55 protein-coding genes (1 of these 55 cut by a window edge) are annotated in these 55,639 nt (G+C 70.8%); 24 read left to right on the top strand and 31 right to left on the bottom strand.

All coding sequences use genetic code 11. The features are described 5' to 3' along the window. Positions 1-148: 148 nt before the first annotated feature. Positions 149-1,246: a UDP-N-acetylmuramate dehydrogenase gene (locus ACI2K4_RS31905; protein ID WP_404516679.1), complete on the bottom strand. Its 1,098-nt coding sequence runs from the start codon at positions 1,244-1,246 to the stop codon at positions 149-151. Between the two features lie 59 nt (positions 1,247-1,305). On the opposite strand from ACI2K4_RS31905, the gene ACI2K4_RS31910 reads away from it, so the two are divergent. The 3 genes from ACI2K4_RS31910 (at position 1,306) to ACI2K4_RS31920 (ending at position 4,905) form a co-directional block, all read left to right on the top strand. After that, a complete protein-coding gene (locus ACI2K4_RS31910; RefSeq protein WP_404516681.1) occupies positions 1,306-2,067 on the top strand; it encodes a maleylpyruvate isomerase N-terminal domain-containing protein in 762 nt (253 codons plus the stop codon). 359 nt (positions 2,068-2,426) lie between these two features. Continuing rightward, positions 2,427-3,851 carry a GH1 family beta-glucosidase gene (locus ACI2K4_RS31915; RefSeq protein WP_404516683.1) on the top strand — a complete coding sequence of 475 codons (1,425 nt, stop codon included), beginning with the start codon at positions 2,427-2,429 and terminating at the stop codon, positions 3,849-3,851. A 37-nt stretch (positions 3,852-3,888) separates the two neighbouring features. Beyond that, the gene (locus ACI2K4_RS31920; protein WP_404516685.1) at positions 3,889-4,905 is read left to right on the top strand and encodes a LacI family DNA-binding transcriptional regulator; all 1,017 of its coding nucleotides are present in this window, start codon (positions 3,889-3,891) and stop codon (positions 4,903-4,905) included. A gap of 78 nt (positions 4,906-4,983) precedes the next feature. On the opposite strand, the gene ACI2K4_RS31925 is transcribed toward ACI2K4_RS31920, so the two are convergent. Together ACI2K4_RS31925 and ACI2K4_RS31930 are read right to left on the bottom strand one after the other, a co-directional pair. Next, the gene (locus ACI2K4_RS31925) at positions 4,984-5,499 is read right to left on the bottom strand and encodes an O-acetyl-ADP-ribose deacetylase (RefSeq protein ID WP_404516866.1); all 516 of its coding nucleotides are present in this window, start codon (positions 5,497-5,499) and stop codon (positions 4,984-4,986) included. Next, positions 5,499-6,362, bottom strand: a complete 864-nt coding sequence (locus ACI2K4_RS31930) for an EI24 domain-containing protein (RefSeq protein ID WP_404516686.1) — start codon at positions 6,360-6,362, stop codon at positions 5,499-5,501. Before ACI2K4_RS31930 ends, ACI2K4_RS31925 begins: the two co-directional genes overlap by 1 nt. Before the next feature lie 212 nt (positions 6,363-6,574). Between ACI2K4_RS31930 and ACI2K4_RS31935 the strand changes: the two genes are divergently transcribed. Next, positions 6,575-7,543 (top strand): helix-turn-helix transcriptional regulator, encoded by a 969-nt coding sequence (locus tag ACI2K4_RS31935; RefSeq protein WP_404516688.1) that lies wholly within the window; start codon positions 6,575-6,577, stop codon positions 7,541-7,543. A gap of 56 nt (positions 7,544-7,599) precedes the next feature. Here the strand turns inward: ACI2K4_RS31935 and ACI2K4_RS31940 are convergent, their stop codons facing one another. Continuing rightward, a complete protein-coding gene (locus ACI2K4_RS31940; RefSeq protein WP_404516690.1) occupies positions 7,600-8,523 on the bottom strand; it encodes an SDR family oxidoreductase in 924 nt (307 codons plus the stop codon). A 33-nt stretch (positions 8,524-8,556) separates the two neighbouring features. Between ACI2K4_RS31940 and ACI2K4_RS31945 the strand changes: the two genes are divergently transcribed. Continuing rightward, positions 8,557-9,360: a DNA polymerase beta superfamily protein gene (locus ACI2K4_RS31945; protein ID WP_404516692.1), complete on the top strand. Its 804-nt coding sequence runs from the start codon at positions 8,557-8,559 to the stop codon at positions 9,358-9,360. 135 nt (positions 9,361-9,495) lie between these two features. Then, a complete protein-coding gene (locus tag ACI2K4_RS31950) occupies positions 9,496-10,167 on the top strand; it encodes a GNAT family N-acetyltransferase (RefSeq protein WP_404516694.1) in 672 nt (223 codons plus the stop codon). 33 nt (positions 10,168-10,200) lie between these two features. On the opposite strand, the gene ACI2K4_RS31955 is transcribed toward ACI2K4_RS31950, so the two are convergent. From ACI2K4_RS31955 to ACI2K4_RS31975, 5 genes are all read right to left on the bottom strand, one after another. Then, positions 10,201-10,938 (bottom strand): alanyl-tRNA editing protein, encoded by a 738-nt coding sequence (locus tag ACI2K4_RS31955; RefSeq protein WP_404516696.1) that lies wholly within the window; start codon positions 10,936-10,938, stop codon positions 10,201-10,203. Positions 10,939-10,949: 11 nt separating this feature from the next. Next, a complete protein-coding gene (locus tag ACI2K4_RS31960) occupies positions 10,950-11,837 on the bottom strand; it encodes an alpha/beta fold hydrolase (RefSeq protein WP_404516698.1) in 888 nt (295 codons plus the stop codon). After that, positions 11,834-12,151, bottom strand: a complete 318-nt coding sequence (locus ACI2K4_RS31965; RefSeq protein ID WP_404516700.1) for a DUF2516 family protein — start codon at positions 12,149-12,151, stop codon at positions 11,834-11,836. The genes ACI2K4_RS31960 and ACI2K4_RS31965 overlap by 4 nt, the downstream gene beginning before the upstream one ends. A gap of 68 nt (positions 12,152-12,219) precedes the next feature. Further along, positions 12,220-13,161 carry a hypothetical protein gene (locus tag ACI2K4_RS31970; protein WP_404516702.1) on the bottom strand — a complete coding sequence of 314 codons (942 nt, stop codon included), beginning with the start codon at positions 13,159-13,161 and terminating at the stop codon, positions 12,220-12,222. A gap of 5 nt (positions 13,162-13,166) precedes the next feature. Continuing rightward, on the bottom strand, positions 13,167-13,766 hold the full coding sequence (locus ACI2K4_RS31975) for a helix-turn-helix domain-containing protein (RefSeq protein WP_404516704.1): 600 nt from the start codon (positions 13,764-13,766) through the stop codon (positions 13,167-13,169). Positions 13,767-13,881: 115 nt separating this feature from the next. Here ACI2K4_RS31975 and ACI2K4_RS31980 point away from each other — a divergent pair, with 115 nt between their 5' ends. Continuing rightward, positions 13,882-14,679, top strand: a complete 798-nt coding sequence (locus ACI2K4_RS31980) for an alpha/beta fold hydrolase (RefSeq protein ID WP_404516706.1) — start codon at positions 13,882-13,884, stop codon at positions 14,677-14,679. Positions 14,680-14,747: 68 nt separating this feature from the next. On the opposite strand, the gene ACI2K4_RS31985 is transcribed toward ACI2K4_RS31980, so the two are convergent. The 4 genes from ACI2K4_RS31985 to ACI2K4_RS32000 form a co-directional block, all read right to left on the bottom strand. Further along, complete coding sequence (locus tag ACI2K4_RS31985) at positions 14,748-15,704, bottom strand: asparaginase (protein ID WP_404516708.1); 957 nt, start codon at positions 15,702-15,704, stop codon at positions 14,748-14,750. Positions 15,705-15,748: 44 nt separating this feature from the next. After that, positions 15,749-16,588 (bottom strand): 3-keto-5-aminohexanoate cleavage protein, encoded by an 840-nt coding sequence (locus tag ACI2K4_RS31990; RefSeq protein WP_404516710.1) that lies wholly within the window; start codon positions 16,586-16,588, stop codon positions 15,749-15,751. Between the two features lie 110 nt (positions 16,589-16,698). Beyond that, positions 16,699-17,811 carry a YgfZ/GcvT domain-containing protein gene (locus ACI2K4_RS31995; RefSeq protein WP_404516712.1) on the bottom strand — a complete coding sequence of 371 codons (1,113 nt, stop codon included), beginning with the start codon at positions 17,809-17,811 and terminating at the stop codon, positions 16,699-16,701. A 20-nt stretch (positions 17,812-17,831) separates the two neighbouring features. Next, positions 17,832-18,257: a Fur family transcriptional regulator gene (locus tag ACI2K4_RS32000; protein WP_404516714.1), complete on the bottom strand. Its 426-nt coding sequence runs from the start codon at positions 18,255-18,257 to the stop codon at positions 17,832-17,834. A gap of 93 nt (positions 18,258-18,350) precedes the next feature. Between ACI2K4_RS32000 and ACI2K4_RS32005 the strand changes: the two genes are divergently transcribed. After that, positions 18,351-19,211 (top strand): aminotransferase class IV, encoded by an 861-nt coding sequence (locus ACI2K4_RS32005; protein WP_404516868.1) that lies wholly within the window; start codon positions 18,351-18,353, stop codon positions 19,209-19,211. Positions 19,212-19,253: 42 nt separating this feature from the next. Here the strand turns inward: ACI2K4_RS32005 and ACI2K4_RS32010 are convergent, their stop codons facing one another. Together ACI2K4_RS32010 and mtfM are read right to left on the bottom strand one after the other, a co-directional pair. Beyond that, positions 19,254-19,829 (bottom strand): FABP family protein, encoded by a 576-nt coding sequence (locus ACI2K4_RS32010; RefSeq protein WP_404516870.1) that lies wholly within the window; start codon positions 19,827-19,829, stop codon positions 19,254-19,256. A 29-nt stretch (positions 19,830-19,858) separates the two neighbouring features. Beyond that, positions 19,859-19,963, bottom strand: a complete 105-nt coding sequence (gene mtfM, locus ACI2K4_RS32015) for a small membrane protein MtfM (RefSeq protein ID WP_269476287.1) — start codon at positions 19,961-19,963, stop codon at positions 19,859-19,861. Positions 19,964-19,977: 14 nt separating this feature from the next. Here mtfM and ACI2K4_RS32020 point away from each other — a divergent pair, with 14 nt between their 5' ends. Further along, on the top strand, positions 19,978-20,352 hold the full coding sequence (locus ACI2K4_RS32020; protein ID WP_404516716.1) for a DsrE family protein: 375 nt from the start codon (positions 19,978-19,980) through the stop codon (positions 20,350-20,352). Between the two features lie 72 nt (positions 20,353-20,424). Here the strand turns inward: ACI2K4_RS32020 and ACI2K4_RS32025 are convergent, their stop codons facing one another. Then, complete coding sequence (locus tag ACI2K4_RS32025; protein ID WP_404516718.1) at positions 20,425-20,937, bottom strand: GNAT family N-acetyltransferase; 513 nt, start codon at positions 20,935-20,937, stop codon at positions 20,425-20,427. A 68-nt stretch (positions 20,938-21,005) separates the two neighbouring features. Then, complete coding sequence (locus tag ACI2K4_RS32030) at positions 21,006-21,803, bottom strand: inositol monophosphatase family protein (protein WP_404516720.1); 798 nt, start codon at positions 21,801-21,803, stop codon at positions 21,006-21,008. Positions 21,804-22,106: 303 nt separating this feature from the next. Here ACI2K4_RS32030 and ACI2K4_RS32035 point away from each other — a divergent pair, with 303 nt between their 5' ends. From ACI2K4_RS32035 to ACI2K4_RS32055, 5 genes are all read left to right on the top strand, one after another. Next, positions 22,107-23,528: a hypothetical protein gene (locus tag ACI2K4_RS32035; protein ID WP_404516722.1), complete on the top strand. Its 1,422-nt coding sequence runs from the start codon at positions 22,107-22,109 to the stop codon at positions 23,526-23,528. A gap of 53 nt (positions 23,529-23,581) precedes the next feature. Further along, complete coding sequence (locus ACI2K4_RS32040; RefSeq protein WP_404516724.1) at positions 23,582-24,037, top strand: GNAT family N-acetyltransferase; 456 nt, start codon at positions 23,582-23,584, stop codon at positions 24,035-24,037. Between the two features lie 260 nt (positions 24,038-24,297). Next, positions 24,298-24,549, top strand: coding sequence for a hypothetical protein (locus tag ACI2K4_RS32045; protein ID WP_404516726.1), 252 nt, complete (start codon positions 24,298-24,300; stop codon positions 24,547-24,549). A 184-nt stretch (positions 24,550-24,733) separates the two neighbouring features. Beyond that, positions 24,734-25,000, top strand: coding sequence for a hypothetical protein (locus ACI2K4_RS32050; RefSeq protein WP_404516728.1), 267 nt, complete (start codon positions 24,734-24,736; stop codon positions 24,998-25,000). A 126-nt stretch (positions 25,001-25,126) separates the two neighbouring features. Beyond that, on the top strand, positions 25,127-26,593 hold the full coding sequence (locus ACI2K4_RS32055; RefSeq protein WP_404516730.1) for a glycerophosphodiester phosphodiesterase family protein: 1,467 nt from the start codon (positions 25,127-25,129) through the stop codon (positions 26,591-26,593). A 7-nt stretch (positions 26,594-26,600) separates the two neighbouring features. Here ACI2K4_RS32055 and ACI2K4_RS32060 read toward each other — a convergent pair whose 3' ends face one another. Together ACI2K4_RS32060 and ACI2K4_RS32065 are read right to left on the bottom strand one after the other, a co-directional pair. Then, positions 26,601-27,383, bottom strand: a complete 783-nt coding sequence (locus tag ACI2K4_RS32060) for a hypothetical protein (RefSeq protein ID WP_404516732.1) — start codon at positions 27,381-27,383, stop codon at positions 26,601-26,603. 272 nt (positions 27,384-27,655) lie between these two features. After that, on the bottom strand, positions 27,656-28,138 hold the full coding sequence (locus ACI2K4_RS32065; protein ID WP_404516734.1) for a winged helix-turn-helix domain-containing protein: 483 nt from the start codon (positions 28,136-28,138) through the stop codon (positions 27,656-27,658). A 322-nt stretch (positions 28,139-28,460) separates the two neighbouring features. On the opposite strand from ACI2K4_RS32065, the gene ACI2K4_RS32070 reads away from it, so the two are divergent. Further along, the gene (locus ACI2K4_RS32070; RefSeq protein WP_404516736.1) at positions 28,461-32,585 is read left to right on the top strand and encodes a S8 family serine peptidase; all 4,125 of its coding nucleotides are present in this window, start codon (positions 28,461-28,463) and stop codon (positions 32,583-32,585) included. A 74-nt stretch (positions 32,586-32,659) separates the two neighbouring features. On the opposite strand, the gene ACI2K4_RS32075 is transcribed toward ACI2K4_RS32070, so the two are convergent. Beyond that, on the bottom strand, positions 32,660-33,139 hold the full coding sequence (locus ACI2K4_RS32075; protein ID WP_404516738.1) for a winged helix-turn-helix domain-containing protein: 480 nt from the start codon (positions 33,137-33,139) through the stop codon (positions 32,660-32,662). A 305-nt stretch (positions 33,140-33,444) separates the two neighbouring features. Between ACI2K4_RS32075 and ACI2K4_RS32080 the strand changes: the two genes are divergently transcribed. Then, on the top strand, positions 33,445-37,842 hold the full coding sequence (locus ACI2K4_RS32080; RefSeq protein ID WP_404516740.1) for a S8 family serine peptidase: 4,398 nt from the start codon (positions 33,445-33,447) through the stop codon (positions 37,840-37,842). Between the two features lie 129 nt (positions 37,843-37,971). Here the strand turns inward: ACI2K4_RS32080 and ACI2K4_RS32085 are convergent, their stop codons facing one another. From ACI2K4_RS32085 to ACI2K4_RS32115, 7 genes are all read right to left on the bottom strand, one after another. Continuing rightward, on the bottom strand, positions 37,972-38,823 hold the full coding sequence (locus tag ACI2K4_RS32085; protein ID WP_404516742.1) for an SRPBCC family protein: 852 nt from the start codon (positions 38,821-38,823) through the stop codon (positions 37,972-37,974). Continuing rightward, positions 38,816-39,373 (bottom strand): helix-turn-helix domain-containing protein, encoded by a 558-nt coding sequence (locus tag ACI2K4_RS32090; protein WP_404516744.1) that lies wholly within the window; start codon positions 39,371-39,373, stop codon positions 38,816-38,818. Before ACI2K4_RS32090 ends, ACI2K4_RS32085 begins: the two co-directional genes overlap by 8 nt. Before the next feature lie 228 nt (positions 39,374-39,601). Continuing rightward, complete coding sequence (locus ACI2K4_RS32095) at positions 39,602-39,922, bottom strand: DUF1416 domain-containing protein (protein WP_404516746.1); 321 nt, start codon at positions 39,920-39,922, stop codon at positions 39,602-39,604. A gap of 3 nt (positions 39,923-39,925) precedes the next feature. Further along, a complete protein-coding gene (locus ACI2K4_RS32100; RefSeq protein WP_404516748.1) occupies positions 39,926-40,774 on the bottom strand; it encodes a sulfurtransferase in 849 nt (282 codons plus the stop codon). Positions 40,775-40,944: 170 nt separating this feature from the next. Further along, positions 40,945-41,022 carry an Ms5788A family Cys-rich leader peptide gene (locus ACI2K4_RS32105; protein WP_311202345.1) on the bottom strand — a complete coding sequence of 26 codons (78 nt, stop codon included), beginning with the start codon at positions 41,020-41,022 and terminating at the stop codon, positions 40,945-40,947. A 71-nt stretch (positions 41,023-41,093) separates the two neighbouring features. Next, positions 41,094-41,870 (bottom strand): DUF2993 domain-containing protein, encoded by a 777-nt coding sequence (locus ACI2K4_RS32110; protein WP_404516872.1) that lies wholly within the window; start codon positions 41,868-41,870, stop codon positions 41,094-41,096. 196 nt (positions 41,871-42,066) lie between these two features. After that, positions 42,067-43,182 carry a hypothetical protein gene (locus ACI2K4_RS32115; RefSeq protein WP_404516749.1) on the bottom strand — a complete coding sequence of 372 codons (1,116 nt, stop codon included), beginning with the start codon at positions 43,180-43,182 and terminating at the stop codon, positions 42,067-42,069. A gap of 261 nt (positions 43,183-43,443) precedes the next feature. Between ACI2K4_RS32115 and ACI2K4_RS32120 the strand changes: the two genes are divergently transcribed. The 7 genes from ACI2K4_RS32120 to pstB all read left to right on the top strand — a co-directional run bounded on the left by ACI2K4_RS32120 (position 43,444) and on the right by pstB (position 50,820). Next, complete coding sequence (locus tag ACI2K4_RS32120) at positions 43,444-44,175, top strand: winged-helix domain-containing protein (RefSeq protein WP_404516751.1); 732 nt, start codon at positions 43,444-43,446, stop codon at positions 44,173-44,175. Between the two features lie 226 nt (positions 44,176-44,401). Beyond that, positions 44,402-45,379 carry a polysaccharide deacetylase family protein gene (locus ACI2K4_RS32125; RefSeq protein ID WP_404516874.1) on the top strand — a complete coding sequence of 326 codons (978 nt, stop codon included), beginning with the start codon at positions 44,402-44,404 and terminating at the stop codon, positions 45,377-45,379. 131 nt (positions 45,380-45,510) lie between these two features. After that, on the top strand, positions 45,511-46,485 hold the full coding sequence (gene mshD / locus ACI2K4_RS32130; RefSeq protein WP_404516753.1) for a mycothiol synthase: 975 nt from the start codon (positions 45,511-45,513) through the stop codon (positions 46,483-46,485). 212 nt (positions 46,486-46,697) lie between these two features. Next, the gene (pstS, locus tag ACI2K4_RS32135; protein ID WP_404516755.1) at positions 46,698-47,801 is read left to right on the top strand and encodes a phosphate ABC transporter substrate-binding protein PstS; all 1,104 of its coding nucleotides are present in this window, start codon (positions 46,698-46,700) and stop codon (positions 47,799-47,801) included. Between the two features lie 45 nt (positions 47,802-47,846). Further along, the gene (gene pstC, locus ACI2K4_RS32140) at positions 47,847-48,944 is read left to right on the top strand and encodes a phosphate ABC transporter permease subunit PstC (protein ID WP_404516757.1); all 1,098 of its coding nucleotides are present in this window, start codon (positions 47,847-47,849) and stop codon (positions 48,942-48,944) included. Beyond that, positions 48,941-50,023 carry a phosphate ABC transporter permease PstA gene (gene pstA / locus ACI2K4_RS32145; RefSeq protein WP_404516759.1) on the top strand — a complete coding sequence of 361 codons (1,083 nt, stop codon included), beginning with the start codon at positions 48,941-48,943 and terminating at the stop codon, positions 50,021-50,023. The genes pstC and pstA overlap by 4 nt, the downstream gene beginning before the upstream one ends. Positions 50,024-50,043: 20 nt before the next feature. Further along, entirely contained in the window at positions 50,044-50,820 is a 777-nt protein-coding gene (pstB, locus tag ACI2K4_RS32150) for a phosphate ABC transporter ATP-binding protein PstB (protein ID WP_404516761.1), read from the top strand. A gap of 188 nt (positions 50,821-51,008) precedes the next feature. On the opposite strand, the gene ACI2K4_RS32155 is transcribed toward pstB, so the two are convergent. Then, positions 51,009-51,881 carry an NUDIX hydrolase gene (locus tag ACI2K4_RS32155; RefSeq protein ID WP_404516763.1) on the bottom strand — a complete coding sequence of 291 codons (873 nt, stop codon included), beginning with the start codon at positions 51,879-51,881 and terminating at the stop codon, positions 51,009-51,011. Positions 51,882-51,958: 77 nt separating this feature from the next. Here ACI2K4_RS32155 and ACI2K4_RS32160 point away from each other — a divergent pair, with 77 nt between their 5' ends. Next, on the top strand, positions 51,959-52,927 hold the full coding sequence (locus ACI2K4_RS32160; RefSeq protein WP_404516765.1) for a Gfo/Idh/MocA family protein: 969 nt from the start codon (positions 51,959-51,961) through the stop codon (positions 52,925-52,927). A 62-nt stretch (positions 52,928-52,989) separates the two neighbouring features. Here the strand turns inward: ACI2K4_RS32160 and ACI2K4_RS32165 are convergent, their stop codons facing one another. The 3 genes from ACI2K4_RS32165 to ACI2K4_RS32175 form a co-directional block, all read right to left on the bottom strand. Further along, the gene (locus ACI2K4_RS32165) at positions 52,990-54,003 is read right to left on the bottom strand and encodes an anion permease (protein ID WP_404516767.1); all 1,014 of its coding nucleotides are present in this window, start codon (positions 54,001-54,003) and stop codon (positions 52,990-52,992) included. A gap of 70 nt (positions 54,004-54,073) precedes the next feature. Beyond that, a complete protein-coding gene (locus tag ACI2K4_RS32170) occupies positions 54,074-54,700 on the bottom strand; it encodes a DUF47 domain-containing protein (protein ID WP_121157402.1) in 627 nt (208 codons plus the stop codon). A gap of 168 nt (positions 54,701-54,868) precedes the next feature. Next, on the bottom strand, positions 54,869-55,639 hold the 3' portion of the coding sequence (locus ACI2K4_RS32175; RefSeq protein ID WP_404516770.1) for a PPK2 family polyphosphate kinase. It continues 153 nt past the right edge of the window; the window shows 771 of its 924 coding nt (coding positions 154-924); its start codon lies beyond the right edge, outside the window; the stop codon is at positions 54,869-54,871.

The following is a 55,639-nucleotide window of genomic DNA, read 5'->3' on the forward strand; positions in this document are numbered from 1 at the left end:
CGCTCGGCTGGGACACCCCAGCCGAGCGCCTCGCTAAACTCCTAACCGTCACCGACTAACCACCGTGTTGCAACGACCCCTGGAATCCGCCCGCTTTTTGTATAGGAAGGGGCCCTTCCTAACGCCGGGGGCGTGGGAGGGCGGGCGGTCAGAGGGAGCAGTTGATCAGGACGGGCTCGGGGTGCAGGGTCACGCCGAACCGGTTGTGCACACCGTCGCGGATCTCCCGGGCCAGGTCGATCAGCCCGGCGGTCGACCCGCCGTCCGGGTTGGTCAACGCCAGGGTGTGCTTCGACGAGATGGCCGCACCGGCGTCGTTGCGGTAGCCCTTGCGGAACCCGGCCTTGTCGATCAGCCACGCGGCGCTGACCTTCACCACCCCGCTCGGCGCCGGCCAGGACGGCGGCTCACCGAGGCCGTCGGCACGGTCGACCAGCGACTCGTACGCGGTGGCGTCGAGCACCGGGTTGGTGAAGAACGAGCCGACCGAGCGGGTGTCCGGGTCCTCCGGGTCGAGCACCATGCCCTTGCCGGCGCGCAGCGCCCGTACGGTCGCGCGGGCCTGCGCCAGCGGCACGTGGTCGCCGATCCCGACACCGAGCGCACGGGCCAGTTCGGCGTACCGGACCGGGGTCGACAGCGGTGAGCGCTGGAGGGTGAAGTCCACGCTCAGCACGGTCCACCGGTCGCTGTGCCGGAAAATGCTGGACCGGTACGCGAAGGAGCACTCCTGTGGGGTCAGCGAGACCACCTCGCCGGCCACCCGGTCGTACGCCCGCACCCCGGTCACCGTCTCGGCCACCTCCTGGCCGTACGCCCCGACGTTCTGGATCGGGGTGGCGCCGGCCGATCCGGGGATGCCGGAGAGGCACTCGAGGCCCGAATAGCCCGCCTCGACGGTGGCCGCCACCAGGTCGTCCCAGGGCTCGCCGGCCTCGACCCGCAGCGTCACGGTCCGGTCGTCCTCGGCGAGCACCCGGTGGCCCCTCGACCGGACCAGGATCACCGTGCCCGGGAACCCGTCGTCGCCGATCACCACGTTGCTGCCGCCGGCCAGGACGAGCACGGGTTGCCCCAGCGACTCTGCTTCTCGTACGCCTTGTACGATTTCATCCGAATCTTCGGCCACCACCAGGCGGTACGGCGCCCCACCCAGGCGCAGCGTCGTGTATTTCGCGAGCGACCCCGGCTCGTCGGGATCGGTGGCGGCGGTCGAATGGGCGCTAACGTCTGGCACGTTGTTCACCCTAGGCTGAGGGGGAGCCAGGCGACCCACTGGTGGCCCGGTAGCGCGGGAGGATCGTGATGAGCAGACTGCACGGCACCAAGGATTTCTGGCTCGCCGCACTGCGTGCGGACGGACCGGCGTTTCGCACGGCGGTCGCCGAGGCGCCACCCGACGGTCCGGTACCGTCCTGTCCGGAGTGGACCACCACCGACCTGGTGCACCACCTCGGCTCGCGGTACCGCTGGGTGCGGGGCGTGGTCGGCACCGGCGTGGCCGAGGCCCCGACCGAACGGCCGGTCTCCGACGGTCTGCCGTCCGGTCCGGCCGCTCTCGAGTGGTGGCAGCACGAGTACGACCAACTGCTCGACGCGCTCGACGCGCTCGACCCGGAGACTCCCGCCTGGAACTGGGCGCCGCAGCCGAAGAAGGTCGCCTTCTGGCCACGCCGGATGGCGCTGGAGACCGCCGTACACCGCTGGGACGCCCAGTTGGCGATCGCCTCGGCCGAGCCGATCGAGGCCAAGCTCGCCTCTGACGGGGTGAGCGAGGTGCTCGACACCTGGCTCCCGGCTGGCCGGCGCCGCTCCCCCGAGCCCCGCTACGGCGTCATCCAGTTGGTCGCGGCCGACGCGGGCCAGGACTGGTACCTGCGGCTGCGCGGCACCGGCGTGGCGCTGCTCGACACGGACACGATCCTGGACAGCGACGACCACCACGCCCGAGCCCACGTCACCGGCAACGCCAGCGACCTGGTGCTGGCGCTCTGGGGCCGGATCAACTTCGACGTGCTCGAGGTCTCCGGCGACGTCACCCTGCTCGAGGGCCTGCGCGTCGGCTGACCGCGCGTCGGCCCAACCGGCCAGAGGCCACCAGCCCTTTCTCAGCGACGCCCCGGCGGCCAGATTCGCCGGGGCGTCGAGTCGCGCGCCAGTGGTGGGTCGATGATGTCCGCTGGTCCACGCGGTGCTCAGGCAGCGCCACCGCGAGCCGTCGTGTAACTTTGTGAGAGCGCTCTCTTGACACTCGGGTAACCCACGTTCAGGCTCGGAAGTGAGAAATCCTCCCGCGCCCGCCGCACGGTCACCACCGGCGACGACGCGCGGGCCGGCACGGGGGCCGCGTCCGCCAGGGTGCCACTGCATATCGTTTTTGTCGGCCGCGTGACCATCAGCGGCATCAGGAGAGGTGCGGTAACGGTATGACCAGTCTCGAGACGCCACCGGCGGTGTTGGCGACGCCGGCACAGACCAAGGTCCGCTTCCCGGAGGGCTTCGTGTGGGGCGCGGCGACCGCGTCGTACCAGATCGAGGGGGCGGCGCACGACGACGGTCGCGGCCCGTCGATCTGGGACACCTTCAGCCGTACGCCGGGCAAGGTGTACGCCGGACACACCGGTGACGTCGCCTGCGACCACTACCACCGGTACCCGCAGGACGTGGCGCTCATGGCCGACCTGGGGCTCCAGGCGTACCGCTTCTCGATCGCCTGGCCCCGGATCCAGCCGGACGGTTCCGGCCCGGTCAACCCGCGCGGGCTCGACTTCTACGACCGCCTGGTGGACGAGCTCGCCGGCCGTGGCATCGACCCGATCGTCACGCTCTACCACTGGGACCTGCCGCAGACCCTGGAGGACCGGGGCGGCTGGACCAACCGGGCGACCGCCGAACACTTCGCCGAGTACGCCACCGCCGTCCACGCCCGGCTCGGCGACCGGGTCCGGACCTGGACCACGCTGAACGAACCGTGGTGCTCCGCCTACCTCGGTTACGGCAACGGGGTGCACGCACCCGGGCGCCAGGACCCGGCAGCGGCCTTCCAGGCCGTACACCATCTGCTGCTGGCCCACGGCCTGGCCGGTCGGGCGCTGCGGGCGGCCGGCGCGCAGACCCTCGGCATCACGCTGAACCCGACCGAGGCGTACCCGGTCGACCCGTCCCGGGCCGAGGACCTGGCGGCGGTACGGCTGGTCGACGGCCTGGCCAACCGGATCTTCCTGGACCCGATGCTGCGCGGGCAGTACCCGGCCGACGTGCTCGAACACGTCGCCCGGTTCACCAACCTGGAGCACATCCGCGACGGCGACGAGAAAATCATCAACGTCCCGATCGACCTGCTCGGGATCAACTACTACCAACCGACCTACGTGACCGCCCGGGAGGGCGCGGCCGGTGGCGGCGGCGCCTACCCGGGCACCGAGGGCATCGAGTTCGTTGCCCCGGTCGGCCCGCTCACCGACATGGGCTGGATGATCGAGCCGCGCGGCCTGACCACCCTGCTGGTACGCATCTCCGAGGACTACCCGGGCGTACCGATGATCATCACCGAGAACGGGGCGGCCTTCCCGGACAAGTTCAACCGTGACGACCCGGACGCCGACGGCCGGGTGCCGGACGCGGACCGGGTGGACTACCTCGACGGGCACCTTCGGGCCGCACACGCCGCCATTTCGCGGGGCGTCGACCTGCGCGGCTATCTCGTATGGTCGTTGCTGGACAATTTCGAGTGGGCCGAGGGCTACCGTAAGCGGTTCGGGATCATCCACGTCGACTACCTGACCCAGCGGCGGGTGCTCAAGGACAGCGCGCGGTGGTACCAGGAGGTGATCCGCCGCAACGGCCTGTGACCGGGGCACCGCCACGGCACGGAGACGAGGGAGTCGCATGACGATGGCACGGGAACGGCCGACGCTGGAGGCGGTGGCGCGGCGTGCCGGCGTCTCCCGGGCGACCGTGTCACGCGTCGTCAACGGCTCGACCACGGTCGCCGAGCCGATCCGGGAAGCGGTCCGGCGGGCGGTCCAGGAGCTGGGGTACGTCCCCAACCTGGCCGCCCGCAGCCTGGTCACCCAACGGACCGACTCGATCGCACTGATCCTGCCCGAGGCGGCCACCCGGGTCTTCTCCGACGACCACTTCTTCCCCGGCATCATCCGGGGCGTGAGCCAGGAGCTGGAGGCGGCGGACAAGCAGCTCGTGCTGATGCTCGCCGGCTCGACGGCCAGCCACGACCGGGTGGAGAGCTACGCCATGGGGCGGCACGTCGACGGCGTGCTCTTCGCCTCGCTGCACGGTGCCGACCCGCTGCCCAGCGCACTCGCCCGGATGGGCATCCCGGTGGTCTGCGGCGGCCGTCCGCTCGGCCGGGCGTCCGTCCCGGTGCCGTACGTCGACGTCGACCACATCGGCGGCGTGGCGCGAGCCGTACGTCACCTGCTCGACTCGGGCCGGCGGCGGATCGCCACCATCGCCGGGCCGCAGGACATGGTCGCCGGCATCGAACGGCTGGCCGGCTACCGGACCGAGCTACAGGACTCCCGCCGCCGGTCGATCGTCGCGGTCGGTGACTTCACCCGGGAGTCCGGCGCCCTCGCCATGCGGCAACTTCTCGATGACGACCCGACCCTGGACGCGGTCTTCGTCGCCTCGGACCTGATGGCCCACGGTGCCCTGCGTACGCTGCGCGAGGCCGGGCGCCGGGTGCCCGACGACGTGGCGGTGATCGGGTTCGACGACATCGAGTCGGCCCGCTACACCGACCCGCCGCTGACCACCGTGCGCCAGCCGATCCTCCAGATCGGCCGGGAGATGACCCGGCAACTGCTCCGGCTCGCGGCCGGGGAGCAGGTCGAGCCGGCCGTGGTCCTGCCGACCGAACTCGTACTCCGCGACTCCGCCTGACGAGCGCCGACGCGGGAGTGGTCGGGCCGGACGGAGCCCGACAGGAGACGGACGAGGCGGACGAGACGGACGAGGCGGTCAGGCCGCGTCGCGTACCCGCTCGGCGGTGGCCAGGACGTCCGCGCCGAAAAGGACCAGCCGGATGTCGGTGACGGTCGTCGGCGTGGCCGTACCGAGCACGGCCAGGGCCTGCCGGACCGCGTCCTCGATCGGCCAGCGGTAGACACCGGACGAGATCAGCGGGAAGGCGACCGAGGTGGCGCCGAGGTCGTCGGCGACCCGGAGGCTGTTCGAGTAGCAGTCCCGCAGCAGTCCGGACCGGTCCTCGCGGGACGACCAGACCGGCCCGACGGTGTGCACCACCCAGCGGGCGGGCAGGTTGCCCGCGGTGGTGGCGACCGCCTGACCGGTGGGCAGGCCGCGCCCGTACCGGGACGCGCGCAGGGCGCGACACTCTTCCAGGATCGCGGGTCCGCCGCGCCGGTGGATCGCACCATCGACCCCACCACCGCCGAGCAGGGACGAGTTGGCCGCGTTGACGACGGCGTCCACCCGTACGGTGGTGATGTCCGCCTGGACCAGGGTGACCCGCATCATGCCTCCGGGTCGGGGGAACCGGAACCAGCGTTTGGCGTTGGCTGGATCGGGGTTCGCTCGGTCCACCGGCCCGGCTCCTCGATGGACTGGCCGAGTGACCGCCGGGCGAGCAGCGCGGCGCCGGCCACCGCCGCCGGCATCACCAGGATCGCGCCGAGCGGGATCAGGAAGCAGCAGAAGACCGCCACCCCGAAGCCGAGTGCCACCGGCCGGTTCTCGCCCAGCACCCGCCGTCGGTCGGCGAGCCGCAGGCCGCGCCGGTAGAACGGGGCGCCGACCAGCTCCAGCGCCAGGAACCAGCCACCGACCGCCGCCGCGACCACCGGTACGACAAACTGCCCCAGCACAGGAATGAACCCGGCGAAGAAGAGCGGTACGCCGAGCAGCACCGACCGGGTGACCAGCCGGAGCGAGTCGACCATGCTCCGCCGCAGCGACCTGAGCCACGGCACCTCGATCTCGCCCGGCACGCCGCCGTACCGGGCCTCCACCCGGGCCGAGATCTCCTCGTAGAACGGGTCGCCGACAACCAGGGTGATCGCGGTGAAGGTCAGTACGCCGAGCACCGCGCCCAGGGCCAGGAAGGCGAACGCGGCGAGCACCCGGACCAGGTCCCGCGCCCAGCCCGCCCAGCCGTCGGCGAACGGGGTGACCAGTCCGGCGAGGTCGCCGACAAAGTAGACCAGGGTGGCGTAGCCGGCCAGGAAGAACACACCGGTGATCAGCGCCGGCAGGATGCCGAGCAGCACCAACCGGGGCGTACGCGCGTACGTGCCGATGCCGCGCAGGAGCAGCCCGACACCGGTGAGGAACTGCCGGACCGTGCTGACGGCCGGCGCGGTGACCTTGGCTGCGCCCACGACCCGGAAGCCTACTGGCTCGTACCACCCACCGCCCCACTCCGCCAACCCCGGCCACCCCGCCCGCCTCGCTCCCCGGCGCGTTAAGCATGAAGTTGTCGCAGGCTACCGACGCTGAAACCTGCGATGACCCCATGATCAACGGGCTTGACCGGACGGGGCGGACGGGGTGGGCGGGGTGAGGTGGGAGTGGGGTGGGAGAGGATGGGGGGATGCGGGCGGCTCGGCTGATCTCCCTGGTGCTGCTGTTGCAGAGCCGGGAGACGATGACCGCCGCCGAGTTGGCCCGTGAGCTGGAGGTCTCCGAGCGTACGGTCTACCGGGACGTGCTGGCGTTGGGCGCCGCCGGGGTTCCGGTCTACGCCGACCGTGGTCGGGCCGGTGGATATCGGCTGCTCGGCGGCTACCGGACCCGGCTGACCGGGTTGACCCGCCCCGAGGCCGAGGCGATCTTTCTCTCCGGCCTGCCCGGACCGGTCGACGAGATGGGCCTGGCCGAGCCGGTCGCCGCCGCCCGGCTGAAGGTGCTGGCCGCGCTGCCGGCACCGCTGCGCGACGCGGCCCACCGCTCCGGCCAGCGCTTCCATCTCGACGTGCCCGGTTGGTTCGGCGCCGCCGATCCGCCACCCCTGCTCGGCGCGCTCGCCACGGCGGTCTGGCAGGACCGCGTGGTCGAGCTGCGCTACCGCCGCGACCGCGAGGTGACCCGCACGGTGCAGCCGTACGGGCTGGTGCTCAAGGGCGGGGTCTGGTATCTGGTCGGGCGGGTCGGCGACGACCACCGGACCTACCGGGTCGACCGGGTCACCGCCGTCGAGGTCACCGCCGACGGCTTCGACCGGCACGACGACTTCGACCTGCCCAGTTTCTGGTCCGCGCGGGTGACCGGGTTCGTCGAGGCCATGCTGCCCGAACGGATCACGGTACGACTGAGCCCGGCCGGCCTGCGCGCACTGCGGTACGTCACCGAACCACCGGCCGCACGGGACGCTCTCGCCGAGGCGGGCGAGCCGGACGAGCGGGGCTGGGTGGTGACCCGGTTGCCGGTCGAGTCGCTCGACGTCGCGTACACCATGATGCTCAGGTTCGGCCCCGAGGCGGAGGTGCTCGAACCGGCGCCGCTGCGTGCCCAACTCGCCGACGCGACGGCCCGCCTGCACGCGCTCTACTCGCGGCGTTAGCCGGCCAAGCCGGCCCGGACCGGGGACGCCGACGGATGCCGACGGATCCCGAAGCGTCAGCGGTAACCGGTGGCGTCGGCGGGGCGGCCGGCGTCCTGCACCTCCACCATGTACCTCCAGGCGTCGGGCTGACTGCCGTCGAGATCGGTGAAGCCGTACACCTGGGCGAGTTGTCCGGCGGAGAGGGACTGGCCGGACCAGCGGGCGTGGTCGGGGTCGGCGGCGAGCGCGGCGACGGCCCGACCGACGTACGCGGGCGACTCCGAGATGACGAAGTGCGGCTCCTTGGCGGCCGCGTCCCGCCAGTTCGCCTCGGTCACGCCGTAGTGGTCGAGCATCATCTCCGAGCGCAGCCAGCCCGGCGTCAGCGCTACCGCCGTCGCCCCGTACGGGCGCAGGTCGTGCGCCTGGCCGAAGGCCAACCGGTTCACCGCCGTCTTGGCCACGTCGTAGAAGATCACGTCCCGGTAGTTCTCCTGGTTGTACGCCGTGGTTCCGTCACCCATCTCGACCACCAGGCCACCGGGCGACCGGATCAGCAGTGGCAACGCGTAGTGGCTGGTGATCAGGTGGGTGTCGACCGCCAGCCGGAGCGTACGCAGTCCGTCGGTCAACGAGTGCTCCCAGAGCGGCTTTCCCCAGTCGATCAGGGGGTCGGCCCCCCAGACGTCGTTGACCAGCACGTCCAGCCGGCCCTGCTCCCGGTCGATCCGGCGGACCAGCTCCTCGACCCGCTCCGGCACCAGATGGTCGACCTGGACGGCGATACCGGTCCCGCCGGCCTCGGTGACAAGTTCGGCGGTCTCCTCGACGGTTTCCGGCCGGTCCAGCTCGGAGCGCTGGTCGCGGGTGCTGCGGCCGGTGGCGTACACGGTGGCACCGGCGGCGCCGAGTTGGACCGCGATCTGCCGGCCCGCTCCCCGGGTGGCTCCGGCGACAAGTGCGATCTTTCCGGCCAGTGGTGCTCTCGTCTCGGTCATGTCACAGACCCAACCAGCAAAACCTGACACCCGATGGCCGGCTTCACCGGTGATCATCCGGAGCCGGACGATCCCGGTAGGACGCACTCGAACCGCGTACGGGCGGCACGGAAACTCCGGTGCAGCGACCGGAACCCGTACGCGATCATGTGCGGCATGCGACTGCTGCTCGCCGGGATCGTCGGCTCGACCGCGTACGGCCTGGCCAGGCCGGGCTCGGACGTGGACCGGCTCGGCCTCTTCGCCGCGCCGACGGTGGCCTTCCACGGGCTGCACCCACCCCGGGAGTCGATCGTGACCACGGCACCGGACCGGACGCTGCACGAGGCGGGCAAGTGGTGCCGGCTGGCCCTGGGCGGCAATCCGACCGCCACCGAGCTGGCCTGGCTGCCGGACGAGTTGTACGAGACCCGTACCGACCTGGGCGACCGGCTGATCGCCATCCGCTCGGCGTTCCTCGCCGCCCCACGGGTGCGCAACGCCTACCTCGGCTACGCCCGGCAGCAGTTCCAGAAAATCGAGTCACGCGGCGACGGCAGCTTCTCGTCCGACACCCGTCGGCGTACCGCCAAGCACGCCCGGCACCTGGCCCGGCTCGTGCACCAGGGACGGGTCCTGTACGCGACCGGCCGGCTGCCGATCCGGCTCGACAACCCGGGGTCGTTCGTGGAGTTCGGTGAGCGGGTCGCGGCGGGGCGGCTGGACGAGGCCCGCGCCCTGCTCGCCGATGCCGAGCGGGACTTCGACACCGTACGCGGCCCGCTGCCAGAGCACCCGGACGAGCGGACGGTCGAGGAGTGGCTGCTCGACGTACGCGCGGCGAACCTGCCGGGCTGAACCGGCGGAGCCGACCGGCTGCCGCGTCCGCACGGAGACCCGGCGGAGCGGTTGGCGAGAGCCAGATCACCTTCGCCCCTTGTTGCCACTAATTTGCAATAAGCTCGGCGCCACGGCGACTTGACCGGAGGAGACATGCTCGGCGCGTACCCGACCGGCTCGACGCGGACCGACTCGTTCACCGTGCCCGAACTGGTAACGGCCTGGGGACAGGGTTGGGCGGTCTCCCGGAACACCGAAGCCCCGACCGGCATCCCGGGCGGCTTCCGGGTCGACGTCGGCCTGCCGAATCATCGCGTACGGCACGTGCTGCACAGCTGCGACGCGGATTCGCTGAGCCGGCTCGGCCGGACCCTGACCGCCCCCGGCACCTGGATCAAGGCGTGCGTCGACCCGGCCGTGTTCCGGGCCGCCCTGCCGAACTGGACCGTCGACGTCGCCGGCTACCTGATGACGGCGAGGTTCACCGCCGGCACGGTCGAGCCGGCGGTGCCGTACACCACCCGGATCGTCACCGAGGGCCGGACGGTCGTCGCGACCGTGCTGGACGCCACCGGGCAGGTCGCGGCGTCCGCGCGGCTGGCGCCCGCCGGAGAGTTCGGCACCGTCGACAAGGTCCAGACCGAGCCGGCGCACCGGCGACGTGGACTGGGCACCGTCGTCATGCGCGCGCTCGCCGACCATGCGGTGCGACAGGGCATGCGTACGGGCATTCTGGTCGCCACCGACGACGGACGCGCCCTCTACCGGGCGCTCGGCTGGACCGTACGGTCGGACATGCCGGGGGCGTACCTGCCGGAGGAGTGACGCGGGGCGACGCCACCGGGTCGGGGCGGGCGGTCAGTCGACCAGGCGGACCCGTACCCGTCGGTTCGCCTTGCCCTTGCTCTCCACCTTGACCACCTGGACCTTGCCGATCTGCGCGGTCGAGGCGACGTGCGTGCCACCGTCGGCCTGGACGTCCAACCCGACGATGTCGACGATCCGGATCTCCTGCTCGTCGGCGGGAATCAGGTTCGACTGGGTACGGATGATGTCCGGCAGGGCCAGCGCCTCGTCGCGCGGCAACACCTTCACCGCCACCGAGCGATCGGCCGCCACCTCGACGTTGACCAGCTCCTCCAGCCGGGTCTTGAAGTCGGCCGGCACCTCGGGCAGATTGAAGTCCATCCGGGCCTCGCCCGGTTCCATGCTGTTGCCGGTCACCAGGGCGCCGAAGTCACGGAACACCACGCCGCAGAGCACGTGCAGACCGGAGTGGGTGCGCATCAGCATGCTGCGGCGGGTGTCCTCGACCGCACCGGTCACCGAGGCGCCGACCGGTGGCACCGGGTCGCCCTCGGCCGGGATCAGGTAGAGGTCGTCCCCCTTGCGGGTGCCGACAATCCGGGTCTGCGCCCCCTGCCAGAGCAGTACGCCGTGGTCCGGCGGCTGCCCGCCACCGCCCGGGTAGAACGCCGACCGGTCGAGCACGATCCCCTGCTCCGGGTCGACGTGCACGACGGTGCAGGTCCACTCGCGCAGCGTCGGGTCGGCCAGGTCGAGCCGAGTCGTGTGCCCGTGTCGCGTGACGCCCATGACCGGGCAGACTACCCGTTGAGGAACCCGGAGACCCGCTCCCGCAGATCGGCGCGGTGTGTCCAGAGCACACCCGGACGGTCGTAGACGTGCAGGGTGGCGTCCGGCAGCGCGGCGGCGAGCTGCTCGGCGACCGCGAGCGGGTGCAGTTCGTCGCCGACACACCCGATCACCAGGCAACGGGCGGTTACCGTGCCGAGCGCCGAGCGGTCGCGTACCGGGACCTGGTCCGGCAGGCTGGCCAGCCCGGCCGCCAACCCGTCGCGCATGAGCTGGTCGATCCGCTGGCGCAGGTACGCCCAACCGGCCGGGGTGTTGCGCACCGCCGACGGCAGTTCGGCGGCGACCGCCTCCGCGACCGTACCGGCGTCGCCGCTTTCCACCGCGTCCAGCAGTGCGGTGAGCCGGTCGCGGGCCGCCGCCGGTCGCGGCTCGTCCAGCACCGCCGGCAGGAAGAAGACCGCCCGGTCGAACCGCTCCGGGCTCTCCAACAGCAGCCGGGTCAGGGCCCCGGCGCCGAGACTCACCCCGACCGCCCGGCTGGCCCGGCTCAGATCGGCGATCGCCCGCAGATCCCGGGCCAGATCCGGGTACGTCCACGCACCGTCCGGCGCGTCCGACCGGCCGTGCCCCCGGAACTGGAAGAAGACCCGTCGACCGCTGACCGCGCTGCCCAGCGGCCGGGTGGCCGAGATGCCGCCGCCGAGCCCGTGCGCGAAGACGGTGACCGGGTCGCCGGCCCCGGTGACCAACCGCTCCAGTCGTACGCCGTGCGGGGTGGTGACAAGTTCGGTCTCCGGTTCGGGCAGCGCCGGACGCCCGGTCCGGGGCGCGCTCGGGCCGGGGCCGTACGTCCGTGGCCCGCCGTCGGGCGGCGGGGGCCAGCGGAAATCTCTCACCAGAAGCCCTTGCCGTCGGTCAGGTCCCGCAGCCCCGGCCGGACGTCCAGCAGGTAGATCAGGCCGGCGGCGATGCCGATCAGACCGAAGATGCTGAGGACGCCGGAGCCGAGCAACAGGGTCAGCGCCATGCAGACGGCGAGAATGGCGATCCAACCGCCCTTGGGCAGGGTGCCGATGGCGGGGAAAGCGTCCGAGCGTTGGGTGATGGCGTGGACCAGCGCGACCCCCTCGATGATGAGGGCGAAGATGAGCAGTGCCAGCTCAATGACGTACCGGACATCGTTGTAGAAGATCGGCGCGGCAGTAACCATGCCGGCAAGCTTATGTCGGCAACCCCGGGTACGGGCTACATGCCGTACCCGGGGTTGCCCGGTCGGTGTTACTTCTCGTCGCCGGCCTCGGTCCGCTTCGCCGACTTCGCCGCCGTGCTCCCGGTGCCGGAAACCCTGGCCGCCGGGGTCTTCGCGGTCGTGACCTTGGTGGCCGGGGTCTTCGCGGTCGTGACCTTGGTCGGGGTCTTCGCGGTGGTCGCCTTGGTGGCCTTGGTGGCCGGAGCCTTCGCGGTGGTGGCCGTGGTGCCCGGGGCCTCCGGCGTCCGGGCCGCCGGGGTACGGGTGGTCCCGGTCGCCACCGCCTTGGCCGCCGTCTCCTTCGTCGCCAGGACCTCCGGGGTGGGGGTCACGGCCGGCGCGTCGATCGGGTCGACCCTCGTCGGCGAAGAGTCCGTCGCCGTGGTGGTGGTCGGGGTGCCGGCCGCGCCGACCACCCGCTCGCCCCGGGCGACCATCGCCTCGTAGGCGGCGGCGGCCCGCTCGGTGGCGGTGTGCGCACCGGAGACCACGACCGCCGCGTTGCGGATCGCCGCCGTACGCAGCTTGCTGACGTCCAGGTCGGCGCCGACCGCGCGGCCGCGCAGGCTGGTCGCGGTCGCGTTGGCGGTACGCAGCGCCTCGGTCGCCCGCTCACGCAGCTCGGTGGCGCCGACGGTGGCCCGCTCGCGCAGTTCGCTGGTGCCCGCCACCGCCTTCTCACGCAACTCGTTGGTGCCCGCGACCGCCTTCTCACGCAACTCGGCCGCGCTCGCGGTGTTGATCGTGACGGCCCGCTCGCGTAGTTCGGCCGTGCCGGCGACGGCCTTCTCGCGCAGTTCGGTGGTGCCGGCGACGGCTCGCTCGCGTAGCTCGGCGGTGCTGCTCGCGGCCTTCTCGGTCAGCTCGGTGACCACGGCGGGCAGCCTGCGGAGCTGCTCCAGGGCGAGGTCGCCGACACCGGCCACGGCGTAGAGGGGGGTCGGGATACGGGTGGTCCGGGGCTGGGTCATGACTGCTACTCCTCCTCGACCGCCGGGGCGGTCTTCCGGGCCGCCTTGCGGGCGGTCCGCTTGGCAGGTTGAGGTGCGTTCGGGGCCGGTGCGGTGCCCGACTCGGTCCGCGCCACCGACTCGAGTACGTCGTCCATTCCCGCACCGCCGCCGACGATGGTCACCGGGGCGGGAACGGCCGATCCGGTCGGCACGTCGGCGGCCGATCGGGCCGGAACGTCGGTGGCGGCGGGCTCCGCTGGCTCGGCGGCCTCGGCCTGGCGGGCGTTCTCCCGCCGGAAGGTCTCGTAGATCTGGCTGAGTGACTGCTTCTGCGGCATGGTCAGGTCCGGGTCGGCGGCGATCGAGGCGAGCACGCCGTGCCCTTCCTTGTCATCGAGCAGGCCGGCACGCAGGTACATCACCGGCGTCGACACCCGCAGTGCGCTGGCGAGTTGCTGGAGAACCTCCGCACTCGGCTTGCGCAGGCCACGCTCGATCTGGCTCAGGTACGGGTTGCTGACCCCGGCCTGTTCGGCCAGTTGCCGCAGCGAGATCTTCGCGTTGCGACGCAGGTCACGGATGAACCCACCGACGTCGCGAGGCAGATCCTTGGGGTTCGCCATGTCCTCGACGGTAGTTCGGGCTGCTAACTGTTGCAAGCAAAACGCTTGCCAGAGTTAGCGACGTCTCACCGGACCCGCTTTGCACTACGGCCACCGGAATGCGTAGCTTCCCCTGATGTCGATGATCGAGTTGAACGGCACCACGCTGGCCTATGACGACCTGGGCGAGGGCAGTGTGGTCGTACTGCTGCATGCCGGCATCGCCGACCGCCGGATGTGGCGCGGCCAGGTCACCGCGCTCGCGCAACACCATCGCGTGCTCGCCCTGGACCTGCGCGGCTACGGCGATTCCAATCTGCCGGAAAACCCGTTTGCCCATTTTGACGACGTGGTCGGCCTGCTCGACGCGCTCGCCATCGAGCGGGCGGCCCTGGTCGGCTGCTCGTTCGGCGGCGCGGTGGCGATCGACGCCACGCTCGCCCACCCCGATCGGGTCACCGCGCTCGCCCTCTTCGGCTCGGCCGTCTCCGGCCACGAGTGGTCGGACGAGGCGAACGACCTCTGGGAGAGCCTGATCGGCGACGTCGACGACGAGGACTTCGACGCGGCGGCCGAAGCCGACGTACGTTTCTGGGTGGTCGGCCCGGGTCGTGAGCCGGCCGACGTGGAGCCGGCGTTGCTGGAGTTCGCCCGGGAGATGGACCGTCGGGCACTGGCCGCCGAGGCGGCACTCGGCAACGTCGAGGTATACGAACTCGACCGACCGGCGATCGGACGGTTGGAGGAGATCAAGGTTCCGGTGCTGGTCGGTGCGGGTGCGGCGGACGTACCGGACATCTGCCGGCTGGCCGACGAGATCGCCGCGCGGGTCCCCGGCGCGGTCCGGCTGCCCGACGTACCCGACGCGGGCCACCTGCTTCCGCTGGAACGCCCCGCCGTGGTCAACGAAGCCCTCCTGGCCTTCCTCCCCTAACCGCGTAGCTGTGTAAGGAAGGGCCCCTTGTTAACGCATAGCGTTAACAAGGGGCCCTTCCTTACACCTCAGAGGGCGCGGACGGCGCCTACCGGAATGCCGCCGCCGAGCAGCGGCGGTTCGGCCAGTTCGTCGAGGACCGGCGCGCTCACGCCGAGCCTGCGCAGCGCCGCGACCAACACCGGCATCCGTGCCCGGGCCGCCCCGTCGTCGATCTTGATCGCGACCGCGCCGACCCCGGGCAGTGCGACCACGATGATGCCCTCCGCGCCCACCTTGGAGAGCAGTCCGTCGACACCGGTCATCAGCAGGTTGTCCTCGGCCCCGGTGCCGGAGACCAGCTCCGGGTGGGTACGCATCGCGTCCGCCACGGTCCGCTCCACCGAGCCCGGCGCCCCCGAGACGAGCCGCAGGAACGCACCGGCCAGCCCGGTCAGCGACACGGCGAGCACCGGGGCGCCACAACCGTCGACCCCGGTCGCCGCCACCCGCTCACCGGTGAAGTCCTCGATCGCCGTACGGAGGCGCTGCTGGAGCGGGTGCTCGGGCCGCCAGTACCCGTCGATGTCCCAGCCCGCCGCCAGGCAGGTCAACAGCATGCCGGAGTGCTTGCCGGAGCAGTTCATCCGGATCCGGGTCGGACCGCCGCCGGCCCGCAGCACGTCCGCCCGCGCCGCCTCGTTCACCGGCAGGTCGGGTGGGCAGCGCAACGCCGACTCGGTCAGCCCACCGCTGCGCAACATGGCCTCGGCGCGGGCCACGTGGAAGTCCTCCCCGTGATGACTGCCACAGACCAGCGCCAGGTCGGCCGAGTCGGCCAGACGCAGACCGGAACGGAGCATTCCGATCGCCTGCATCGGCTTGCTGGACGAACGCGGGAAGATCGGCGAGCGTACGTCACCCGCCGACGAAACCACCGTTGCGTCCGGACCGAGCAGCACCACCGAACCGTGGTGCAACCCCTCGACAAACCCGGACCGGACCACCTCGGCGAGCGGCTCGCCGCCCGTGTAGCTCTGTGCCATGGGCAGACCGTAGCGAGTGCTCCGACCGCCACCTTAGGGAGCCCTCAGGTTCGAGGCGGGAGTCCCAGCAGCTCACGGGCGTCCGCGCTGATCATGGGCGGGCGCTGGGCAAGCTGGGCGAAGCCGACGGCGCGCGCCACCAACTGCATGTTCGACTCGACCGGGCGGCCCTTGGCGTACGTGATCGTGTCCTCCATGCCGACCCGGAGGTGACCACCGGCGGAGAGCGAGGCCAGCATCACCGGGATCGTGCTGCGCCCGATGCCGGTGGCGGAGAACGTGCTCCCCGCCGGAAGATCGCGCAGCGCCTGGCAGGAGGCGACCAGGGCCTCGGTGCTGCCCGGCATGCCGCCCGGCACCCCCATCACGAAGTCGACGTGCACGTGGCCACCGGCCGGCAGGCCGTGCTTGTCGAGCAGCCGACGCAGGGTGGTGAGCTGTCCCAGGTCGAAGATCTCGTACTCGGGCACGATGCCGCGATCCCGCATCCGGTTGTGCAGTTCGACGATGAACTCCCACCGGTTGAGGAACACGTCGTCGCCGAAGTTGACCGTGCCCATGGTGCAGGAGGCCATCTCGGGTCCGGCGTCGAGCACGGCCAGCCGATCGGCCTCCGGGTCGGTCACCGCGCCGCCGGTGGAGAGCTGCACGATCAGGTCGGTGCTCTCCTGCAGCGCGGCGACCGTGTCGCGCAGCCGTCCCGGATCGAGCGTCGGCCTGGCCTGACCGTCCCGGATGTGTACGTGGATCACGGCCGCGCCGAGCGCCTCGCACTCCTTCGCGGTGAGCACCAGCTCGTCCAGGGTCACCGGCAGCGCCGGGACCTCGGACTTGTTCGACTCCGCCCCGGTCGGGGCCACCGTGATCAACGTCCCTGTTGTCATGCCGGCGATCCTAACCAGGCCACCCGTTACCCGCGCCACACCTGAAGGCGAGCCCCCGTCGACGCACGGGTGACGCGACGCGGTTCAGGACGGGTCGACCGCTACACGGCTCAGGACGGGTCGATCGCGGCGGCCACCCCGTCGACCACCAGCCGGGCGTCGCCGGCCACGTTGCGCTTGACCACCGCCAGGGCGACCGGACCCAGTTCGAAGTGGCGGACCGCGGTGCCCACGAAGCCGATCGCGCGCTCGCCGTCGTTCACCGGTGTGCCGACCGCCGGGAGCTGGTCGGAGGCGAGACCGTCAAGATGCAGCAGGACCAGCTTGCGCGGCGGACGGCCCAGGTTGTGCACCCGGGCCACCGTCTCCTGCCCCCGGTAGCAGCCCTTGTCCAGGTGCACCGCCGGTGCGATCAGGTCGACCTCCGCCGGGATGGTGCGGTGGTCGGTCTCGAAGCCCGCCCGGGGCCGCCGGGCCGCGACCCGGATCGCCTCGTACGCCCAGAGCCCGGCCAACGGCACGCCGGCCCCGGTCAGCTCGGCCACCACCCGGGCCAGCTCCGCACGGGGAACCAGCAGGTCCACTCCCAACTCGACCCGGCGGGCCCAGCCGCCACCCGGCAACGGACGTACGTCGTACCTGGTGGTCGGGCGGGGTGGCAGGTCGCCGCCGGCGAACTTCGGACCCGGCACCGGCAGCGCGTCCGGAGCTTCCAGCCCGGTCACGCCGAGCGTGCCGACCGCGTCCGCCGCGCCCGGCCCGACCAGGGAGAGCACGGCCCAGTCGGCGGTCGCGTCACGCGGGTCCACCTGGGTGAAGAACCGCATCTTCTCCAGGTACGTCAACAGGCCGGCGGTGTCCCGGGGCTCGGTGTCGAGCCAGGTCGTCTCGCCGTCCTCGGCGACCATGGCGTGCTGCTCGATGTGTCCGTGCGGGGAGAGGACCAGCAGTTCGCTGCCCTGCCCGGCGCGCAGGTCGGCCAGGTGCTGGGTGGTGAGGGTGTGCAGCCAACCGGCCCGCTCGACCCCGGGGACCGCGATCACTCCCCGGTGGGAGCGGTCGACCAGGCCGACCTCGGTGGCGAGGACGCGCTGCTCGCGCATCGGGTCGCCGTAATGGGCGGCGACCCCGCGTACGCCCGCCGCGGCGTGCTCCGGGACCGGCTGGTCCGGCGTCTGTTCGTCCAGCACCTCGACGGCCACCGCGCCCGCGATGTCGATCATTTGCCACACCCCGCAGTCGACTAGTCCTGCTGCTCCCCGCACTTCCGGCAGAGGCCGAAGAGTGCCACGTGCCCGACGTCGACCGTGAATCCCCGTTCCCCGGCCAACTGGTCGGCGAGCGGCCGGAGCATCTCCGGCTCAACCTCGTCGACCTCACCGCAGGACCGGCACACCAGGTGGACGTGCTGGTCCGCGCCGGCCGCGTGGTAGGTCGGGGACCCGTGCGACAGGTGCGTATGGGTAACCAACCCGAGCCGCTCGAGCAATTCCAGCGTGCGATAAATAGTGGTGATGTTCACTCCGGCCGCGATCCCCCGGACGGCCGTGTGCACCTGCTCCGGGGTGGCGTGGCCCAGTTCGAGCACGGCTTCCAGAATCAACTGCCGCTGCGCCGTCAACCTCAGTCCACGGGAACGCAACATCTCGGCCAGCGATGATTCCGACACAGGTCGAGCATAGTTCCCCCGGCCGGAACCGCCGAACCCCGGCAATCGACGCCGAGCGGGTCCGGCACGTCCCGGACACCGTTACGCTCTGAAATCGTGTCCGAACGCCAGATCGTCGCCGTGCTGGGCCGGGGCGTGGTGCCGGCCGACGAGCCGGTCGTACGCGCCGACGACCGTGGGGTGCTGCACGGCGACGGCCTCTTCGAGACCATGCACGTACGCGACGGTCGCCCCTGGCTGCGCGACGAACACCTGACCCGGCTGGCCAACGCCGCCGCAACGGTCGACCTGGTGCTGCCCGGAGCGACCGAACTCGCCGAGTTGCTGGCCTCGGTCTGCGCCGAGTGGCCGGCGGAGACCGAGGGAGCGCTCCGGCTGGTCTGCACCCGTGGCCCGGAGGGCGGCGGCCCGGCCACCGTCTTCGCCACCCTGTCACCCGTGCCGCCGGCCCTGCGGCTGGCCAGGACCGCCGGGATCAGCGTCGCCACGCTCCCGCTCGGCGTACCCGCCGGGGCCAGGGCCGGGCAGCCCTGGCTGCTCGCCGGGATCAAATCCACGTCGTACGGGGTGAGCCTGGCCGCCCGCCGCTGGGCCGCCGCGAACGGGGTGGACGACGTGCTCTGGACCTCGACCGACGGTTACGCCCTGGAGGGGCCGTCGGCGAACCTGGTCTGGCTGGCCGGGGAGACGCTCTGCACGGTCCCCGCCGCCAGCACCGGCATCCTGCCCGGGGTGACGGCCGGCTGGCTGCTCGCCCACGCCGGTTCGCTCGGCTGGTCGGCGGCCGAACGCCTGGTCAGTCCGGCCGAACTGCGGGAGGCGGCCTGCCTCGGCGTCTGGTTCACCTCGTCGGTGCGGGGTCTGGCCGAGGTCCGCACCCTGGACGGCATGCCGCTGCCACCGTCGCCGCACACCCGAGACCTGCGCGACCTGCTGGGTTTCCCGATCGCCTGACCGGCCGCGTCGCTCTCCCCCGGCCGCGTCGCTCTCCCCGGGTCAGCCGCCGACGCGGATGAGGCGGGCGGAGAGGTGTGGCACCAGGGGCTGGCCGACGGCGGCCATCTCCTGGGCGTAGAGCAGCGCGCCCTCGACGATCCCGAAGAGCCGGTGGCCGGCCGTGACCTCCTTCGCGGTGGAGGTACGGACCACCGCGTCGGTGACCAGTTCGAGCCGGGTGCCGGTGACCTTGCCGACGTGCAGCTCCATGATCCCGGTGGGGGTGGTCAGCAGCGCCTCGATCTCGTCGGTCGCCCGGTCCCCGTCCATCACCGGACGCCACCAGCCGACCTCACGACCGGCCGGCCGGATCGGGCGGCTCTCCTCGTCCAGCAGCCAGGCCCGCGACTCGTAGCTGAGGAACGGCCGACCGTCGTGGCTGATCTTGATTTCCTGGGCGTAGTCGAAGTCCTCGACCGTCGGGTAGCCGCCCCGCCCGCGTCCACGCCACAGCCCCACGTACGGCAGCAGTCCGAGCAGTGCCGGGTGCAGGTCCGGACCGACCCGCAGGTCGTACGTCTCCTCGAACGGGTACGGCTCGACCGGTGGCGCGTTCAACCACGGCGGCGGGGCCATCGGGTTGTCCGGGGACGTACTCTCCGCGTTCACCAGCGTCCTCTCGAAATGCGTACCGCGAGGTAGACCAGGCCACCCGCGAGCAGGCCGAAGCCCGCCACCAGCAGGCTGACGAACCCAATCTCGGTAACCATGACAAGGTCATCCTATGCTGGCCGGTATGACACGCACTCTCGTCGTCAAGGCCACCGCGGGTTCCGACTCGCCGGAACGGTGTGCCCAGGCGTTCACGGTCGCCTCGACCGCTGTCGCGGCGGGAGTGGACGTGTCGCTCTGGCTGACCGGCGAGTCGAGCTGGTTCGCGCTGCCCGGACGGGCCGCCGAGTTCGAGTTGCCGCACTCTGCCCCGCTGGCCGAGTTGCTGCACGTGATCCTGACCAGTGGCCGGGTCACCGTGTGCAGCCAGTGTGCGGCCCGCCGGGAGATCGGCGAGTCGGACGTGCTGCCGGGCGTACGGATCGCCGGCGCGGCCACCTTCGTCGAGGAGGCGATGGCCGACGGCGTCCAGGCGTTGGTCTACTGACCCTGCCGCCGTCCCGTCCCCCCGGACCCGCCGTCGCGCCGCCCCATCCCGGCGCCCGTTGATCAGTGCTGGTCAGACCGGCAGGTCCCAGCGCATCGCCGCGCGCGGCCAGCGGTCCAGTCCGAGGGCGATCTCCCGGTCCCGGATCGCCCGCAGGTTCGGCGTCAGCTCGCCGTCGGCCAGGATCCGGAAGCCGAGGCGCTGGTAGTACGGCGCGTTCCACGGCACCTCGACAAAGGTGGTCAGGGTCAGCGCCGGGTGACCCCGTCGGGCCGCCTCGCCGGCCAGGTGCTCGATCAGCCGCCGTCCCACGCCCTGCCGGCCACTCTTCGGGTGCACCGAGATCTGCTCGACGTGCAGGTTGCCGTCGACCTCCTCGGTGATCACGTACGCGATCGGCCGGTCGGTCGCGTCCGCGGCGACCCAGGCCCGCCCCTCCCGCTGGTACGGCGCCAACTCGGCCGGTGTGGGCAGGTCGTTCTCGGCGACCTCCACCATGCCGATCTCCCGGAAGTACCGTCCGGCGGCGTCCTCTATCCCCGGCAGCAGGGCCAGTTCGTGGATACGGGCTGTACGGATGCGCATCGGATCATTGTGCCGTCCCGCCCGCCCGCGCACCGCCGTCGGATCGAATCATGGCAAAGCGTGCCCGGCTACCGAGGGCTGGCGGCCTTCCGCACCAGGTCGAGCAACTCCGGCAGCAGTTCCGGGCTGGAACCGATGGTCGCTTCGGAGTCGGCGGTGTGCGTGCTGCCGTCGAGGTCGGTGAGCTGGGCACCCGCCTCCCGCGCGATGATCACGCCCGCGCTGGTGTCCCACGGCTTGTTGCTCAACATGACAAACGCGTCGAGCCGCCCATGGGCCAGCCAGGCCAGGTCGATCGCGGCGGAGCCGAACATCCGTACCCGTTGGGCCCGCTCGGCGAGGGCGGCGGTGATCGCCAGCCGGTGCGCGTTCTGCTCGCCTGCGTCCGGCCCGACCGCGAAGTCCCCGAGCGCGACCAGCGCCTCGCCCAGGTCAACGGCGCGGGTGGCGCGGATCGGCTCGCCGTCGACGTGGGCGCCGTGCCCGAGCGCGGCAGCATACCGGTTGCCGAGGAAGGGCAGGTCGATGATGCCGAGCACCGACCGCCGCCGTTCGATCAGACCGAGCGAGACCGCGCAGAGCGGCGACCCGTGCACGAAGTTGACCGTCCCGTCGACCGGGTCGAGCGACCAGGTGAGTTCGTCCCCGGCACCACTGGTCCCCTCCTCCTCGCCGAGAAACCCGATCCCCGGCGTACGTTCGGCCAGGAAGGCACGGAGCCTGCGCTCGATGGCGAAGTCCACCTCGGAGGCCATGTCCCGGTCACCCTTGCCGGTCAGAACACCCGGCCGGAGCGTACGCATCATGTCCCGCGCCAGGTCGACGGCCTCGTGCGCCACCGACAGCAGCTCGCCGTACCCCGTCATGCCGGCACCTCTCCACAGGCATCGCTTCCCGAGCTTGATCCAACCACGCCCACCCCGACAACGACGCCGGACCGATCCACGGCTGCCTTGGCGCGAGACCTGTGACGCGTCTTCGCGATACACGAAATTCCATGTACTCACACGAAAGAACGTGTACGAGAAAACAACAAAACACCGCCGGGCACCGGACAGCACGATCGACCAGCGCGTGAATCTCGTGAACTTGTCCCGAGAGGGCGGCACGACCTTGGAGTGTCGTAACAGACTGACTACCGTGCGATAGAGCTATCTGCTGGAGGTGTCGTGGCTCAGGAGTCAATCTCGCTCACCGACGCGCTGCGGCTCGCGGAGTGGAGTCCACGACAACTCGTCAACGCGATCAACACCCGGCTGACCCGTCAGGGCCGCGACAGGTACCGTCTCGACCCGACGGCGGGCTACCCATGGGTCAGGCGGGGATTCCGCCCTCGGCCTCCAATCCCGGAGGTGGCGGCGGCCGTCCTCTCGGAACAACTCGGCTTTCTGGTGCAATCGCAACAGTTGTGGCCAGAGCACGAAGGGGGCGCCGCTCCGGTACGTGATGCCGCCGCCGACCTAGACGACATCACCTGTGTGGACGATCTCACCCACAGGTTGAGCAGCCTCAGTGCCGCAACCACGACCTCGCACCACCGATTTGTCGGCTCCTCTGGTGCTGACCTGACCGCCGCCGTCCTGAATCAGATGGGCGGAGCGGCGTTCGCTCCCCGAAACCACGCCGGCCGGGAGCGTGTCCTTCCCGAACAGATCGAGTTGATCTCGACTCACGTCGCCGCGCTCCGACGCCTCGATGACCGGCACGGCGGTGGCGCACTCAGCCTTCGTTACGTGACAGCCGAACTGCGAAGCGTCCTTGATCTGTTCCAGTATGCGAACTATGAGCGGAGCGCCGGTCGGCAACTGCTCACCACGATCGCCGACCTTGCCCAGTTGCTCGGCTGGCTACAGTTCGACTCGGGACGGTACGGACCCGCAGAGCGCTACCTGTTGCTGAGCGTAGGCGTGTGTCGCTCGCTCGGCGCGAACGATCGAGCGGCCAACGCCATCGGCATGCTCAGCTACGTCTCCGCATTCGCCGGACACGGCGAACAGGCACTACAGCTAGTCGAAGCGGCTAGGCGGGAGACCCCGAAGATCCACCCGATCCTCCATGCACGCCTGCTCGGCCGCGAGGCAACCGCTGCCGCCGCGACCGGCGACCTTGCACGGTTTCGCCGTAGCTCCGACGAAGCGATGCGACTGCTGCTCGATCGCGAGCGCTGGGAAACGCCGCCATTCCTGTATTACCTGACCGCGGAGCAACTTGCCGCCGAAACCGGACAGGGACTGGCTGTACTCGCCGAACGCTGCGTGTCGAGCCGCAATCGACTCCTCACGGAGGCGATCACCACTCTCCGGCCCGCCGTTCACGCCGTGACGCCCTCCCCCGGCAGCGGATCACCGGCGGTCTACGCGCGGTCAGCACTGCTGCACACGACGTTTCTGGCACGAGCGTATCTACTGCATGGCGACCTTGCCCACGCCGTGGCGTCGATGCGGGCGGCGGTCGGCCTGCTGAACCAGGTCCAGTCCCCTCGGGGCCGCGCCTACCTCCAGTCGCTGCGCCCTGCCCTGGCCCGTCGGCTCCGCTCGCCGCTCGTAGCCGAGTTCCTTCCGGAGTTGGATGAGGCATTATCGCTCGTGTGACGGCAAGGTCTCCCGACGCGACTCCATGGGCTCACTCAGCGGACAACCTTACGGTGACAGCGCGTCCCTACGACCATCCCGACGCTGCTCGGTTACTGAGAGCCTTCTACGAGGACCAGGTCAGCCGGTACGGCTTCGCCGAGCCGGTTGACGCCGATCCTGCCGGCTACGCCCCGCCGAGGGGCGTCTTCCTGGTGGTCTACCGCGAACACGCGCCCATCGGCTGCGGCGGCTACCGGTGGTTCGATCGCACGAATGGGACCATCGAGATCAAGAAGACGTACACGATCCCCGAGGTACGCGGGACTGGCGTCGGACGGGTGTTGCTTTCCGCACTTGAACAGCATGGCGTGATGAACGGCGCCAGCCACAGCATCTTGGAAACCGGCGTGCGTAATCATGCCGCGCTCGCTCTGTTCCGAAGTCTCGGATACCAGCCCACTCACACGTACGTGGCGTCGCGCGATCCGAAAATCAACCGCGCGTTCGTCAAGACGCTGATCAGCTAAAGGCACGCCCGAGCATTCTCGCGAGCAGAGGCTACGTTGCAGCGAGTTCACGGAAATCACGGCCGATAGCCCAGGTTCCCGAAATTCACGCCCCGCGACGATTCTGGAAATGACCACCTCCTGGTGAACTGGAATCAGCCATCCCCCTGATCGGCGCCGGGGTGGCCGTGAGGTCGGTGAGTCCCCCGCGCCCACCGGCCGTAGAAACTCCGTCCACCTCGGCGCTTTTCACCGGTCAACTTTCCGAATTGGAGCGCCGGATGCCCGCGCTGTCGTACGACCCGGCCGAGCCGCCGGCCAGCCCACCGCCCGAATGCGTGATCCCGCTGATGTGGCTGATGGCGTACCAGTTGTTTCGTGACCACCGGCCCGATCGGGACGGATTCTGCGTGACCTGCGTACCCGACGAATTTGTGCCCTGCGTCGGCCGGCACCTTGCCGAGCGGGGATTCCGGGTCGCCTGCGGCGGTTCCGACGCCGCACCCCTGCCCGACAGTGGAGCAGAACGGTGACGGTCTACCGCAGTGGGCATGCCAGCGGCGGTCCCATCGCGGCCGTCGCGGTGGTGACACTGATCCGGCCGTACGTCCTCGGCTGTCCCGGCGCGGACCAGGCACCACCCCGCCGACTGGCCGGGAAACACATTCGGAAGCCCGGCCTGCGGAACGTGCCGAGCCCCCGGCGGTGGGACCCGGCGTGAACTACCCTGGCCGCACCCCTGAGTCCGGCGAGATTGTGCTCCTCGACGCGGGTGCGAGCGTGCAGTTCGCCGGTGATCGCGCGATCCTGCTGCGGGTAAGCAAAGTTGACGAGCGTTACACCTACGACGGCTGGACCTGGCTGTCGGGATACCAGCTCGACCGGCAGGGCAACGCCACCGCGAAACGGGACGTGTTTGTCAGCCTCGCCGGGATCAAGTATCGGACCGGAGTCCGTCCGCCTCGGCCGACCACTGTTCCGTGATCGTTTCGCGGGTTGTCACGGCGTGGCCAGGCCGGGCATCGACGGGTCGGGGAGATTCGCGTACGGCGACGCTGGCGGCGGTGTCGCCCGGTAGCCCGTCACCCGATCCCGGATTGGTGCGAAGTGATGCGTACAAGGTGGATGACCTGGGCGGTCGCCATGGTGGCGACCGGCGTCACGGTCGGTGTTGTGCCCCAACTCGTCACGAAGGTGGTGGGCACCGCACAGACGGCGGAGGCCGCCCCCGTCTCGCCGGCCGGGCACGGCAAGCCCGGTCAGACCATCGAGCAGGTACGTCGCCAGTTCCTCGACCACTCCAAGGACGCACCGGTGATGGTGGTCGCGCACCGGGGCTACTGGCGCGGTGCGCCGGAGAACTCGATCGACGCCGTCCGGATGGCGGTCGACAAGGGCGCCCAGGTGGTCGAGATCGACGTGCAGCGGACCGCCGACGGGCAGCTCGTCCTGATGCACGACACGAGCGTGAACCGTACGACAAACGGCACCGGCCAGGTCGCGGACCTGACGTTGGCCCAGGTCAAGGCGTTGCGGCTGCGGGTCGGGCTCGGCGGCGCGCAGGCGCCGCTGACCGATGCGCAGGTGCCGACGCTGGCCGAGGCGCTGAACGTGGTCAAGGGCCGGGCGATGGTCAACCTCGACAAGGGCTGGGCGTTCCGGGACCAGGAGTACGACCTGCTGGTCGCCTCGGGCACGCTCGACCACGCCATCTTCAAGAGTTCCGCCCCGGTGGCCGAAGTGGAGCAGTTCCTGGCCAGGGACCCGCGCATCCTCTACAGCCACGTGGTGGACGACGGCAACGCCGCCAGCATCGGCACCTTCACCGGGCGGCCTCCGGCGTCGTACGAGTTGGTCTTCGACCGCCTCACCGACCCGCAGATCCAGCCGGCCACCGTCGCCACCGCGCGTAAGACGGGCCGGATCTGGGTCAACACCATGTGGTACGGCCTGGCCGCCGGCTACACCGACGAGGGTTCGCTGGTCGACGCCGAGCGTGGGTGGGCCTCGGTGGTCGACCGGCACGGCGCCGACATGATCCAGACGGACAACCAGGAGCAGCTCCTCGCCTGGTTGTCCACCCGCGACCGGCACGGCAAGCGGGACCAGTGGCCGACACTGCCGGAGGGCGCGATCCGGGTGCAGGCGGAGGACTACTCGACCGGGGGCAAGGAGGTCGGCTACCACGACCTGGAGGACGACAACCGGGGTGGCGTGGCCCGCAAGTACGAGGGCGTCGACATCTGCGACCAGGCCGGTGCCACGGTGATGTGCTGGATCCGGGGCGGCGAGTGGGTCAGGTACACCGTCGAGGTGCCCCGTTCCGGCTCCTACCAGGTCGCCGCGCGGGTCTCCACCCCGTACAGCCCGGCCGGTCGCTTCACCCTGACCTTCGACGGCAAGCAGACCACGGCACCGGTTGACGTGATCACCACCACGTCACACGACGCCTTCACCCTCCAGCCGGTCCCCGGCACCCGCTACCTCTCCAGGGGCACCCACGAGTTCATGATCAGGATGGACCCCACCACCTACCAGAACTTCAACATCGACTACTTCCAGCTCACTCCCCGCTGACTGGTGATCAGGCGCAGTTGGTGGTGGCGACGTGGGTGGTGGTGTCGGTCAGGGTCACCACCACGCTGAGGGCGGGCGTGCGGTACGCGTACAGGGTGGGCTGATCGGCGACGACCGTTGCCTCGGGGCCGGCGAAGGTACGCAGGGTGGCGCCGAGCGGCATGGTCGGAAGACCCGGAACGGTGAGCCGGACGGTCTGCGCTGACCTGCCTGGCCCACAGGTCAGCGGGCCGTCACGGTCCATTTTCCCGTCCGGCGGCAGACCGAGCGCGGCGAGCACCCGTCCGGGTTCGACGTCGATCGGCAGCCCGAGCAGGGTCCCCACCACCGTGGTGCCCGAGGGATTCGGTCGGCAGCCGGTTTCGGCGGTGAGTCTGATGGTGCCGGGATCGGTGACACCCCCGGCGATGGCGACAAACTCGCCCCCGTCGGCGCGCAACGTGTGGGTGCCGCTCTCCGGCCGGTGCCGTACGCGAGCCTCGTACTCGGTCGGCAACTGCTCCGCTATCCGGTCGAGCAGCGCCGGGGCCTCGGCTTCGGCGGTGCGCAGGGTCACCGAGCCGACCAGGTTGGCGCCGTCCCGCAGCGGGGTGATCCGGCAGCCCGGCTCCAGGCGCGGGCCGTCGATCTCGACCACCGCGCTGTTCTCCGCGCCGGTCAGAAGCCGGCCGAGGGCCTGACGGAGCACCGGCATGGCGGCGGCCACGTCACGCTGCTCGCGAACGGTAGGTGCGTCCCGCCGGACCGAGACGTATGCGACAAGCAGCAGCAAAACAACCCAACCCGCCACGCCAGCCACCAACCATCGACGCCCCGAACTCGCCGGCTCCGCACCAGCGGGCGCAGGCGGGTCAGCCGGCGCAGGCGGGTCAGCCGGCGCAGGCGGGTCAGCCGGCGCAGGCGGGTCAGCCGGCGCAGGCGGGTCAGCCGGCGCAGGCGGGTCAGCGGGCGCAGGCGGGTCGCTTGGCGTGGGCGGGTCGGCCGGCGGGTACGACGCCGCGTCTGTCGTCACGCCAGCCATCGTGACACGGCAGCCCAGGTCAAAGTATGGCCGGCAGCCGGTCAGCGTACGGGCAGCAGGCGGTAGCCGACGCCGCGTACGGTCTGCACCTGCGGACCGCCCTCGATGGCCCGCAGCTTGCGCCGCAGCCGTTTGATCGCGGAGTGCAGGATGGCCGTGTCGCCGAGGTAGGCGCCGCCCCAGACCGAGTCGAAGAGCCGCTCGTAGGTCCAGACCATCAACGGCGGGCCGACCAGCCGGGCCAACAGTTCCCGCTCCAGCCGGGTCAGGGCCAGCGGCTCGCCGCGCCAGGTGACCAGGTGACCGCCGGGGTCGACCAGGAGTTCGCCGACGCTCACCGGCAGGGCCGACGGCCTTGGCGTTCCCGGCTCGACATCCTCCGGTGGGAAGAGTGTCGCCCGCAGTTCCGCCAGATCGGCCACGATCAGTACGCGACCGAAGTCGTCGAGGCGGCGCAGTACCCTTGCCCGTACGGCTGCGTCCGTGGACACACATACGACGAGTGGCACTTCGGTCTCAGTCAACCCGATCCTCCCCCGTGCACCGGCTCGCACCAGCCAACGCGCTCGGCCGGGCGGAGTCAACGGCTGTGGGTGCCCCGCTCATTCAATGGGCACCCTCCCAAGAACGTCAAGATGACAACGTCCTGACCGGATACTGCCCGAATACTGCCTATCTACGGTCTTGATCATGGTCAAACCGACCTTGAGCATGTCTCCAGGGCTGGTGCGGAACCGCTCTTCAACGTCGCAGTCAGGATCCCGCACCCGCTCGCGGCGCCGGACATCCCGGAGCAGCGTGACCGACGCTCCCGGTTGATCCGGGGCGTCGTGAGGTGGAGGAAAGATGACACACCGACTGGGACGCGCGGGTGCGGGCCGGTCCAGACTCTGGCGCTCGATGGCGTTGGTCTCGGCCGTCGTACTCGGCGTGACGGCACAACCGGCGCTCGCCACGGCGGCCGGTCCCGCCGCCCCGGTGAGTCCGCAGGTGCTGACCGAACTGTCCACGAAGGGCGGTGCCAGCTTTGTCGTCTACCTGCGGGAGCGCGCGCAGTTGGGCGCCGCGGCGAAGGTACGCGACGCGGATGCCCGCGCCGGCCAGGTCTACCAACAGCTCACCGGCACCGCGACGCGTACGCAGCGCGGCTTGCTCGGCGAGCTGACCAAGCGGAAGGCCCCGCACCAGGCGTTCTGGATTGCCAACGCGGTGCAGGTCCAGGGCGACAAGGCGCTGCTCGACACGATCGCCGCCCGGCCAGAGGTGGAGCGGATCGAGCCGGTCCGGACGTACAAGCTGGTCGAGCCGAAGTCGAGCAAGGCCGCACCGCAGGACGTCACCGGGGTGGGCTGGGGCGTGGCGAACATCGGCGCGCCGCAGGTCTGGTCCGAGTACGCCGACCGGGGCGAGGGCGTCGTCATCGCCAACATCGACTCCGGCGTGCAGTTCGACCACCCGGCGCTGGTCAACTCGTACCGGGGCAACCTCGGCGACGGCACCTTCGACCACAACTACAACTGGTTCGACCCGGCCGGCGTGTGCCCCACCCAGGCGCCCTGCGACAACTCCGGCCACGGCAGCCACACCATGGGCACGATGGTCGGCGACGACGGTGCCGGCAACCAGATCGGCGTCGCGCCCGGCGCCCGATGGATGGCGGCCAAGGGCTGCGAGTCGGCGAGCTGCTCCAGCGAGTCGCTGATGGCGGCCGGTCAGTGGATCCTCGCCCCGACCGACCTCAACGGCGAGAACCCCCGCCCGGACCTGCGCCCCGACATCGTGAACAACTCGTGGGGCGGTGGCCAGAACGACCTCTGGTACCAGCAGACCATCGCCGCCTGGCGGGCCGCCGGCATCTTCCCCACCTTCTCCGCCGGCAACAGCGGCGAGCTGGGCTGCGGCACCGCCAACTCACCGGGCGACAACCCCGAGGCGTACGCGGTCGGCGCGTACGACGCGGAGAACAACATCGCCGAGTTCTCCAGCCGTGGATCGTCCCTGGTGGACGGCCAGCCGAAGCCGAACATCGCCGCGCCCGGGGTGGACATCCTCTCCAGCGTGCCCGGCAACGAGTACGGCTACAGCAGCGGCACCTCGATGGCGGCCCCGCACCTCTCCGGCGCGGTGGCCCTGGTCTGGTCGGCGGCACCGCTGCTGCGCGGCGACATCGCCGGCACCGAGGCACTGCTCGACCGGACCGCGGTCGACGTCGAGTCGCTCGGCTGCGGCGGCACCACGGCCGACAACAACAACTTCGGCGAGGGTCGGCTCGACGTGTTCAAGGCGGTCGAGGCCGCTCCGCGCGGCCCGGTCACCACGATCACCGGTACGGTCGCCGTGCTCGGCACCCGGGAACCGATCGCCAACGCCACGGTCGCGGTGAACGGCCGTACCGCCCGTACCGACCAGTTCGGCCGCTACACCCTGCCGGTGGTCGACGGCACCTACCGGGCCGCCGTCGAGGCGTACGGCTTCACCGGCCAGACCGCGACGGTGATCGCCGCCGGTGACCCGGTCACGCTGGACTTCGCGCTGGTCGCGCGGCCGACGGTGACCCTCTCCGGAAAGGTCACCGACGGCTCCGGGCAGGGCTGGCCGCTCTACGCGCGGGTCGAGGTCGCCGGCCGTCCCGGTGGCCCGGTCTTCACCGACCCGACCAGCGGTCGCTACTCGGTGACCGTGCCGAGCGGCGGAACGTACCGGCTGACCACCACCGCCGTGGCGACCGGCTACCGGGCCGTCAGCACCGACGTCACCGTGGCCAACCGGGCGAAGACCGCGAACATCACCGTGCCGGTCGCGGTCGCCTGCGAGGTGGCCGGCTACACCGCCGGCACCGGTCGGACCGTGCTCTCGGAGAGCTTCTCCGGCACCGGCACCCCGGCCGGCTGGTCCGTGGTCAACCGCGCCGACGTCGGGTGGGAGTTCGACAATCCCGGCAACCGGCAGAACCTGACCGGTGGCGACGGCGGTTTCGCGATCGTCGACAGTGACCATTCCGGCCTGGGCCGGGCGCAGGACACCGACCTGCGTACCCCGGTCATCAACCTCGGCGCGGTCGACGCGCCGGTGCTCCGCTTCGCCAGCGACCTGTACGTCTCCGGCAACGGCGACGCGGCCAGCATCGACGTCTCGACCAACGGCGGTGTCGACTGGGTCGGCGTGGCGATCCAGCAGGTCTCCCGGCGCGGCCCGGCGGCCGAGGAGGTGCCGCTGCCGATGCTCGCCAACCAGGCGAACGCGCAGATCCGGTTCCGTTACCGGGGCGAGTTCTCGTGGTGGTGGCAGCTCGACAACATCGAGGTGGTCGACCGGACCTGCACCCCGGTCCCGGGTGGCATCGTGGCCGGCTTCACCACCGACGCGAACACCGGCGCCGGGCTGACCGGCGTCGCGGTCGGCAGCCCGGACCGGCCGTCCGAGCGGAGCGTCTCGGCGACCACCCCGGAGGACCACAACGCCCCGGACGGGTTCTACTCGTTCTTCTCCAGCCTGGTCACGGGCAAGCACCCGTTCGTGGCCGGAACGGCGCCGTACCAGGACCGGACCAGGACCGTCGCGGTCGCCGACGGCGGTAGCCAGCGGGTCGACTTCGACCTGAAGGTCGGGCGGCTCGCCCTCGGCAGCACCGGGATCGAACCCGTCGTGCCGCACGGCGGCAGCCGCAACACCGAGGTCACGGTCACCAACACCGGCAGCGCCCCGGTCGCCGTCGAGGTGCTGGAGCGCGACGGCGGTTACGCCACACTGGCCGCCGGCCGGGGCGCCCCGTTGACCGAGTACCGGGTGCCGAAGGTCAGCGCCGGCATCTCCGGCGGGGTGCTGACCGGCGGCAGCACCGGCTTCGCCGGGGGCAGCCCGAAGGCGGCGGACGACTCGTGGAGCCGGATCGCGGACCTGCCGGCGCCGACGTACGACAACGCGGCGGCCCTGCTCGACGGCAGGGTCTACTCGGTCGGTGGCGGTAGTTCGGACCGGGAGGAGAAGCGCGAGGCGTACGTCTACGACCCGGCCACCGACGCCTGGCGGACCCTCCCCGACATGCCACACAGCCGGTACAAGCCGGCCGTGGCGGCGGTCGGCGGCAAGCTGTACGTCTTCGGCGGCTGGACCACCGAGGGCGGGACCGAGGCCACGGTCGACGTCTTCGACCCGGCCACCGGAGCCTGGCAGACGCTGCCCGGGGTGACCAACCCGGCCGCCCGCGCGGCGGGCACCGCCTCCGTGGTCGAGGGGCAGGTCTACCTGGTCGGCGGTTGCCTGGACTTCCTCTGCAACGCCAGCACCGACGTGCTCGCGTTCGACCCGGTGGCGAGCACGTTCCGGGTCAAGGCGGCGTACCCGCACGAGGTGGCCTGGCAGTCCTGTGGCGCGATCGGCGTCCGGGTCTACTGTGCCGGCGGCTTCAGTCACGAGTCGGGCTACACCGACGGCTTCGCGTACGCCCCGGACTCGAACACGTGGAGCCCGATCGCGGACATGCCGGTCGACCTCTGGGGTTCCCAGTACTCGGTGGCCGGCGGCCGGTTGGTGCTGGCCGGTGGCGTGATCGACGAGGGGCAGACGCTCACCAACCGCACCCTCGGCTACGACCCGGCGGCGGACGCCTGGCAGGACCTGCCGAACACGCTGCTCCCCCGGGTACGCGGCGCCGGGGCGTGCGGTGGCTTCAAGATCGGTGGCGCGGCGTTCGCGCCGCTGGCCGGTCCGGAGTCGGAACGGATGACCGGGCTCGGTCTCTGCGACGAGAGCACCGAGGTGCCCTGGCTGACCGTCACGCCGAGCCGGTTCACGCTGGCCCCCGGCGCGTCGCGGGCGCTCACGCTGAGGATCTCCGCCACCTCGGCGAACGGCATCCCGGCCCCGGGCGGATACCTGGCCCAACTGGCCCTGCGCGCGGACACCCCGTACGCGGTGCCGACGCTCGGCATCACGCTCTCGGTGCAGGCGAAGGGGCACCAGGGCCACTGATCGGGCAGAGCCGCTGGTAGAGGTGGCCGCCGTACCCCACCGGGTACGGCGGCCACCGCCGTCTCCGGCCTCGCTCAGCCGCCCCGCCCGAAGGCGAGCCGGTAACCGACCCCCCGTACGGTCTGCACCTGCGGACCGCCCTCGACCGCGCGCAGCTTGCGCCGCAGTCGCTTCACGGCCGAGTGCAGGATCGCGGTGTCGCCCAGGTAGGCGCCTCCCCAGACCGAACCGAAGAGCCGCTCGTAGGTCCAGACGCCGACCGGCGGGGCGGCCAGCCGGGCCAGCAGTTCCCGCTCCAACCGGGTCAGGGCCAGCGGCTCACCCCGCCAGGTGACCAGGTGGCCGCCCGGGTCGACGCGGAGTTCGCCCAGGTTGACCGGTTCCACCACGGCACCCGGCTCGGTGCCGTTGGTGGGGAACAGCATCGCCTTCAACTCCGACAGGTCCGCACAGATCACCACCGTGCCGAAGTCGTCGAGGCGGCGGACCACCCGCTCCCGTACCGCCACGTCCGACGAGACGCACACGACAAGCGGAACCTCGTTGTTCGACACCCGCACCCTCCCCGTTCGCCGCGTGGCAACAGCCAATCCCCTTTGATCGACCGAGTCAATAACGACACTCACCGATGTCATGATCCCTCGCCGCGCCGCCCGCAATCCGACCAGTTACTGCCCGAATACTGGCCGACAACATCCATTGATCACCACCGTTATGCGCCAGAGCATGACTCCTAGCCGATGTGGGGGATGCTCTGCGTGTCCATCGATGCCCCCACGCGTGCTACGCGGCGCCGGACAACCCGGTGCCGCGGCAGGTGTCCCGAACCGATCGGGGCGCCGAAAGTGGGGAGGAAGAGATGTCACACCGACCAGGGAGCCGATCCAGACTGTGGCGGTCATTCGCCATCGTCTCGGCTGTCGTCCTCGGGATCACGGCTCAACCTGCGCTCGCCGCCGCGGCGCCCGCAGCCGGCGCGACGGTCGACCCGCAGGTGCTCAGCGCGCTGAGCACGAACGGGAACACCAACTTCACCGTGTACCTGCGGGAGAAGGCCAACCTCAGCACCGCCGCGTCGCAGCCGACCGGTGACGCCCGGGCCGCCAAGGTCTACGAGCAGCTCACCACGACCGCCGACCGGACCCAGCGCGACCTGCGGGCTGAACTGGACGACCGCAAGGCCAGCTACAGGGCGTTCTGGATCGCCAACGCGCTCCAGGTCACCTCCGGCAACCGGGCGCTGGTCGACGCGATCGCCGCCCGTCCCGAGGTCGAGCGGATCGCGCCGACCCGCAGCTACGAGCTGATCAAGCCGACCCCGGCCAGCCCGGACGGTGCGGGCACCCAGGCGGTCGAGTGGAACATCGACAACATCCAGGCCCCGAGGGTCTGGAACGAACTTGGCGTACGCGGTGAGACCGTGGTGGTCGCCAACATCGACACCGGCGCCCAGTACGACCACCCGGCCCTGGTCGGCAAGTACCGGGGCAACCTCGGTGGTGGCAACTTCGACCACAACTACAACTTCTTCGACCCGGCCAACATCTGTCCTGGGGACGTCCCCTGTGACAACAACGGCCACGGCACCCACACCATGGGCACCATGGTCGGCGACGACGGTGGCGCCAACCAGATCGGTGTCGCCCCGGGCGCCAAGTGGATCGCGGCCAAGGGCTGCGAGACCAACGGCTGCTCCGAGGCGTCGCTGCTCGCCGCCGGCCAGTGGGTGCTCGCCCCGACCGACCTCAGCGGCCAGAACCCCCGGCCGGACCTGCGCCCCGACGTGGTGAACAACTCGTGGGGCGGTGGCCGCGGCGACTCGTGGTACGAGCAGACCGTCGCCGCCTGGCGGGCCGCCGGCATTTTCCCCGGCTTCTCCGCCGGCAACAGCGGTGAGCTGGGCTGCAACAGCACCGAGAACCCGGGCGACTACCCCAACGCGTACGGCGTGGGCTCCTACGACCGGAACAACAACATCTCGGCGTTCTCCGGCCGGGGCACCTCCTCCATCGACGGGTCGGTCAAGCCGAACATCTCGGCGCCGGGCAGCAACGTCCGGTCCAGCGTTCCCGGCGGCGGCTACTCCGCGTTCAACGGCACCTCGATGGCGGCACCGCACGTCTCCGGCGCGGTGGCGCTGATCTGGTCCGCGGCACCCGCCCTCCGGGGTGACATCGCCGCCACCGAGACGCTGCTCGACGACACCGCCACCGACGTTAACGCGCTGACCTGTGGCGGCACCGTCGACGACAACAACGTCTTCGGTGAGGGCCGGCTCAACGCGTACGAGGCCGTGTTCCAGGCCCCGCGCGGCGGTGCCGGCGAGGTGACCGGAACGGTGACCGAGGCCGACGGCGGCGAGCCGATCGCGGGCGCGACCGTCAGCACCGGGTCGCGTACCGCCACCACCGGCACCGACGGCAAGTACACGCTGCGGCTGCCGGTCGGCGACGCCACGCTCACCGTCGCCGCGTTCGGCTTCCACACCCAGACCGCCACCGTCACCGTGCCCGACGGCTCCTCGGTGACGAAGGACTTCGCCCTGGTCGGGGCGCAGTCCGTGACGGTCTCCGGCAAGGTCACCGACGGCTCCGGCCACGGCTGGCCGCTCTACGCGAAGATCGATGTGCCCGGACGGCCGGGTGGGCCGATCTTCACCGACCCGTTCACCGGCCGCTACTCGTTCACCGTGCCGGGCAACGCCACCTACTCGGTGACCACGACCGCCAAGGCCGCCGGTTACGCGGCGGTGACCAAGGAACTCGTCCTCGAAGGCGCGGCGAAGACCCTGGACATCGCGGTTCCGGTCGCGGCGGACTGCACGGCGGCCGGCTACTCGGCCAACCTCGGCGCACCGCTGCTGTCGGAGAGCTTCGACAGCGAGGACACCCCGGCCGGCTGGTCGGTGGTCAACCGCACCGAGGACGGCGGCTGGGAGTTCGACGACCCGGGCAGCCGGGGCAACCAGACCGGTGGCACCGGCAACTTCGCCATCATCGACAGCGACATCCTGGGCGTGGGCAACACCCAGGACAGCGACCTGCGTACGCCCACCCTGGACCTGTCCGGCGTGAGCGCGCCCTTCCTGAAGTTCAACAGCGACTGGCGGGCCGTCGGGCTCGGCGACACCGCCGACATCGACGTCTCCGCCGACGGCGGCGCGACCTGGTCCAACATCTGGCACCAGACCGGCAGCCGGCGTGGCCCCCGGGTCGAGGAGGTCGCCCTGACCGGGCTCGCCGGGGCGGCCACCGCCCAGGTGCGCTTCCGGTTCAACGGCAGCTTCGCCTGGTGGTGGGAGCTGGACAACGTCCAGGTCGTCAACCGGATCTGCAACCCGCTCCCGGGTGGTCTGGTGGCCGGCTTCACCACCGACTCGAACACCGGTGCCGCGCTCAACGGCGTCACGGTGACCAGCGACGACGAGCCGGCGGACAAGGGTGTCTCGGCGGCGACGGCGGACGACCCGAACATCGGTGACGGCTTCTACTCGTTCTTCTCGAGCCTGAGCGGGACCCACCCGTTCACCGCCACCAAGTCGCCGTACCAGGCGGTGACGAAGAGCGTCGCGGTCGTCGCGAACAACGTCAAGCGGGCCGACTTCGCGCTCAAGGCCGGCCGGCTCTCGGTCAGCCCGCCGCAGATCGAGTCGCACCAGCCGTACGGCAGCACCCGCAGCGCCAAGGTGACCGTCACCAACACCGGCAACGCGCCGGCCGAGGTGGAGGTGCTGGAGCGCACCGGGTCGTTCGACCTGCTCTCCCGGCAGGGCGCGGCCCTCAACGAGTACCAGGTGAAGGGGCTCAGCACGGCCCAGAACGGGGTCGCGTACGGTCCCGCCGGCAACTCGACGGCGGCCGCTCCCGCGATCGACCCCGCCTGGACCCGGGTCGCCAACACCCCGGCCGCGGTCTTCGACAACGCCGCCGCCGTGGTCGACGGCAAGGTCTACTCCGTCGGTGGCGGCACCGGCACCGGTAACGAGCGCAAGACCTGGGTCCTGGACCCGGAGACCAACGCGTGGAGCACGCTCGCCGACATGCCGACCGCCCGCTCCAAGGCGTCCGCGGTGGCCTTCGAGGGCAAGCTGTACGTGATCGGTGGTTGGAGCGCCAGCGGCGCCCCGATCCCCTCGGTCGATGTCTACGACCCGGCGGCGAACTCCTGGAGCACCCTCGCCGGTGCCACCAACCCGGCGCCGCGCGCGGCCGCCGGTACGGCGGTTGTCGACGGCAAGGTCTACCTGGTCGGTGGTTGTGCCGACGGTAGCTGCACCAGCACCAAGAACACGGTGATCTTCGACCCGGCCAGCGGCACCTTCAGCGCCGGTGCGGACTACCCGTTCAACGTGGGCTGGATGTCCTGCGGCGGCGTCGGCGCCACGGTGTACTGCGCCGGTGGTGCGGCCGGCACGACGACCTTCAAGGACGCGTACGCGTACGACCCGGCCGGCAACGCCTGGTCCGAGCTGCCCGACCTGCCGGTCGACCTGTGGGGCTCGCAGTACGCCGCCGCCGGTGGCCTGCTGGTCATCGCCGGTGGGGTGACCGCCAACTCCAGCACCATCACCAACCGGTCGGTCGCGTTCGACCCGGCCACCGGTGCCTGGCAGGACCTGCCGAACGCGGCGTTCACCCGCTACCGGGGTGCCGGCGCGTGCGGTGCGTACAAGGTCGGTGGCTCGCCGAGCTCCTTCGTCGGCTCCGTCGAGACCGAATACCTGGGTGGTCTCGCGGACTGTGACGCGGCCGGTGGTGACGTGTCGTGGCTCTCCACCGCACCGGCCACCTTCACCCTCGCCCCGGGCGCGTCGAAGCAGGTGACGGTCACCCTGACCGCCACCGCCGAGGCCGGCGTGCTCCAGCCCGGTACGTACACCGCCGAGCTGGGTCTGGGCTCGAACACCCCGTACCAGGTCGAGTCCGTGCCGGTGGAGATGAACGTGTCGCCGCCGAACGGCTGGGGCAAGATCCAGGGCGCGGTGGTCGGCGAGAGCTGCTCCGGCGCCGACGTACCGGTCAAGGCGACCATTCGGGCGAACCTGAACGGCAACCCGGCCACCGGTTACACCATCTCCTCCGACACCGCCGGGGCCTACGGCCTCTGGCTGCCGAAGGGGAAGTACGACCTGATCGTCGCCAAGGACGGCTGGATTCCCGAGGTGCAGCGGATCACCGTCTCGGCCGGCTTCGTCTCGACGATCAACTTCAACCTGGATCCGGTGACGCCCTGCGACACCCGGGCGGGCGGGATCTGATCCCGCTGAACTGACCCGCTACCGATCCACGGTGGCCGCCGCGCTCCCCCGAGCCCGGCGGCCACCGCCAGGTGTAAGGAAGGGCCCCTTATTAACGCTATGCGTTAATAAGGGGCCCTTCCTTACACCTCAGGCGGGGAGTTGGATGGGGGGCCAGATCGGGGACCAGTCGGAGAGCTCGTGGTAACGGCGCAGTTCGGCGACGCCGCTGAGCCAGCCCATCCAGCCGGCGTACGGGGGGCGGCCGGTGTCGAAGCCGCTCTGTACGAAGGTGAGCCGGGTCTTGCCGTCGGACTCCGCCAACTCCCAGGTGGTCACACCCGCCTCGGCCCAGTCGACCGACATCCGCCGGTCCGGCACCAGGTCGACAATCTTGCCGGCGTAGCCGTTCTGCTCCAGGCCACCCATCGCGAACCGGCCACCGACCTGGGGCTCGATCCCGATCGGGTAGCCGAACCAGGCGGTCACCTGCTCTGATTCGACCAGCGAGCGGAACACGGTCGACGGGTCGGCGCCGATCAGGAACTCCCCGCGCAGTTCGGGGGAGGTGAAGTCGGCCTTCGGGGTGAGTTCCCGGCCGGCGAGGTGGTCGGCCAGGTTCGCGATCGACAGCGCCCAGTACGTCTGGAGCACGCCGCGTATGGTGTTGCCGGCCAGCGCCTCCGCCATGGAAAAGTGCGTCTGGGAGAGGTCGAGCAGGGTCATCTCGTCGCCCTCCTCGGTGAGCCGGATCTCCACCGTGGTCTCCTCGCCGTCGAGCAGCCAGGAGAAGCGCAGCGTGTGGTCGTCGAGGTGGAGCAGCCGCTGGTGGGGCGCGTCGCCCTCCGGGGTGTAGCGACCCCAGAATTCGTACCGCTGCGGCAGCTCGACCTCGGCGTGCTCGGCCAGCCAGACGCGCAGCGCCCCGGCGTCGGTCAGGGCCTGGTGGACCTCCTTGAGCGTGGCGGGAATCCGCGCCTGGAGCTGCAACGACTCACTCATGCTCTTCTCCTTTGGGATAGCAGGCGACGGCCAGCTTGAACGCGTCACCCTCGGCGCCGCCGTAGCGGCTGAACAGGTCCTGCAGTGCTGTCCGCAGGTCGGTCATGAACTGTTGGCGGTGCTCGGCCGGAACCCGGATCTCGCCGGAAACGCCGATCGACGGCAGCTCCGGTCTGGTCCGGTCCAGCGCGGCGACGTCGGCCTGGACCTCCTCCATCAGGTCGAGCAGGTAGCCGAGGCTGAGCTCGTCCCGGGTGGCGCGCAGTCCGATCCGGCCGACCAGCCTCGGGGACAGCCAGTAGGAGCGGGCGGTGGCCTGGTAGATGCCCTCGTTGATGCCGCGCACCCGGCGCTCGGCGACCTGGGTCACCAGGCCGGCGTCGACCAGGCGCTTGACGTGGTAGTAGACCCGCTGCGGGGTCTGGTCGAGTCGGGCCCCGACCTCGGTGCAGGTGTGGGGTTCGGCGAGTTCCCGCAGCACCTCGATGCGCTGCGGCTTGAGCAGGGCTTCGGCCTGCTCGATCCGTTCCATGTACAGGACGTCTCTCATGGCAAAACTATTTTTTACGTAAAGGAGGAACTTGTCAATCGCCCACCACAAACTCGTCGACCGGCCACGAAGAACCGCTGCCGGGAGACCGGCTACGGGGAGACCGGCTACGGGGAGACCGGCTACGGGGAGACCGGCTACGCAAAAGCGGATCGCCGCCCGGGCCGGTTGGCCCGAGCGGCGATCCGCTTTGCTGTGCTGGTGCGGCGATCCGCTTTGCTGTGCTGGTCAGGCGACCGTGACGCCGACCTCGTTGACTCCCCGTTCGGCGGTGACCAGGACGTCACCGTTGCCGTGTCGGGACAGGGCACGCAGGGTCCAGGTGCCGGGGGCGGCGAAGAACCGGAACTGGCCCTCCGGCGAGGTGACCACCTCGGCGGTGAACTCGCCGGTGGAGTCGAGCAGTCGGACGTACGCGCCGGGGACGGCGTCGCCGGAGTCGGCCCGGACCACGCCGGTGATGACGGTTTCCCGGTTCAGGTCCAGCCCGGCCGGCAGCGGGGCCGACTGGTCCGGAGCCGCGCAACCGGCGGCGGTGGGAGCGGTCATGGCTCAGGCCCTCCCCGGTTCGTCGCCGAGCACGATCGGCACGCCGATGAGCGAGCCGTACTCGGTCCAGGAGCCGTCGTAGTTCTTGACGTTCTGGTGGCCGAGCAGTTCCTTCAGCACGAACCAGGTGTGCGACGAGCGCTCACCGATCCGGCAGTAGGCGATCGTGTCGAGGCTGTCGTCCAGCCCGGCCTCGCCGTAGATCTTGCGCAGGTCGTCGTCGGATTTGAAGGTGCCGTCCTCGTTGGCCGCCTTCGACCAGGGCACGTTCACCGCGGTCGGGATGTGTCCGGCCCGCTGGGACTGCTCCTGGGGCAGGTGCGCCGGAGCGAGCAGGCGGCCGGCGTACTCGTCGGGCGAGCGGACGTCGACCAGGTTCTTCACCCCGATGGCGGCGACCGCCTCGTCGCGGAAGGCACGGATGCTCAGGTCCGGCTCCTGCGCCACGTACTGCGTCGCGGGACGGGAGACCTGGTCCTTGACCAGCGGGCGGGCGTCCAGCTCCCACTTCTTGCGACCGCCGTCGAGCAGCTTCACGTCGCCGTGGCCGTAGAGCTTGAAGTACCAGTAGGCGTACGCGGCGAACCAGTTGTTGTTGCCGCCGTAGAGCACCACGACGTCGTCGTTGCTCACGCCGCGCTCGGAGAGCAGCGCCTCGAACTGGGACTTGTTGACCGCGTCCCGGCGCACCGCGTCCTGCAGGTCCTTGCGCCAGTCCAGCTTGATCGCACCGGCGATGTGGCCGCCGTCGTAGGCGGTGGTGTCCTCGTCCACTTCGACGAAGACCACGCCCGGGGTGTCAAGGTTCTTCTCGGCCCAGTCGGCCGAAACGAGTGCGGTGTCGCGACTCATCAGATCACTCCAAGGTCTTGGATGACGGATTGGTGAGCCTGCGCGGGTATCGAGGTCGTTCTCGTCGCACCACGCGCGGGACCCATAGCGAGAGGATCACGGGTTTGTGCGACGGCGCCGCTGCCGGGCGTGAGAAAAAAATCAGAGGGTACGCGAGAGCAGCCCCGCCGTCAGATGACGGGGCGACACAGGCAGGTGGCCACGCGGCACAGGTCGACCGCGCGCCGTTTGGTGAGGAGCGTCCCCATGGGCAGGGAGCTTACCAGCCGGCAATAATCGCGTCACTGGTCAACCACGATCCGGGACGCATCCACTCCGGTCAGTTGAGCGGTACGTCCTTCGCGGTGGCCCGTACCGCCAGCCCCTCCGGCAGTGGCCGGACCTCCTGCACCTGAAGGTTGAACGGCAGCTCCGGCAGCGGCACCTTGATCGCGATCTGCCGGACGTACTCCTGGACCGCGAGCCGGGCCAACGGGATGTCCGGCAGCCCCTCGACGTTCAGGTCGCTGAAGCTGATCGCCACGTCGGGGCCCTGGACCTTGAGGTTCGCCGCACCGCGCACGGTGAACGACTGGCCGAGCACCTGGACCGGGGCGGTCACCTGGAGCTTGCCGCCCTCCTCCTTCAACTGGAGGCCGGGCTGGTCGACCAGCTTGAGCACGCTGTCGTACGCGATCGTCGCGGTGCCGTCGACGGCCCCGGCGGTGACCTGACCCTGGCCGGTACGGAGCGTGTCGATCGACGCCCGGATGTTGCGCGCGTCGATGTGCAGCTCGGGCAGACGCACCGCCTCGGCGTTGGGCACCGGCGCCTCGACGTCGCGCAGCACGATCACCACCGACTGGTAGTTGCCGGCGACCACCTGGGAGAGGAACGGGAACCCGTTGACCGTCACGTCCGGCGGCCCCGACTTCACCCCCTGCCGGGCGGCCTCCTGGCTGACCCGGGTGGCGATCTCACGCTCGGCGAAGCCGACCGCGTACCGGTCGACCGCCACCAGGGCGCCGACCAGCACCACCAGCAGGATCAGCAGGGCGATCAGCAGCTTGCGCCCGCGCCGCCGGGGACGCTCGTCGGTGCGGTGCGAGCGGGGCAACCGCCGCGGATATCCCTCACCCTGTGCCGGATAACTGTCTGCCACGCCACCCGCCTCCGCCCACCCGGACCGGCGGTGCCACCGATCGGGGAACCGTCATGTACCCGGCCCGCGCCAACCTCAACCCGGGCGGGGACCATGATCCCGTATGCCCGGTTTCCGTGTTCTCCCTCCCTCCCCCTTCCGGGGCGCCGGGTCAGAGGAAGAACACGCTCATCGCGTACGCGGCCGGCGCGGCCAGGGCGAAGCCGCCGAGCGGACCCTGCATGTGCCGGGCGACCCACATCGTCGGCGGCTCTCCGGCCATCAGCCGACCCGCCTCGGAGTAGCCGACACCGAGGTCCGCCAGTACGGCGGCGGTCGCCGCGACCAGGCCGACGACCGCGCCGCTGGTCGGTGTGAAGCCGACCACGTAGCCGCCGATGACGCCGCTGGCCAGGGTGCCGAGCATGGCGCCGAGCACCACCCCGGCCGCCCCCCTGGGCACCTGCGGCGCCAGCCGGGGCCAGGGCAGCACCGCGTCGACGAGCCGGGCGACGACCAGGGCCACCCCGCTCCCGGCCAGGCAGACGAAGATCGCCTGGGTGCCGAGCGGCAGTCGGCTGAGCACGATCAGGCTCGCGAAGGCGACCACGCCGATCACCACCATCAGGGTGGCGCCGAGCGACTCGGTCACCTGCGCCCGGTCGGCCCGGCGTACCAGTTGGCCGAGGACGCCGACCACGAAGCCGGCCGCCGCCACGTACCCGACCGGGCCGAGGGCGGCCACCTGCGGCAGGATCGCGGCAGCGTCCGCGCCGACGGCGACCGCCACGGCGACGCCGGCCACCAGCGGCAGCGCGGGCGGGCGGGTCGCCATCGTCCAGGCCAGGATGTAGAGGAGTTGCACCCCGAACACGACGAGCGCGAACGGGATCCGCGCCCCGGGTCCGGAGGTCTGCGCACCGAGGACCAGCCCCAGGCCGAGGAGTCCGGCGAAGCCGGCGACCGCCAGCGCCAGCGGGCGGCGGATCGGGACCGGCTCGAACTCCTCCTCGTCCTCGTCGTCGGTCTCCGGGTCCAGGCCGCTGCCCGGCACCGGGTCGTCGGAGCCTCGCTTGCCGCGCAGGCGCCGACGGCCGGTCTCGGGCTCCCGCTGCTCGTCCGCCGCCGGCTCGTCGAAGGGCGTGGCGGGGGCACCGGGCGGTGGACCGGGCACCGGTGGGTAACCGCCACCACGGGGGGCCGGGCCGGGCGGGGGTCCGACCGGTCCACCACGGGGTCCGTTGGCCCAGGATTCGCGACCGGTCTCGGGAGACGTCGAGGGGAACACGCACCTGATCGTGCCAGATCGGGCCGCAGACGCACGGATTCTGGTTTCGGCTGTGTAAAAACCTCGCCCGTTGAGGTGGAGAACACAACCGAAGGGCCGATCGTCCGGGATCGTCCCGGGTCGAATCCGATAAGCTCGGGCCTTACCCCGCCCCGTCAGCGACGCCGGGACCGACACCATTAACCAGTGGCGCCCATCGGCCTCGGGCCGGAACACCACTGGCCACCGCGCGGCGATGCGCCGCCGGGACGGAGGTGATGTGTGGAGATCCTGCTGCTGGTCACCGCGCGCGCAGGCGAGCCGTCGGCCGTGCTGCCCGCTCTCGACCTGCTTCCCCACTCGATTCGTACCGCACCACGGGACGTCCGTACGCTCGTCGCCGGGCCCAGCCCGGACGCCGTCCTCGTGGACGCCCGCTCCGAACTGAGCGAGGCCCGCGCCACCTGCCGCATGCTGCACGCCACCGGCCTGGGTGTGCCCCTGGTCGCGGTGGTCACCGAGGCCGGCCTGATCGCGCTCAACGCCGACTGGGGCGTGGACGACGTGATCCTGGCCAGCGCCGGTCCCGCCGAGGTCGAGGCCCGGCTGCGGCTGGCCGTCGGGCGGCTCAGCAACGCGATCGCCGGTGCCGGCGGCCAGATCCGGGCCGGCGAGCTCTCGATCGACCCGGACACCTACGCCGCCAAGCTGAAGGGTCGCCCGCTCGACCTGACGTACAAGGAGTTCGAGCTGCTCAAGTTCCTCGCCCAGCACCCCGGACGGGTCTTCACCCGGGACCAGTTGCTGCGCGAGGTCTGGGGCTACGACTACTTCGGCGGCACCCGTACGGTCGACGTGCACGTCCGGCGGCTGCGGGCCAAGCTCGGCTCGGAGTACGAGTCGATGATCGGCACGGTGCGTCAGGTCGGCTACAAGTTTGTCGTACCGCCCTCGTCCTCCCGCTCCCTGCCGGAGTCGGAGTCGGCCACAGCGACGGCGACCCTCCCGGTCTGACCCACGAACCGACTCGACCCGGGGCCCGCCCGACCGACGACCCCACCCGTTCCACCGCTCGATTCCACCGCTCGACCGACAAAGCGCCATCCGGCTATCCGCCGGGTGGCGCTTTGCCTATCATGTCGGTCAAATCGGGTCAATGTCTGAAACCCCCATTTAACCGGGCAATTCTCCGTATCCTGAATTTGCAGGTACGGGTTCGAGGGGGACGGCAGTGGCACCGATGCGTGGCCGGAGGACACCGGCCCAGCAGGACGGACGTCGTCGGCCGTGGCCCGCCGACCCGGCCGTGCTGAGCCTGGTCCTGGTCCTCACCCTGGCCGCCGGCTCGATCCTGGGCGGAGTGTTCGTGCTCGGCCGCGCCCTCGGGCCGTCCGATCCGGCCGCCGACCGGCTCGACGCCTGGTCCAGCGCATCCCCCACGGCCGGTCCGTCCCGGGAACCCGCACCCGGAGCGTCACCGACCCCGTCCACCGCGCCCACCTCCGCCACCCCGTCCGCCCCCGAGCCGGAGGCGGTGCTCGCCGACGAGCGGCCCCGCCTGGCCCTGGAACGCGGCGGCCCGTACGGCAGCCGCCACACCTCCGGCTCGCGCGAGGTGGCGCTCACCTTCGACGACGGACCGGACCCGACCTACACCCCCCGGGTCCTCGCACTCCTGGAGCGTTACCAGGTCAAGGCGACCTTCTGCCTGGTCGGGGAACAGGCCGCCGCCCACCCCGACCTGGTACGGGCGATCGCGGCGGCCGGACACACCCTGTGCAACCACTCCTGGTCACACGACCTCACCCTGGGCAGCCGGCCGCGTACGACCATCCGGACCGACCTGACCCGCACCAACGCGGCGATCCGGGCCGCCGTACCCGGGGCCAGGATCGTCTACTTCCGCCAGCCGGGTGGAGCGTGGACGTCAACCGTCGTCGGCATGGCCTGGGAACTCGGCATGACCTCGCTGCACTGGGACGTGGATCCGCAGGACTGGGACCGGCCCGGAACCGGGAACATCGCCTCGACCGTGACGGCCGGCACCCGAGCCGGCTCGATCGTGCTCATGCACGATGCCGGCGGCGACCGGCAGCAGACCGTCAACGCGCTCGAAACGATCCTGCCCAACCTGCTGCGACGCTTCGAGCTCGCCTCGCTGCCGAGCGGGCCTCCCCGGGCCGAGACCGACAACACCGGCCACACGGACCCGGGCTGAGCCCGGCTGGACACCTCCACGCGTACCGTCGATCCCACGCCCCCGACCGCACCCGCACGGTGACGTCCCCCTCTACCCGGCGCCAGGGCGCGGGCGAGTTGGTACGGCCGGGCTAACGTGGCGGAGTGACCATGGACGTTACAGAGGTGACCCGGACCGACCACCTCGATCCGACACAGATCAGCGACATCCTGGCACTCGCCCGAGCGGCGGACCTGGCCGACGGCGCGCAGCCGCTCTCCGAGCACGTGACGCTCCGGCTCCGGCCCGACGATCCCGCCCCGGTCGACCACCTGATCGCCCGTGACCCGGCCGGAGTGCCGGTCGGTTACGCCCAACTCGACCGCACCACCGACCCGGCAGCGGCCGAGGCGGAGCTGGTCGTACACCCCGCGCACCGGCGACGCGGGCTGGGACGCGCCCTGGTCGACGCGACCATCGCCGCGAGCACCGGCGCCGACCTGCGGATCTGGGCCCACGGGGACCACCCGTCGGCCGCCGCGCTCGCGCTGGACCTGGGACTGCGCCGGGACCGGGAGCTGTGGCAGTTGCGCCGGCCACTCGGCGGGGAGATCGCCGAGGCAGTCCTGCCGCCGGGCGTCGTACTGCGGGCCTTCCGCCCGGGTCTGGACGACGAGGCATGGCTGGCGGTGAACCGGCGGGCCTTCGCCGACCATCCCGAGCAGGGCCGGTGGACCGCCGACGACCTCGCCGTACGAATGGCGGAGCCGTGGTTCGACCCGGCCGGCTTCCTGCTCGCGGTCGAGGAGTCGACCGACCGTCTGCTCGGTTTCCACTGGACCAAGGTGCACGGCACGGTCACCCCCGGCCCGGTCGACCCGCTCGCCGAGACGTCCATCCCGGACCCGACGCGGGGACTCCCCGAGCCGGTGGGCGAGGTGTACGTGGTCGGGGTCGAGCCGGAGGCACACGGCCTCGGTTTGGGCAAGGCGCTGACCGCAGCCGGTTTGCGCCACCTCCGTGACCGTGGGTTGAACCGAGTGATGCTCTACGTGGACGAATCCAACAGCGCGGCGGTGGCGTTGTACGCGCGACTGGGCTTTTCCCGCTGGACAACCCACGTCCAGTATCGACTCGCCCCATAACGGACGTAGCGAACTCCGGTCCCTCAGTTCACGGAACGGACAACTCGCCCTCAGCTCTGGTCCACCTGACCGGTCGCACCTGTTCACCCTTCGTTCACTCGCGCCCGGCGAACCGGCTACCTGGCACTTCTAACTTGCCTAGTAGCCGGTGGATAGCCGGCTCCCGGGGCAGAGTTCCCGGCGCTCCGTCCATGTGAAGGGAAACCCCTCAGGTGAAGCTCCAGCGGCACGGCATTCTTGCCTGCCTCGCTCTGACTGCGGCACTTGCACTCAGTGCGTGCGGCTCGGACAACAACGAGCCCGCCGGGCCCTCGGCCTCCGGGTCCGCCGCCGCAGCCGACTGCGCCACCGGCACCATCAACGCGCAGGGTTCCTCCGCGCAGAAGAACGCCGTCGCCGAGTGGGTCAAGGCCTACCAGCAGCAGTGCAGCGGCGTAACCATCAACTACGAGCCCTCCGGTTCCGGCGCGGGCATCCAGGCCTTCATCGCCGGCACCGCTGACTTCGCCGGCTCGGACTCGGCGCTCAAGGAAGACGAGCAGCCGAAGGCCGACGCGAAGTGCCCGAGCGGCAAGGCCATCCACCTGCCGATGGTCATCGGCCCGGTGGCGATCGCCTACAACCTGCCCGGCGTCGACGGCCTGCAGCTCAAGCCGGCCACCCTGGCGCAGATCTTCGCCGGCAAGGTCACCAAGTGGGACGACGCCGCGATCAAGGCCGACAACCCCAGCGCGACCCTGCCGTCGACCGCGATCCAGGCCGTGCACCGCTCGGACGAGTCGGGCACGACCGACAACTTCACCGCGTTCCTGAGCAAGACCGCCGAGAAGGACTGGACCTTCGGCAAGGCCAAGGCGTGGAAGGCTCCGGGCGGCACCGGCGCCAAGGGCTCGGACGGCGTCGCCGCCCTGGTCAAGCAGACCGCCGGCACCATCGGCTACGTCGAGCTCTCGTTCGCCGAGAACTCCTCGCTCAGCACCGCCAAGGTCGCCAACGGCGCCGGTGAGTTCGTCGCGCTGAACGCCGAGTCGGCCGGCAAGACCATCGCCAGCGCCGAGGTCACCGGCCAGGGCGACGACCTGAAGCTGTCGATCGACTACAACACCAAGGAGGCCGGGGCCTACCCGATCGTCCTGGTGACCTACGAGATCGTCTGCAACAAGGGCCTCGCGGCTGACAAGCTCGCGCTGGTCAAGGGCTTCCTCGGCCACGCGGCCAGCAGCGCGGGACAGGCCGACCTGGCCGACCTGGGCTACGCCCCGCTGCCGGAGTCGGTCCGCACCAAGGTCGAGGCCGCCGTCAAGGCCATCGCCTAACCCCGGTAATCCAGCCCCCGGACACCACACGGAGCGAGCGAGCAGATGGGTGAAACCCCTCCCCGCTCGGCCGACGCCGGCACCGGCGGATCGGGCGTGACAACAAGTCACGACCGACCCGCCGGTGCTTCGGCGCAATCGGCCGAGTTTTCAGCGATACCGTCCCACCGGGCTCCTGACGGAGGCGGCATGGGCGGCGGCGGCGCGCTGCCCCGGCGCCGGGCGTTCGGTGCCGAGCAGCTCTTCCGCGTGCTGACCCTGGCCGCGGGCACGATGGTGCTGGTCATCATCGTGGCGATCGCGATCTTCCTGGTCAGCAAGGCGATCCCGGCGCTCCAGGCCAACAACGAGAACTTCTTCACCTTCAAGAACTGGGCGCCGAACGAGGGGGAACCCCGCTTCGGCATCGCCGCGTTGGCCTTCGGCACCGTGCTCAGCGCGGTCATCGCGCTGCTGCTCGCGGTGCCGGTGGCCCTCGGCATCGCGCTCTACCTCTCGCACTACGCCCACCGGCGGATCGCCACCGCCCTGGGCTTCCTCATCGACCTGCTCGCCGCCGTACCCAGCGTGGTGTTCGGTCTCTGGGGTCGTGACGTGTTCAGCGGGCCGGTCACCGACTTCTCCGTCTGGCTCAACAAGTACTTCAGCTGGATCCCGCTCTTCGGCGGCGAGGGACCGTTCGGTCGGGCCATCATCCTCGGCGCCCTGGTGCTGGCGATCATGGTGCTGCCGATCGTCACCTCGCTCTCCCGCGAGGTCTTCATGCAGACCCCGAAGGCCAACGAGGAGGCCGCCCTGGCCCTGGGCGCCACCAAGTGGGAGATGGTCCGCACCTCCGTGCTGCCGTACGGGCGGCCGGGTGTGGTCGCCGCGGTCATGCTCGGGCTGGGTCGCGCACTTGGCGAGACCATCGCGCTGGCGATGACCCTCGGCGCCACCTTCGCCATCTCGTTCAACCTGATCCAGTCCGGCGGAAACTCGATCGCCGCCAACATCGCCAACGGGTTCAGCGAGTCCAACGACATCGGCCGGGGCGCCCTGATCGCCTCCGGTCTGGTCCTGTTCGCGATCACCCTCGTGGTCAACATGACCGCCCGGGTCATCCTCAACCGCCGCCGCGAGTTCACCGAGGGGGCAGCATGAGCGCCTCGACCCTGGTCAGCCCGAGCGGCACCGGAGTGGACCTGCGTGGGCGCCGGCTACCGAAGTGGGCGCCGGTCGGCATCGCCGTACTCGCACTGGTCGTCGCGGCCGTGGTGGTGTACGGGACCGGCATCGGCGGCTGGGTGTTGACGGTCGTCCTCGGCGCCGTCCTCTACCTCGTCGGTCTCTACCTGATCGCCCGCAACATCGAGGGACAGCGCGCGGCCAACAACCGGACCTGGAGCGCGTTGATCCACTCCGCGTTCGTGCTCGCCGTACTCCCGCTCAGCTCGGTCGTCTGGACGCTGGTCTCCAAGGGAGTCGCGCGGCTGGACGGCAACTTCTTCGGCACGTCGATGAACAACATCGGCGCCCGGGACCCGGAGGGTGGCGCCTACCACGCCATCATCGGCACGCTGGAGCAGGTCGGCATCGCCACCCTGATCACCGTGCCGCTCGGCATCGCCGGTGCGATCTACATCGTCGAGTACGGCCGGGGCCGGTTCGCGAACACCATCCGCTTCTTCGTCGACGTGATGACCGGTATCCCGTCGATCGTCGCCGGTCTGTTCATCCTCGCGTTCTGGGTGCTGATCGTCTCCCCGCACCTCAGCGCGGACGGCCGGCCGGGCTACTCCGGCTTCGCCGCCGCGTTGGCACTGAGCGTGCTGATGCTGCCGACCATCGTGCGGTCGACCGAGGAGATGCTCCGGCTGGTGCCGGCACCGCTGCGGGAGGGCTCCTACGCCCTCGGGATCCCGAAGTGGAAGACGATCCTGCGGATCGTGCTGCCGACCGCGCTGCCCGGCATCGTCACCGGCGTGATGCTCGCCGTCGCCCGCGCGGCCGGCGAGACCGCACCGGTGCTGCTCGTCGCGGGCGGCACCGCCGCGATCAACTTCAACCCGTTCGAGAACAACCAGTCCTCGCTCTCCCTCTTCGTGTACGGACAGGCCACCGACGCCGGGCGCTACTCCCCGGACCGGGCCTGGACCGCCGCGCTGACCCTGGTGGCTCTCGTACTCATCCTCACCATCGCGGCGAAGCTGCTCGCTCGCCGTAGCCAGATCTCCCGTTGAACCCCGGAGGAGCAATCACCATGGCAAAGCGCGTCGAGGCGGAGGGCGTCACCGCGTACTACGGGTCGTTCAAGGCGATCGAGAACATCAACCTGACCGTCGAGCCGAAGACCGTCACCGCCCTGATCGGGCCGTCGGGCTGCGGCAAGTCGACCTTCCTGCGCTCGATCAACCGGATGCACGAGGTGCTGCCGGGCGCCCGGGTCGAGGGCCAGCTCACCATCGACGGCCAGAACATCTACGACAACGACGTGGACGTGACGGCCGTACGGCGACTGATCGGCATGGTCTTCCAGCGTCCCAACCCGTTCCCCACCATGTCGATCTTCGACAACGTGGTCGCCGGGCTGAAGCTGAACGGCGTACGGAAGAAGTCGGCGCTGGAGGACGCGGCCGAGAAGGCACTGCGCTCGGCGAACCTCTGGGACGAGGTGAAGGACCGGTTGGGCAAGCCGGGCGCCGGCCTCTCCGGCGGTCAGCAGCAGCGCCTCTGCATCGCCCGGACGATCGCGGTCGAGCCCCAGGTCGTGCTGATGGACGAGCCCTGCTCGGCGCTGGACCCGATCTCCACCCTTGCGATCGAGGACCTGATGTTCAAGCTGAAGGACAGCTACACGATCATCATCGTGACGCACAACATGCAGCAGGCCGCCCGGGTGTCGGACCGTACCGCCTTCTTCTCGATCGAGCGCACCGGCGACCCCGGCCGCCTGATCGAGTACGACTACACCCAGAAGATCTTCAGCAACCCGAGCGTCAAGAAGACCGAGGACTACATCACCGGCCGCTTCGGCTGACCGGCAGGACCACCACGGCCTTCCGGCGACCCGTTGGGGCTCGCCGGGAGGCCGTTCTTCTGGCCGGGATGCGCCACCCGGGCGAAGGTGTCCCGAGCTTGTGGCCGGGACGCGCCACCCGGGGCAAAGGTGTCCCGAGCTTGTGGCCGGGACGCGCCGCCCAGGGCACCGGTGTCCCGGGCGGGCACTCAGCCGAGCAGGAAGCGGGCGGTGCCGTCCGGGGCCAACTCCAGCCGGGGCAGCACCGGGGTGGCCACGTCCCGCCCGGACGCGGCGGCCGGCAGCCCGGCCAGCCCGCCGCAGGCGGCGATCTCGGCCAGCGCGACCCGGGTCGGCGGCAGCATCGCGATCTCGCCGGAGTCGACCCGGGCCAGCGCGTCGGCCGGTCGGATCCACATGGTGTGGTCGGCCTCGCCGCTGACGTCCCGGGTCCGCTGACCGCCCGGCAGCAGGGCGACAAAGAAGTACGTGTCGAAGCGGCGCGGCTCGAACTCCGGTGTGATCCAGCGGGCCCAGGGCAGCAGCAGGTCCGACCGGAGGTTGAGTCGACGCTCGCGCAGCAGGTCGGCGAAGCTGATCCGCCGCTCGACCAGCGCCTGCCGGGCCTCCTCCCAGTCCGCTCCGCTCACGTCCCCGACGATCGTGCCCGGTCCCGGCCCGGCGAGCAGCACCCCCGCCTCCTCGAAGACCTCCCGCGCGGCGGCGCAGAGCACCGCCTGGGCGGCCTGCGGCGGCAACCCGAGCCGGTCGCCCCAGGCCGACGCGGGCGGCCCGGACCAGTCGAGCGTGGCCGCCGAGTCGGACGGGTCGACCCCGCCGCCGGGAAAGGCGTACATCCCGCCGAAGGTCATCGCGGCGAGCCGGCGGATGACGTACACCTCTATGGTTTCGCCGTCGGCGGTCGGGCGCAGCAGCAGTACGGTCGCGGCCACCCGGGGTGTTGCCGGCGGCTCACCGGCGGCGTAGAACCGGCGGGCGTGCGCGACCAGCGACTCCGGTACGGCAAAGGCCGGCGTGCCCGGCGCCGGCCCGTTCGGTGACCCACCGCTGTCGATCGTCATGCCGCCGAGCCTAGTGCCGGATCTTGACCGGTGGACGTGCTGGTCGGGGCGGACCCGGGCTGGGCTAGCGTGCTGGCATGACACGTTGGGGCATCCTGGCCACCGGCAACATCGCCGCCCAGTTCGTCACGGACCTGCGACTCCTCCCGGACGCCGAGGTGGTCGCGGTCGGCTCACGGTCGACCGAGGCGGCCCGCCTCTTCGCCGACCGCCACGGCATTCCCCGGGCGTACAGATCGTGGGCGGAACTCGCCGCCGACGACGAGGTGGACGTCGTGTACGTCGCCACCCCGCACTCCGCCCACTTCGAGGCCACCATGACCTGCCTGACGGCGGGTCGGGCGGTGCTCTGCGAGAAGCCGTTCACGCTCGACCTGGCGAGCAGCACCACGCTGGTCGAGACCGCCCGGGAGCGGGACGTCTTCCTGATGGAAGCCATGTGGACGCGCTGCAACCCGACCGTACTCCGGGTCATGGACCTGATCGCGGACGGCGCGATCGGCTCGGTGACCAGCGTCCATGCCTCGTTCGGGGTGGCCGGGCCGTTCCCGCCCGAGCACCGGATGCGGGCGAGGGCGCTCGGCGGCGGCGCCCTGCTCGACCTGGGGATCTACCCGATCACCCTGGCCCACATGGCGCTCGGCCGCCCCGACCACATCCGGTCCTGGGCGAAGATCAGCCCGGAGGGCGTGGACGAGAACACCGGCCTGGTGTTCGGCTACGACTCCGGCGCGGTCGCCTCACTGAGCTGCGGCATCACCGGTGAGACGCCGCAGAACGCGACCATCACCGGCACCACCGGCCGGATCGAACTGGCCGCCCCGTTCTGGGTCCCGGGACAGGTCACGATCCACCGGGCCGGTGCGGAGCCGGAGGTCCTGCCGTCCGGCATGATCGGCAACGGCTACCAGTACGAGGCCGCCGAGGTGCAGCGCTGCCTGGCCGCCGGGCTCAAGGAGAGCCCCCTGGTGCCGCACGCCGTAACCCTCGACGTGATGGGCCTGCTCGACACCATCCGCGCCCAGATCGGCGTCACCTACCCCTAAGGGGTAAGGAAGGGCCCCTTCCTATCGTTTTTTGTATAGGAAGGGGCCCTTCCTAACCTCGGTCAGAAGAGGGGGCGGACCACGAAGTAGCAGATCGCGGCGATCGCGGCGGCAGCCGGGAAGGTCAGGATCCACGCGGTCACGATGTTGCCGGCCACGCCCCACCGTACGGCGGAGAGCTTCTTGGTCGCGCCGACGCCCATGATCGCCGAGGTGATGGTGTGCGTGGTGGAGATCGGCAGCCCGAGCCGGGAGGTGGTGAAGAGCACGATGCTCGCCACCGTCTCGGCCGCGAAGCCCTCCGGCGGCCCGAGGTCGATGATCTTCCGACCGAGGGTACGGATGATCCGCCAGCCACCGGCGTACGTACCGAGCGCGAGCACGGTCGCGGAGGTCCAGAAGACCCACTCCGGGATGTGCGTCTTGCTGTCCTGGTAACCACCGGCGAACAGGGCCAGCACCACGATGCCCATGGTCTTGGCCGCGTCCTGCATGCCGTGGCCGATCGACATCGCCATCGCCGAGGCGGTCTGCGCCCAGCGGAAGCCCCGGTTCAGCTTGGCCGGGTTGCCCCGCCGGAAGACCCACATCACCGCCAGCATCATCAGCGCGCCGAGCCCGAACCCGACCAGCGGCGAGGCCACCATCGGGACGACCACCTTGATCAGGATGCCGTCCCAGAGCACGGTGCCGCCGACGCCGAAGAGGGTGGCACAGAGGGTCGCCCCGACCAGCCCGCCGAACAGCGCGTGCGAGGACGAGGAGGGGATGCCGAAGTACCAGGTGAGCAGGTTCCAGCAGATGGCGCCGAGCACCCCGGCGAAGACCACACCGAGGCTGGCCAGCCCGGTTGGCAGCTCGACCAGGCCGTCGCCGACCGTCTTGGCGACGTTGCCGCCGAGGTGCGCGCCGATGAAGTTGCCGACCGCGGCCATGGCCAGCGCCACCCGGGGGGTGAGCGCGCGGGTCGAGATGCTGGTCGCGATCGCGTTCGCGGCGTCGTGGAAGCCGTTGGTGTAGTCGAAGAACATGGCGACGGCGATCACCGCGAGTACGGCGATGAGTTCGGGGCTCACGCGCCGGCACCGCCCGGCGTGGGCGTACGGACCAGCGGCGCAGGAGTAAGGGGTCGTCCGGTCACCGGGATCAGGACTCCTTGACCGCGATGGTCTCGACCGTGTTCGCCACGTGCTCGAAGGCGTCGCAGGCCGCCTCCAACTCGTCGGCGACCTCCTTCATCTTCAGCACGGTCAGCGCGTCGTACTCGCCGGAGAAGAGCCGGACCAGCAGCATCCGGTACGCCTGGTCGCCGTCGTTCTCGAGCCGGTTGCACTCGATCCAGTAGTCCTCGAGGTCGCGCATCGAGCGCAGCCGGGGCATCGCCTCGGCGGTCAGCCTCGCCTGCTGGTCGAGCACGTTGACCAGTTCGTGCATCTCCCGGGGCAGGGACGGGAGCTTGGTCAGGCCGTACAGGTAGAGCAGGTTGCCGACCGCCTCGAGGTGGTCCATCACGTCGTCGAGCAGCGACCCGAGCCGGTAGATGTCCTCCCGGTCGAAGGGCGTGATGAAGGTCGAGTTGATCTTCTTGTACAGCTCGTGGGTGATCTGGTCGCTGTCGTGCTCGACCTCGGTGAGCCGCTCGCTCACCGACTGCACGTCCACGCCCGGCAGGGCCAGCTCGTTCAGCAGCTCGGTACCCCGTACGAGGTTCTGTGCGGCTCTGGTGAAGAGCTCGTAAAAGGCGCCCTCGGTAGGGCGGAAGGAAAACTTCACGGCACGGACCTCGTCGCGTCGTCGGTGGGGGTGGCGGGGGTCTGCCGACCTGCTGTGGGTGAGCGTCAGCGGACCTGCCTTGGGGAATGCTAGGAAACCCGAAAACCGGGCAACCGGCGGCCCACCTCTGGCCAGGCGTGATTCACTCCCAGTTCATCTGATGTTCATCTAAGACAGCTTCGGGGCGCCCCCGGGACGGAGTTGTCCCGGCCGCTGCGCGACCAGCCGCCGCCGCTCCCGCTCGACGTCGAAGGTCGGCCCCGGATAGCTCAGCCCCAACCCCTCGAAGGTCTCCCGGAGCAGGTTCGCCACCGCCCAGTCGCGGTACCACTTACGGTTCGCGGGCACCACGAACCAGGGCGAGCGGGAGGTGCCGCAGCGGGTCAACGCCTCCGCGTACGCGGCCTGGTAGTCGGCCCACCGGGCCCGGGTGTCCACGTCCGCCGGCTCGTACTTCCAGTGCTTGCGCGGGTCGTCGAGCCGGCGCAGCAGCCGCTCCAACTGCTCCTCGTACGAGATGTGCAGGAAGACCTTGAGCAGGGTGACACCGCCCTCGGCCAACTCCGCCTCGAACTCGTTGATCTCGTCGTACCGGGCCCGCCAGGTGCGCTCGGGCACCAACGACTCGACCCTCGGGACCAGGACGTCCTCGTAGTGTGACCGATTGAACACCCCGACATAACCCGGCGCCGGCAGCGCCCGGCGGATCCGCCAGAGGAAGTGGTGCCCCCGCTCCTCCTCGGTCGGCCGGCCGAACGACCTGACGTGCAGCCCGAGCGGGTTCATCGTGCCCGCCACCCGCCGGATCGTGCCGTCCTTGCCACCCGCGTCCATCGCCTGGAGCACCAGCAACAGCCGGCGGCCACGGCCGGGATCGACCTTGGCCGAGGCGAACAGCATCTCCTGCTGCCGACCCAGTTCGGCCCCGATCGCCGCCAC

The sequence above is a fragment of the Micromonospora sp. NPDC050397 genome (assembly GCF_044901685.1).
Taxonomy (GTDB): Bacteria; Actinomycetota; Actinomycetes; order Mycobacteriales; family Micromonosporaceae; genus Micromonospora_G.

What these genes read in the sequence shown, in the direction of transcription:
- ACI2K4_RS31965 (WP_404516700.1), bottom strand. Translation starts at nt 12,151, where the DNA reads ATGGTTACTGCCGCGCCGATCTTCTACAACGATGTCCGGTACGTCATT.
- ACI2K4_RS32055 (WP_404516730.1), top strand. Translation starts at nt 25,127, where the DNA reads ATGCGTACAAGGTGGATGACCTGGGCGGTCGCCATGGTGGCGACCGGC.
- ACI2K4_RS31920 (WP_404516685.1), top strand. Translation starts at nt 3,889, where the DNA reads ATGACGATGGCACGGGAACGGCCGACGCTGGAGGCGGTGGCGCGGCGT.
- ACI2K4_RS31995 (WP_404516712.1), bottom strand. Translation starts at nt 17,811, where the DNA reads ATGATCGACATCGCGGGCGCGGTGGCCGTCGAGGTGCTGGACGAACAG.
- pstC (WP_404516757.1), top strand. Translation starts at nt 47,847, where the DNA reads ATGGGTGAAACCCCTCCCCGCTCGGCCGACGCCGGCACCGGCGGATCG.
- ACI2K4_RS32105 (WP_311202345.1), bottom strand. Translation starts at nt 41,022, where the DNA reads ATGGGGACGCTCCTCACCAAACGGCGCGCGGTCGACCTGTGCCGCGTG.
- ACI2K4_RS32125 (WP_404516874.1), top strand. Translation starts at nt 44,402, where the DNA reads ATGCGTGGCCGGAGGACACCGGCCCAGCAGGACGGACGTCGTCGGCCG.
- ACI2K4_RS32020 (WP_404516716.1), top strand. Translation starts at nt 19,978, where the DNA reads ATGCTGGCCGGTATGACACGCACTCTCGTCGTCAAGGCCACCGCGGGT.
- ACI2K4_RS31940 (WP_404516690.1), bottom strand. Translation starts at nt 8,523, where the DNA reads ATGACCGAGACGAGAGCACCACTGGCCGGAAAGATCGCACTTGTCGCC.
- ACI2K4_RS32090 (WP_404516744.1), bottom strand. Translation starts at nt 39,373, where the DNA reads ATGAGAGACGTCCTGTACATGGAACGGATCGAGCAGGCCGAAGCCCTG.
- ACI2K4_RS32085 (WP_404516742.1), bottom strand. Translation starts at nt 38,823, where the DNA reads ATGAGTGAGTCGTTGCAGCTCCAGGCGCGGATTCCCGCCACGCTCAAG.
- pstB (WP_404516761.1), top strand. Translation starts at nt 50,044, where the DNA reads ATGGCAAAGCGCGTCGAGGCGGAGGGCGTCACCGCGTACTACGGGTCG.
- ACI2K4_RS31955 (WP_404516696.1), bottom strand. Translation starts at nt 10,938, where the DNA reads ATGGGCGTCACGCGACACGGGCACACGACTCGGCTCGACCTGGCCGAC.
- ACI2K4_RS31985 (WP_404516708.1), bottom strand. Translation starts at nt 15,704, where the DNA reads ATGGCACAGAGCTACACGGGCGGCGAGCCGCTCGCCGAGGTGGTCCGG.
- ACI2K4_RS31980 (WP_404516706.1), top strand. Translation starts at nt 13,882, where the DNA reads ATGTCGATGATCGAGTTGAACGGCACCACGCTGGCCTATGACGACCTG.
- ACI2K4_RS31950 (WP_404516694.1), top strand. Translation starts at nt 9,496, where the DNA reads ATGCTCGGCGCGTACCCGACCGGCTCGACGCGGACCGACTCGTTCACC.
- ACI2K4_RS31945 (WP_404516692.1), top strand. Translation starts at nt 8,557, where the DNA reads ATGGCCGGCTTCACCGGTGATCATCCGGAGCCGGACGATCCCGGTAGG.
- ACI2K4_RS31910 (WP_404516681.1), top strand. Translation starts at nt 1,306, where the DNA reads ATGAGCAGACTGCACGGCACCAAGGATTTCTGGCTCGCCGCACTGCGT.
- ACI2K4_RS31975 (WP_404516704.1), bottom strand. Translation starts at nt 13,766, where the DNA reads ATGGCGAACCCCAAGGATCTGCCTCGCGACGTCGGTGGGTTCATCCGT.
- ACI2K4_RS32025 (WP_404516718.1), bottom strand. Translation starts at nt 20,937, where the DNA reads ATGCGCATCCGTACAGCCCGTATCCACGAACTGGCCCTGCTGCCGGGG.
- ACI2K4_RS32100 (WP_404516748.1), bottom strand. Translation starts at nt 40,774, where the DNA reads ATGAGTCGCGACACCGCACTCGTTTCGGCCGACTGGGCCGAGAAGAAC.
- ACI2K4_RS32155 (WP_404516763.1), bottom strand. Translation starts at nt 51,881, where the DNA reads ATGACGATCGACAGCGGTGGGTCACCGAACGGGCCGGCGCCGGGCACG.
- ACI2K4_RS31925 (WP_404516866.1), bottom strand. Translation starts at nt 5,499, where the DNA reads ATGCGGGTCACCCTGGTCCAGGCGGACATCACCACCGTACGGGTGGAC.
- ACI2K4_RS32160 (WP_404516765.1), top strand. Translation starts at nt 51,959, where the DNA reads ATGACACGTTGGGGCATCCTGGCCACCGGCAACATCGCCGCCCAGTTC.
- ACI2K4_RS32045 (WP_404516726.1), top strand. Translation starts at nt 24,298, where the DNA reads ATGCCCGCGCTGTCGTACGACCCGGCCGAGCCGCCGGCCAGCCCACCG.
- ACI2K4_RS31935 (WP_404516688.1), top strand. Translation starts at nt 6,575, where the DNA reads ATGCGGGCGGCTCGGCTGATCTCCCTGGTGCTGCTGTTGCAGAGCCGG.
- ACI2K4_RS32095 (WP_404516746.1), bottom strand. Translation starts at nt 39,922, where the DNA reads ATGACCGCTCCCACCGCCGCCGGTTGCGCGGCTCCGGACCAGTCGGCC.
- mtfM (WP_269476287.1), bottom strand. Translation starts at nt 19,963, where the DNA reads ATGGTTACCGAGATTGGGTTCGTCAGCCTGCTGGTGGCGGGCTTCGGC.
- ACI2K4_RS32010 (WP_404516870.1), bottom strand. Translation starts at nt 19,829, where the DNA reads ATGGCCCCGCCGCCGTGGTTGAACGCGCCACCGGTCGAGCCGTACCCG.
- ACI2K4_RS31990 (WP_404516710.1), bottom strand. Translation starts at nt 16,588, where the DNA reads ATGACAACAGGGACGTTGATCACGGTGGCCCCGACCGGGGCGGAGTCG.
- ACI2K4_RS31915 (WP_404516683.1), top strand. Translation starts at nt 2,427, where the DNA reads ATGACCAGTCTCGAGACGCCACCGGCGGTGTTGGCGACGCCGGCACAG.
- ACI2K4_RS32030 (WP_404516720.1), bottom strand. Translation starts at nt 21,803, where the DNA reads ATGACGGGGTACGGCGAGCTGCTGTCGGTGGCGCACGAGGCCGTCGAC.
- mshD (WP_404516753.1), top strand. Translation starts at nt 45,511, where the DNA reads ATGGACGTTACAGAGGTGACCCGGACCGACCACCTCGATCCGACACAG.
- ACI2K4_RS31970 (WP_404516702.1), bottom strand. Translation starts at nt 13,161, where the DNA reads ATGACCCAGCCCCGGACCACCCGTATCCCGACCCCCCTCTACGCCGTG.
- ACI2K4_RS32080 (WP_404516740.1), top strand. Translation starts at nt 33,445, where the DNA reads ATGTCACACCGACCAGGGAGCCGATCCAGACTGTGGCGGTCATTCGCC.
- ACI2K4_RS32070 (WP_404516736.1), top strand. Translation starts at nt 28,461, where the DNA reads ATGACACACCGACTGGGACGCGCGGGTGCGGGCCGGTCCAGACTCTGG.
- pstA (WP_404516759.1), top strand. Translation starts at nt 48,941, where the DNA reads ATGAGCGCCTCGACCCTGGTCAGCCCGAGCGGCACCGGAGTGGACCTG.